Consider the following 56,249-nt stretch of genomic DNA (forward strand, 5'->3'; position numbering starts at 1 on the left):
GTCGCGTACCGCATCGGTCTCTTCCTGCGTGAAGGAGGGCCACGGACTAAAGGGTGTGTTCAGCATCTATCAATCCTTGTTCATGATCCGCGCCGGGTTGCCCACCACCGTGGCGCCAGCCGGTACGTCTCTAGTCACCACTGCACCCATGCCGACCACGGCACCCTGGCCAATGACCAGCGGCTGCCCCGGCTTTCCCTGCTTTAGCATGGCGCCGGTGCCGATATAGGCGTGATCCTCGATGACCACATTGCCGTTGCATTTAACCCCTGGGGCAAAGGTTACGAAGTCGCCGATCACGCAATCGTGCTCGACATAGCTGTAGAGATTGGCGTGAAAATGTTTTCCGATCCGGACATTCGAAGTGATGGTAACGAAGGGGCTTAACACCCCCCCCTCCCCAATTACGACGTCATCCATCACAACCACATTAGCCGCAGTTAGCGACCAAGTACGCAGGCCATCGGCCGCACACCGGGCGGCTAACCGCCGACGTACGGTGTTATTGGCAATAGCCAGTACGATGTAACGCTCGCGTGCTTGCTCCGCCAGAAAATCACCATAGGCCAGCACCCGCTGTCCATTGATGCTCGGTACGACAGGCGCATCATCCACAAATACCAGACAATCGGGCGCCACCCCCTGGCGACACAATTGCTCTCGTGCCAGTGGCATGACCCCTCGGCCGCACCCACTCGCACCGTAAACCGCATACAGTGCCTCCTTCATTTGGCTTCTCCTTCAGGCATCCCGGTAAACTTAGGCATCGTCGCCTCACCTTCAGCGCTGATCCCCTCGCGCACGAATACCTTCTTCACCGTTAACGCCAAGATCTTCAGATCCAGCCAAAACGACCGGTTGTCCACATACCAAACGTCGAGGCGGAACTTCTCCTCCCAACTCAATGCATTGCGCCCGTTGACCTGCGCCCAGCCGGTCACCCCAGGGCGCACCTCGTGCCGACGGGCCTGCTCGGGCGAATACAGCGGCAGGTATTCCATCAGCAGTGGCCGCGGCCCCACCAGGCTCATGTCGCCCTTGAGTACGTTCCAAAGTTCGGGCAGCTCGTCCAGGCTTGCCGCACGCAGGAAACTACCGAAGGGCGTCATGCGCTCGGAGTCGGGCAGCGGCTGCCCATCCGGGGCGAGCGCGTCGCGCATGGTGCGGAATTTGACCATCTGGAAGGGCTTACCGTGCAGCCCCGGGCGGATCTGACGAAAGAAAACAGGCGAACCCAATTTCTTATGAATTTGCCAGGCGATGATCGCCATCACTGGGGCAAGTATTAGTAAAGCGAGCCCCGAGCCTATGATGTCTAAAAACCGTTTGATCATAAATCGCAAGAACTTTCCAACCTGCATGACAGAGTCAAAGACCACGATCTAGCCTCACACGTCGTAAAACCAACTGCCACGCCAGCACCCCGAAACTTATCCACAGCAGCATTGCCGGCATACGTACTCTGTACAAAGAGCCGATATTTACCGTCGCCAGGACATATATCGCCACCCATGACAGGGTGAACAACAGCAACATCACCACAGCCAATTGTCGCGGTTGCTCCATTGGCGCAATCCTTCTGCGATCAATAAATGCAGCAGCACCTAAGCCGACAAAAGAAAAATAGAGAACTGACATCTCCAGTGCAGCGACTGCTCTCATGACTTTGCTGCCCGGAGCCTTCCCCTGATCGAACCAATGCGATGGGAAAGGGGCTAACAAAGCCACCTGCAGCATTCGAGGAAAATAACCAATGACGTCGGCAGCCTGCCTGAAAACCCTCTCAGTATCGATACTAGACCCTGCCTCAGGGTAACCACTTATGAGATGCTTTCGTGCACGTGCAATATTTTCCAGCTTCTGGTCAAACATTCGCAACGGCAAGGTGTAATTCCATTGAACACACACAACAGGATCTGGTCCCGTAGCAGCACCAGCACCAGTACCAGTACCAAGGCCAAAATTTACGCTCATGCTAATGGTAATTGCCAGTCCCGCCGCCAGCAGCAAGTTCGGTTTGCGCAACCGGATCCATATCGTCACAGCACATAGCAGCATTACAGACTGGCCCAGCAGCAACAATTCGAGTGCATACGGTCGCACATACCCTATGGCCAGATTGCCCAATAGCAAAATCACGCAGCCAATAGCTGTAAACGGCACTTCACGAGTCAGCATCCGCACCCAAACAGCTAATATTGAGAACAGACCGGCTAATACCCATATATCCTTGTGAATCTGACCGAAGACCATAACTAACGAAGGCATCAGAAACATCGGCAATAACGCCAGCAAACTTTCTCGTATCCGGCCCGAAATGTCGTGCAAGATCGAGTACAAAGCGGCCAGAGCAACACCATAAAGAATCGCATTAACTGGAAGCACTACCCATGGCTGACGAATGCCAGTTAACGCATACAAGAAACTGGCGACCCCTGCTGGCGCCTGCCCCTTAGGCCGCGCACTCCAAGCCTGCCATCCCTCTAAGTGTATTTGGTCAGCCATTTGAACGGCCAACTCGTGGAAGTAAACCCAATCCCCCCCAGCAAGCAGGCCATTTCCCCCGTGCCATGGAGTCAATGGGATCACAATAAGCTGTAGTAACGCTGCCACTAAGAGCGCAAATACTCCACCGCCCAGCGCGATGGTGAGGTGTATTTTATGTTTCTCCATTAACCACCGCGCGAATCATTTTCCCTCGCCTTGGCTCAGCTCAGCAAAACCGAGTATCCGCAGAAGTACCGGGTTGATTTTATCCACATCAAACCGCTCCTCTGCTAGCCTACGGCTCTCGCTCCCCATGCTTGCCACACAATCTGGGGTTTGAACAAATTGCATCATGGCTGAAGCAAGGGCTTCAACATCACGTGGGGGGACCATAAACCCATTCACCCCATTTACCACCGTTTCACGGCACCCGGGCACATCCGTCGTGATTACAGGTCGCCCCATTGCCATCGCCTCTTGCGTACTACGCGGAACGCCTTCCCGGTAATACGATGGCAGAACAAAGACGCTGGTCTGCGCCAACCAGGGTTTAACATCCACCTGACCGGGCCACTCCACTGTGCCGTCGTCAAGCCACGGCTGAATATCCGCACGACCAAGCGCACCAGGATTATCGTCCAGCCCACCCAGCAAACAAAAACGCACATGAGGGTACCGAGCCTTCACCAAACGCGCAGCTTGCAGATATTCCATGATCCCTTTCTCTCTAAGCAAACGAGCGATGAGCGTAAATGTAATGGGGTGAGTATGCGGCGGCTGCACAGGCCATTCTTGCAAAGGGACACCTATCCCCCCCAAGACAACAATTTTTTCAGGATCAAGGCCGCACAAGCGTTCAAGATCGGCAGCATCGTCTGGATTCAGCACCACAACCTTGTGTGCGAAATGAAACGCCGCACGATATAAACGAGTTATGACCCAAGCCAAGAGGCGTTGGCTGAGCAAACGTCCTCCTACCCCCTCGGTGAACGCATAGCCCATGCCTTCCACCATAGCCACACGGCGTGGCACGCCAGCCAAGGTGGCTGCCAAAATCCCCCAGACATTGGTTTTGGCAGCGTAGGTAAACACCGCCTCAGGTTTTTGATCTTTGAAACAGCGCCACAGCTGCCAAAGGGTTCTTAGATCGGTCAATGGGTTCAGTCCCGATCGCGACAAACGGTAACCCTCTGTCCGCACACCCATACCCTGTACAGCCTTGACAGCATCTGGCTGCCAGTCAGGAGCTAGCGCAAACACATTGACCCTCCGTTTTCGCAGGTCCACGATCATCGGGCCACGGAAATTTATCAACGAATGTGAATAATGCGAAACTATGCTAATAGATTTCAAAATAACTCCGCGCTTATACCGGGTGTACACCAAGACGATCTTTTCCAACAAGATCTGCCACCAATGCATGTAGTAAGTTTTTTTTGTCGATTAATTTTTTTGCGCTAACAGAAACATCTTCCTTCGCCATGCTCCTAGACTCTCTTGCGAACATGATTATTTCGTCAAAATCCGTATTTTCCACCTTTTTAAACAGCCTTCCCGATGGAATCGTATCGGTGTAATCCCCGCAAACAGGCAATCCAAGCATTAAATATTCGCGCACCTTGAGCGGACAGGCTTGTTTCATTTTGTTTCTATCCAGTGCAAAAGAGGCCAACCCAATCCAGCAGCGTTGACTAAGCTCAAAAATCTCTTGGCTCGATAACTCACCATGCACCTTGATGCGCGCGTCATTGTCGATCTGCTTGTACTCTTCCGGGATTCGCCCAACCAAGTGCAAGACAAAATCATGACGGCTGTCTTTCAAGGCCAGCAATAGCCTATCAAGGCCGTGCCATGGGGCAAAGTTAGCAACAAACAGCATCTCTGGAACATCTTTTCCCCGACAATCCATCAACTGCAAATCCCGGTACAAGACACCATTCGGGTATACGGTCGCTCGTTCTTCATGCACGCCTGACCTGCTCAATTCGTAGTCAACAATTTCTTGAGTAACGCCAACGATCCCCGTTGCCTTTCTGAGTGTGCTCGGTCCAATCCAAGATTCCAATCTCGCACGAATCAAGCTTGACAACTTCCCGGGCAATGCTAATTCAGGAACTTCCAGCGTGTGATGAACGAAAAAAACCGGCTTTTTGCACTTACGCACAAAATAAGCCTGGAAAGGATCATGGACGTAGTAGCGCAACAGAAAAACGTCCACCTCCGATTGCTGGTTTAGCAACCACCTGTGGTAATTCCTTCTAAGTTTGAGCCAGGATTTCAATGCATCGGCTTTGTTCTCAAGTTCATGGCAGTTTGTCTTTTCGTCAAACAACATGGTCTTGAATCCACCTCGTGTTCCCTGCGGGCAAAACATTTTCACCCGCCAATTCAGCCCCAACTCCATGGCAGCTTCCTGTTCCCAGTCCATTTGTGTGCATATGCCTGATGGAGGGCGCAGCAGGGCTGCGCTATGCAAGAAACGAATATTTTTCATAGCGATCTTATGCTTTCTTACGCAACAAAACGGCTGTACCAGCGGCAAAAATTAATCCATCGCCACACCTGCCAGGAAAAGGCTTTTTTGCCGGCGATGATCAGTGCAAACTCGCGCAACACTTCTGCCTGATTGAGAAACGGAATTTGCAGATCCTCGCTCAACCATAAACGTACTGTATCTGCCATCGGCAACAACCAATCTTGTTCTGGTGTGACAAAACCAATTTTGTCGCGCCGATCGAGAATGTCGTCAGGGACAATTCCTCGCATCGCCGCGCGGAACACCGATTTTGTTTCGCCGGCTCGCGAGATCAGGTACGTTTCTGGAAGGGACAATAGCAATTCGACCAAATCAAGTGTCAGGAATGGAACCCGACTCTCCACCGAAAAACGCATGGAATTCCGGTCACCGTGGCGGAGCAAGGCCGGCAAACCCCGTCTCGTCAAGGAAAGCAGCAATTCAGCGCTCACGCGCCTCCCGACCTCATTAATGTCTGGGCGCTGGTATGGATAACGACAAATAACCCCTCTTGCCTCTAGAGGTTCGGCATTAATCCAAGCGGGGAGGTCATGCATACCGCCCAGACGACGCAGCATGTCATGTAGTTTCCCCTGCGCCGTTGCTGCCACTAAGTGCTTGGCGCCAGCAACGTAACCACGACCCGGCCACTTGGCCCATTGGTTTAGAAAATGCAATGCCTCAGATAACCTCCCTTTTTCCAATAGGCTGCGTATTCGTTGTCCCGGATAGCCGTTGTAACCGGCGAGCATTTCATCTGCCCCTTGGCCATCCAGGGTCACAGTGACTCCCTGTTCCTGGGCCATTCTGAAAACCCGGTACTGGGCATATATGCTGGTACTGCCAAACGGTTCCCCCTGGACTGCAATCATGTCATCCAGGTCACTCGCCAACTCTTCACCGCTGACCACAACCTTGTGCGACTGTGCGCCCACAAACTGATTGACCCTATCTACCCATACCTCTTCGGATATTGCATTACCGCGAGCAATATAGCTGAAAGTCTTGATCGGAAGTCCGGGCTGGACATGTCTCATCGCACAAACCACAGCCGATGAATCGATGCCACCTGACAGTGCTGCACCCAGCGGTACATCACTACGCAGATGCAGACGGATATTTTGCAAGAATTGCTCACGAACCATTTCCGCCGCATCGGAGAACGACAGATCATGTCGCTCCACAATACTTGGTACCCACCAACGTTCTGACTCGGCCACCTGCCCCCTATTCAGGTCGACAACCAGGAGATGCCCTGGCAGCAAATGGCTCACCCCCTCGAAAAAGGTTCGCGGCCCACTGTCGTAATCCCCATGCACCAAATAATCGTAGGCACGTTGCCAGTCGAGCATGGGCTTTCCAGGGAGCAGTTCCATCAGCGCAGATATTTCCGAGGCGAAAAAAAATCCGCTCTCTGTTGCCGTATAAAAGAACGGCTTGATACCAAACGCATCCCTGGCGCAGGTCAGTTGGCCGCGCACCTTATCGAGCAAGGCAAACGCGAACATGCCTGTCAGGCGGGGGAGCACCGCTGCGCCCCATTGCGCCCAGGCAGCGAGCAGCACCTCGGTATCGGAATCGGAAACGAATTGGTGTCCCAGGATCCGTAATTCGTCGCGTAATTCGCGGTAGTTGTAGATCTCGCCATTAAAGACAATCGCCCAGCGCCCATCGGCGGAATGCATCGGCTGATGTCCTGCGGCTGAAAGATCGATGATCGACAGCCGCGTATGCCCAAGCCCGACGGCGGCTGCCCCCATGGGATACAGCACGTGGCCGTTGTCGTCTGGCCCACGCCGGCGCATGGCGTGCAGGGCTTTGGGTAAGCTGCTGTCTGCTTGCGTAGATTGGCTCCACCAACCTCCGGCGATTCCGCACATATCTCTATTTTTCTTTCAATATTTGTTGGTAGAGCGCACACAGTTGCTGCACCACGGCGTAACGCGAAAAACGCGCTTCAAAGTTTTGACGAATGGCTTGCGGGCTGTAGCTGTGCCAATTTGCCGCCATGTCTCGCATGACCTGCGCCAACGCGGGCACATCGCCCACATCCACCAACCGGCCATTGATGGCATTGACAATGGATTCGGGTCCGCCACAGCGCGTGGCAATGATGGGCTTGCCACAGGCAATGGCCTCGGCATAGACCACGCCAAAAGTTTCGTGGCGTGAGGGCATGACGAAGATGTGGCAGTCCTGGAACAGCGCTGGCGCCCGTGCGCGGCTGACTGGCCCCAACCAGCGCACCCGGTCAGCCAGCCCCAGCGCCTGCGCCTTGGCCTGGTAAGCAGTACGCTGCGGGCCGTCACCACCAATGCGAAATTCAAACTGATCTGCGGGCGGATTCCACAGGGCGATGGCGTCGAGCAAGTGATCGATGCCTTTTTGCTCTGAAATGCCACACAGGGTGAAAAACACCGTTTTGCTGGAGTTGGGCTGCCCCAGGGCAAAAACGCGTTCATCCACCACATTGGGGATGACCACGGGTCGGGGGTAGCCAAACGAGGCAATGCGGTCGGCCAGCGATGGACTGACGGCAATCGAGGCTGCAGCCCGTTCAAATGCCTGGGCAATCGTAGGCAGTGGTTGACCATTGCACAGCAGGTTGGGAAAGGGAAAAGGACTCATGTGCTCGGTCAGCACATAGGGAATACCATGCTCTTGTGCCAGCAGCGATGCAATATAGCCGCCAGGGTAGCTGACATGGGCGTGGATCAGGTCAATCTTGCCGAAGCGCTGCTGGGCGAGGCGAAAGTTACGGCGGTTGACGGCCACCAGCTGCCGCACACCGCCGAAGGGCAGGCGATCGCTCCAGTGGATTTTGGCGTTGAATGTTTCATGCACGCCGTTTCGCTCGCGCACCTGATCCCGGGTCTGCTTAAGGCACCAAGCCAAACGCTGGGGCCAACGCCATGGGCTGCGGGCAGACAGCACGGCATCTGCGTGCCCCCATAGACTGACCAGCACGCGGATATCAGGTGCCAATTCGGCAATGGCCTGTGCTTGCTCTTGGGTAAAGGTGCCAGCGAGCGGACTGTCAGGGCTGGGGTACCAAGAGGGGAGGAGGAAGAGATTCACTTTTCAGCAACAACATATAAATTTGTTAAAAACAAGTGCCGAAGGAAAGTGTTTTTTATTATTTTAAATGCTAATTTTTTAAAGAATCCATTTGTTTTGCTAAAATCAACATCGTATCCAACTTCAATATATTTAAAACCGAATGCATTTATCATTTTTTTTAAACTAAAATAATTTTGCTCATTCAAATGATAAAGTCGGTAATGCTCATCAAGCGTATCGGATTGTTTTTTGGGCAAAATAACGCCCTGCAGTCGATTAAAAAGCCTAACCAAAGGATAGCCAAACCTTCTCTGGATTGTATTTGGGTGGGTAAATATCAAAACTCGCCCACCCGGCCGTAAGGATTTATACGCAATTTCTACAAATTTATATCCCTCAGCAGCAGAAATATGCTCTATGAACTCTGAAGCCAGTATTCTATCGTAATGATTCTCCAACGCCTTGAAATCAGCAAAAGAAGATACTACAAAACCAACTTGAGCGCCTAATGATTTTGCCTTTTCAATGGCCAAATTAATTGCATCCGCAGAATAATCAACACCAGTCGCAGTACCACCCTGTAAGGCATGATAAATACATATTTCCCCACGACCGCAGCCAAACTCAAGATATTTATGCCCCGGCATTAATTTCATTAAATTAACATTCCTCTGATACCTATCAAAGAGACTCAGAAATTCGCCATTGAACTCAGAATACTCTCGAAATCCATCAACAGCCTCAAGAAAATATTTTTCGTTATACAGGTTTATAGATCCAGAAGAATTTATTTCACTCATGATAAAATCCAAACTTGTAATTTAATATTTTAGTTTTCGCCAAATTAAATATTGATAGCCAACTATTGTAACAATCTCAATCACCACCCAAGCCCACAAACCCAAAGATATGCTATTAAAATATTTTCCCAAAAAAATACAAAACGGCCTGTAGATAAAAGTAATAATACCAAATAAAAAACTATATTTTTGAAGCCCAAGAAGCACATAAGCTCCCGAGGTAGGTGAAGAAATAAACATCGCAAGCGCCATAGGCGCAAGCGTCATTGCAATAGTTCCAGAACCCAGCCATTTATCGCCTAGAACTATCGCAAAAATAGAGTCGCCGCCGATCAAAATTGAAGCAAATGGAATCAAGCCTATAGCAAACAAAAAGAGCCAGCTTTGTCTGATTGTTTTTTTTGCAAGCACTGGATTTTCAAGTATATTGGAAAATCGCCGCATAAAAACTTGTCCCACAGCTCCACCAATAAGCGCCATGGGAATCATCAATAAGCGCCATGCCATGCTGAACTGCCCTGCATCATCAGAACCAAACCACGCAGCAATCAGCAACACGGGCATTTGCAGCGTTATCACATCCAGCAAGGCGGTTGGTAGCAGATATTTAGGGGCATTTTTATGTGCTAATGCTGTTGCTTGTAACTCCTGCTTTTGCCACAGGTGCGCGGCAGAACGTCCAATCCACAGTGCAGCCAAACAAAGACACGCGCTTGCGCAAATTTGAGCAATCAATAACCCATTGTCGCTGTGAAAAAATCCAAAAAAAACTGCCAAGCCGGCCAGAGCGGCACTTTGCCCCACGCGCAGCCACGCCATGTGTTGGTATTTTTTTTGTCGGTTCATCCACCCTTGCATGATCGCCAAGACTGATGTGGCTGCAGCCGTTAAAAAAGCAATGGGCATCCAATTTCCCAAAATGCCTAGGCCCAATTTTTCTTGCAAGCCCATAGGAAGCAACGCACCCAACACGGCCAGAACTACAGATAGCCCAGCGCTAAGAAGCAAACTTAAAAGCACCAAGTTGGCGGATTCAGTGTTTTCTTTGGGGACAAGTATCGAGGTTTCATACCGCAGTGTTATCAGCGTTGCAGCCACACTGACTACCGCCAAAAATACTGCCAACAAGCCAAAATCGCTAGGCGTATAGAGCCGCGTCAGCAGTGGGGTGGAGGCTATGGTAATGGCCTGGGCGATGGCGGTCCCCACCATCAAGGTGGCAACATCCCGCGCGGCACTGCCTCGCTGGAAGCGGGAGGTTATTTTTATCCACATCATTCATCGCCGCTTCAGGTGCTTGCCGCCTGCAGCAAGGCAAGCATCCGACCTGCGGCCTGGCCATCGCCGTAGGGTTGGCAGTGAGTGTGTGCCGCGCCCGCGCCCAGTGCTGTATAAGCGGCAAGAATCGTTACCCGGTCAGCCCCGGCCAGATGATTCCAGCCCAGCTCCACCGTCTCCACCCACTCGGTTTCATCGCGCATGGTGATGCAGGGCACCCGATAAAAGAAGGCTTCTTTCTGCACGCCACCGGAATCAGTGAGGATGACCCGAGCCGCCTGTTCCAGCGCCACCATGTCGAGAAACGCTAACGGTTCAACTACGGTCAGCGCTGCCAGATGCTGTTCCAGCTCGAACTGCTGCAGCAGCTTGCGGGTACGCGGGTGCAGCGGCAGTACTACCGGCATGTCAGCGGCGATCTGCGCCAGCGCGCTGACGATACCTTCCAGACGTACGGGGTCGTCGGTATTTTCAGCCCGGTGACAGGTGGCCAGGGCAAAATTCTTTTCACGCAGCGCCAGCGTCTGCAGGATGCGACTGCCGGCTCTAGCACGTTCGCTGTAATGCAGCGCCACGTCGTACATGACGTCGCCGACGTTGTGCACACCCTGGGTGACGCCTTCACGGGCCAGGTTGTCGATAGCGACGGCCGTCGGGCAGAGCAACAGGGTCGACACCCGATCGGCGAGGATGCGGTTGATTTCCTCGGGCATGCGCATATTGAAGGAGCGCAAACCAGCCTCGACGTGCGCCACCGGAATGTGCAGCTTGGCGGCCGCCAGGGCGCCAGCCAGGGTTGAATTGGTGTCACCGTAAATCAGTACCCAGTCCGGTTTCTCATCGAGCAGGATGCGCTCGATGCCTTCGAGCATGCGCCCGGTCATGGCGCCATGACCGCCCCCGGAGACTTCCAGGTTGTAGCGCGGGGCCGGGATTTCCAGCTCGTCGAAAAACACCTGGGACATGTTTGGATCGTAGTGCTGGCCAGTATGCACCATGACTTCTTCAAGCTGGCCCGGATGCCTGAGAATTTCGCGCGTGACCGCAGCTGCCTTGATGAATTGTGGGCGGGCGCCAACGATGGTGACGATTTTGCAGGTCATGGCTGCAGGCTTTCGCGCAAGGAATGGATGACCGACGCCTGTGCAACGGCGTCGAGATAGGGATGCATGGGCAGGCTCATGACCCGTGCGGCGACTGCATCGCCGACCGGCAGGCGGGCAGCCGCATCCTGTACGGCCGGCTGGCGGTTGAGGGGAATCGGGTAATGCACGGCGGTGGGCACGCCCGCTGCCTTGAGCCGCTCCTGGACCTGATCGCGCAGCTCAACCTGCACAGTGTATTGCGCCCAGACACTGCGGTTGTGCGCCTCGATGAAGGGTGCAGCGATGCCAACTTCGCTGAGCAGGCGGGCATAGCCCTGAGCGACCTGCTCGCGCTGCTCCAGTTCGCGCGGAAAAACTTCCAGCTTAGGCAGCAGGATGGCTGCCTGCAGGGTGTCCAGGCGGCTGTTTACCCCGACACGAATGTGGTGGTAGCGGCGGTCCTGCCCATGCCGGGCAATCTGGCGAAGAACCTTGGCCAGTTCCTCGTCATTGGTGAAGATCGCTCCGCCGTCACCGTAGCAGCCGAGCGGTTTGCTGGGAAAGAAGCTGGTGCAGGCAATGGTCGTCAGGTTGCACGAACGCTTGCCCTTGTAGGTGGCCCCGAAGCTCTGCGCGGCATCTTCGATGACCGGGATACCATGTTTCGCGGCGATGGCATTGATGGCATCGAAATCGGCGCACTGACCGTACAGCGACACCGGAATGATCGCCTTGGTGCGCGGCGTGATGGCGGCTTCGAGCAGTGCCGGATCAAGATTGTAGGTGCGCGGGTTAATATCCACATACACAGGTCTGGCACCCAGCAGGGCCACAGTTTCGGCGGTGGCGATGTAGGTGAAGCCAGGGGTGATGACCTCGTCGCCCGGGCCGATGCCCAGCGCCATCTGGGCGATCTGCAGGGCGTCGGTGCCATTGGCCACGCTGATGCAGTATCTGGCACCGACGAAGGCAGCGAGCTTTTCTTCCAGTTCGGCCACCTCCGGGCCGAGGATGTACTGGCCATGCTCCAGTACTTTCTGAATATTGGCGTCGATCTGCGCTTTCAGACCTTGGTACTGGGCTTTGAGGTCGATGAAGTCCATGTTCACTCGGGCAATTTGTGGAGCGTGTCACCGCTCAGTTGGTAACAGGCGCCGGTATGAATGCAAGTGGCCTGCGCCTGCCCTTGCAGCGGCAGGTCCAGTTGTTCGCCGTATTCGCTCATCCAGCCGATCTGCCGGGCGGGAACGCCGACCATCAGGGCGTAAGCGGGAACATCCCGGTTGACCACGGCACCGGCACCGATAAAGGCGTATTCGCCGATGGTGGCGCCACAAACGACGGTGCAATTGGCGCCAAGGGTGGCGCCTTTTTTCACCAGCGTGTCGCGATATTCGCTTTTGCGCTCGATCAGCGAGCGGGGGTTGTAGACATTGGTGAACACCATGCTGGGGCCGCAGAACACGCCTTCTTCCAGGGTGACGTTGTCGTACACGCTGACGTTGTTCTGGATTTTGCAGTGATCGCCGATGACCACTTTATTGCCGACAAAGACATTCTGACCCAGTGACACCCCCCGGCCGATTTTCGCGCCCGCGCAGACGTGTACGAAATGCCAGACGCGGCTACCATCGCCAATCTGCGCCCCGGCGTCCACGATGGCACTGGGATGGATGGTCACGGCCATGGTCAGTAATCCAGCGGCAAGGCAATCCGTTTGCCGTCACGTGCCGCCAGGTAGGCCGCGATGAGCACTTCAAGCGACTTCAGCCCTTCGCGTCCGTCCGTTTCCGGCTCAGCTTCGCCGCGCATCACCTTGATCACGTTGTCGTAGTAGAGCGGATGCCCGAAACCGTAAACCGAGGTCGTGGCATAGTTCGCGGCGGCGATCTGCTCGTCCTCCGGCTGCTTCTCGGCAAACTCCCAGTGCTGAATTTCGTTGACCGCAACACCGCCCACACGCACCGTTCCATTTTCACCCAGGATGGTGATGCTGCCCTCGAGGTTTTTGGGATAGGTCAGCATGGTCACATTCATCGAGCCCAGCGCGCCAGAGCGCCAGCGGACGCTGAGCACGCCCGTGTCCTCAACCTCGATGTCGCGCGCCAGCGTCGAGGTGTAGGCCTGGATGCTCTCGATGGGCCCGATCAGCCAGTCGAGCAGATCGACATAGTGACTGGCCTGATTCATGAATGCACCCCCATCGAACTCCCAGGTGCCGCGCCATTTCGCGCTGTCGTAATACTCTTGCGGCCGGGTCCAGAAGACGTTGATGTTCACCATGTAAATGCGCCCAAAGCGCTTCTGCTCCACCGCCTTCTTCAGCAGTTGCAAAGTGGCATTGCGCCGGTTCTGCTTGACCACGAAGAGACGTACACCGGCATCGTCGCAGGCCTTGACCATGCGCAGGCCATCGTGCCAGCGGGTGGCCATCGGTTTTTCAGTCATGACATGGCGCCCTGAGCTGGCAATCTCGATCGTCTGCTCTGGATGCAAACCGCTTGGCGTGGTGAGCACGACAATGTCGGCCGTCGTCGTCTGCAGCATTTGCGTCAAGCTGGCATGCCCGCGGGCGCCGGTGCGTGCTACGGCTTGACCAAGGGCCACCGGATCGATATCGCACACGTCGACGAGCTCGATATTCCCGGCGTGCTGCGCCATAGCCGCAAAGTGGTTGGCGGAAATCCGGCCACAGCCGACCAGGGCCACCCGGATTTTGCGGTTCTCGATTTTTTCGTAGAGGCGCATGCTTCGATTCCTTACAGACGGAAAACCGTAAAGCCGGCAGCAGCGGCCAGGTGACGGTCGTACAGGGATTTCAGATCGCCCAGCACGGGCATGTCGCCACGGCACAGGGTTTTCAGCTCCCGCACATCGGCTTTCCGGTATTGGTTATGCCCTACGGCGACAACCAGAGCGTCCACCTGCTGCGTACGGTCGATCCGGCTGAGGGTGATGGCGTATTCGTGCCGCACTTCGTCCGGGTTGGCCCAGGGATCATCGACCACCACCCGCACCCCCCAACTCTCGAATTCCCGCACCAGATCAGCGACCTTGCTGTTGCGGATGTCCGGGCAGTTTTCCTTGAAGGTCACTCCCAGTACGCCCACCGTGCTCCGGGCGACATCGATGCCATTACGCAGCATCAGCTTGATGACGTTGCGAGCCGCATAGCGAGCCATGTTGTCGTTGATCCGGCGGCCGGCAAGAATCACCTGCGGGTGATAACCGAGCTGTTCCGCCTTATGCGTCAGGTAATACGGATCAACACCGATGCAGTGCCCCCCCACCATGCCGGGACGGAACGGCAGAAAATTCCATTTACTGCCGGCGGCCTCAAGCACTTCCAGCGTATCGATGCCAAGTCGCTGAAAAATGACCGACAGCTCGTTGACCAGGGCGATATTGAGGTCACGTTGCGTATTCTCGATCACCTTGGCCGCCTCGGCGACTTTGATGCTACTCGCCTTGTGCGTACCCGCTGTGATTATATTGGCGTACATGGCATCAATCGCAGTAGCAACTTCAGGCGTACTGCCGCTCGTGATTTTCTTGATGGTCGTCAGCGTATTTACTTTATCCCCAGGGTTGATGCGCTCAGGACTATACCCACAGAAAAAATCCACATTGAATTTCAGACCACTTGTCCGCTCCAGCACGGGAACACAGACTTCTTCCGTCGCCCCTGGATACACCGTAGACTCATAAATCACCACAGCACCTGGGCGGAGTACCGTTCCTACCGTTTCACTCGCCTTGATCAACGGAGTCATGTCGGGGCGATTGGCTTGGTCCACAGGAGTCGGCACCGTCACGACAAACACATCGCACCGACGCAAGCTATCGAGTTGTGACGAAAAAGAAAGCCGTCTCGCCGCCTTCAATTGATCGGCAGTAACTTCCAGAGTGCTGTCATGACCACTTTGCAACTCCAGAATTCGGTCAGCATTGATATCAAAACCAACGACCTCACGTTGCTTGCCGAACTCAACCGCCAAGGGAAGCCCAACATAGCCCAAACCAATGACGGCCATGGGTCCGCTAGAAATATTCATGATGTAGTGGTTTCAGTACGCTACCGCCCTGCCGTTTCACGGTCGACAAACGCGGACTGCAATTATGGAAGAAGCACACTGTACTCACCACAGCAGATTTCTGCACTGGCGCTCAGCGAAGGATGGATTCTGCCATAGCGACTGACTTTGGAAAACCTTCAACCAACCTTGCTTCACCCCGAAAGAGATAGTGGGGTAGCAGTGACATTTTCGCCTGTTGGCACAAACAATAAAAAACCCCAACCGGGAATGGTTGGGGTTCGAATTCTGGTGGTGGGACACTCGCCCGCCACCGACAGCAGCATGAACGTACGCAAAACAGGCTGCACGTACTCTTGCGAGCTGATTCGAAAGGTTTAACCGAGTCCGCATCCTACCGCAAAACCAGCTTGGTTCAATGATCTTTTGACGCCCCAGACTGGTCACCGAATTTACCTTCCCAACAGGTGGCCGTGGTGTCGACGTACTCCGCCAAGCCTCCCTGACCACCCTCAGGACTTGCTACCTTCCCGAAACAGAGCGTTCATGGACTCCCGATCACCACAAGGAGTTCAGCATGACCACCACCCACTTTGACCAACAGCAACTTGCCGACCGCTGGGGCCTGTCACCCAAAACGCTGGAGCGGTGGCGCGTCCTCGGCACCGGACCAAAGTACATCCGGCTGCCTGGCAAAGTCATCTCTCGTCTCTGCGACATCGAAGCCTATGAAAACGAGTGTCTCGTGTCGTCGACCGCCGAGTTCCGCAAAAACACGAAGCGGTCAGACCATTCTGTGACCACCACGCTGCCCTGATAGCCCGTAATCGTAAACGTCTTGGCTCATGTGGATGGGTCAGGCTCATCCTCCGTGTCTGCCGCAGGTTCACTGAGCCTTCGAACAGTCAGGGCGCAGCGTTGCTCGATCAAGGTCACAATTTGCTCAATCACGCCCTGACCGGTGAAGCCACGCTTCGGGTGTGACTGCAGTTCACGCGCGGTAGTCGGCATCGATTTTGCCAAGGCCAGAATCCGCTTTCTGGCCTGAGCCCTGCTGAGGCCAGCGGCTTCCACGAACAGGTCCCAGTGCCTTGCCTGCACTTCGCTGAACTTGTACTTGCTGCCAATCTTCATCGCCATCTTGGGCGTCAGATTTGGATAGACCGCCGTCGAAAGCGCGTCATAGAGCGGCGCCAGGACAGCGGACTTGTCCGCGTAGAGCAGCGAGAAATTCTTGGCGTGCGCGTCGTGATTGCCGATCAACGCGTTGAAGATCACGTAGTCGAGCATGCGCAGGATGTGCGGTGCGCTGGGGCGCGTAACGCGCCGAACCAGATCGAAACATTGCGCCAGATCCGGGCCACCTTCGTTCTGATATTTCATTTCAGGCACCACCCCCAGCGCCTGGCAAAAGTCCTCTTGATGCAGGCGCCGCCGCTGACCTTGCACATTGGTCATCCGGTCATAGCGCTCGACCAGCAAGAACTGTCGCCCCAGCACGGATCGTACCTGCGACTTGGCCGGCTTGAGTTGCATGGCCTCAGCCAGCGCCAGGCAAAAGCCTTCGTTGATCACGGTGTCCGCTAAGGTTCGGATGGCTGGTTTCAGGATATGCGAACTGGGCGTACCGTTTCTCGGCAGACCGATCCGGTCGCCATCGAAGACCACGGGCAGCTTGTCTTGAGCACCCGCCAGTGAGAGCCGCAGGCCATCCTTGCCGGCCAACATCGGCCGATGCGGCAGTTCATCGAGAATGGCGACGATCTCTTCGTCGCTCAGCCACTGAACGTCGTCGCCTTGCTCAGAACTGGACAACGACTGCCCTGGCTCGAGTAAGGTGACTGCCCCGGCACACTCCCCACCGATGTGATCGAGCAGCGCAAAATCGTTCTGGCTCGACACCTGAAATTGCTGGGCAATGAGGCGCCTGAGTTGTCCCTCCGGCAACAGCCCTGCAAAGAAGGGGCGCGCGTGGTGATCGTCGAACGGTTCTGCTTGTAAAGGCAGCGAGCGAGACAGGGTCACTGCCTGAGGGCGTGAGAGCCAATCCGGTGCATAACGAAAATTCAGACGTCCATGGATAAGGGCCAGGGTGCCAACCCTCTCGGCGAAGAGCCAGACTTCAAGCTCACGCGCCATGCGGGTTGCCCTCAGGGTGATTTTCAGGGGCGGATGATGGCAGGCCGATGAGATGGAGCGTCCCCCCCAGCGCGTCAATCACGCGCAGCACGTTTTCCAGACGCAGAGTGGCCTTGCCCGCTTCAAGGTCAACGATGAAGCGCACACCAACGCCTGCCGCCAGAGCCAGCTGAGGCTGTGTCAAGCCCAGTTGCTTGCGTGCAGCACGCAGCGCGTCACCGAGTTGTTCTGTAGTCTGTATGGAGCTCATTGCTGGTCTTGTTTCCCGTTCGGGAAATTATCAGCCAGTTCAAGGAAAGAGGCAAGCCATATTTCCCGTTCGGGAATTTTTCGTGAAAGAGTAAGCCCAATAAGCAGACGTTTCCCGAACGGGTAATTTTTAAACCCCGGGACATCGAAACTTTCGAAAATGAGTGCCTCTTGTCATCAACTGCCGAGTTCCGCAAGAACACGAAGTTGTCTGCAGTCTTGCCGACGAGGACATTGAACACGAGCCAGCTAAAGAGCCGAGCGCGTGCGACCGCCGGGCTGCGACAGGCGTTGGCCAGTGCCGCGAGATTTTCCATGCTGCCCTGGCTGTATTTGAAGCTACGGTCCAGGCCCAGCAACTGGCAGCATGGGACCGACTACGGTATCGCCGGATTAGCCCAGCACCCCGGGCTCACGCAGCAACTTCTTCAAGCGGGGCTTGGCTTGCGCTGGACGATTCAGCGCTTTTTCGAATACTTGCCACTGCACGTCATCAAGCACGACCTGATGACAGCTGGCAGGTGTCTGTGCTGCAGCCGTCTCCACCGCATTGGTTAGGGATTCACCGGCCTCCGTCACCGCGCGCGCCATCCAGCCAGGTAAAACGGCTCGTGCCGCACGCATAGCAGCCCATTCCACCGGCGGCAGTTTGGTCTTCAATATTTCCAGTGCCGTCTCTGCCTGCTCAGGGCCCAGCGAGTACAAGGCACGGATCGCCATTCCGGCCGGACGTTTCCCAAGGACAAGCTGCCACCGATGGCCATGCTTGAGTTCGACAGATCGGTTGCCGAGCTGTAATTCGCGGGAGCGCCCCGACGTCAGAAACACTTCACGAATGGGCACCTGGGAGGTCAAACCGAGCGCGTTGGCCTCGGCGGCACCGTCGGCAACGATTACCTCACTGCTGGTTGACTCAATAGCCTTGATCACAGCATCGGTTGACGGTGTACGTGCGCCAAACCGGCTAAATACAGGTGCGACGTAGATACCGCGCGCAACGCGCATCAGGTTGCCTTTTCGCGTCAAACGGGTGAGTGCCTGATTCACCGCAGCTCTGGACGCTAGATGCAAGAACGCTCTGGCCGATAGCAAGCTGCCCTCGGGCTGGGCTTGTGCAGCAGACAGAATGGATTCTGGAAGATGGTTCACGACAGAGGCCTCGTCAGGCTATCTACTTCCAGTCCGTGTGGCTCGCCGACAAGAGATCTGCCCAATCATCCGGTGGGTGCCCACGCTCCAGCATCCGTTGGAAAACGATGTAAGGGTCGCTTTTGCTGCCGGATGCTCGCAAAGTGTGTTCATCATTGACCCAGGCGAAAATGATGATTCGGGTTTTTGAATCGAAACGAAAAAACAAGCGGAATCGCCGACCGATTTTTGCGCGCCGCCAGTGCCGATATGCGGCCCCCATCGTATTGCCTTGGCGATACTCCTCGCGGTTCGGGTCGCTGGGCACGGCCTCGAAGATCAACTTTGACAGCGCGGCAAACAGTCGAACGTTGGCGTTGGACTCGGAGCCCTTTGGGTCTTGCTTTTGAGCGCGTTCTGCAGCGGCATGTAGTTTTCGTAACTGCTCAACCAAACATTCGTGAAAGAGCAGGTTCCACCCGTCACGCTGGATCACAGTGCAACATCGCCTTCAATATCTGCGGTGATGTCGACCGACTTCGGCAGCGTTGCCAACATGGCTTGCACGAGGTCGTCTGGCAAGCTTGTCAAGTGTCGACCGTTTCGAATGTCTGTCTCCAACAATTCCAGAAAGCTACCGATGGCCGGGTCTTCATGGCTAGGATCTTCAGCACGGGTCACGATGACCTGTGAGCCTCGCAGGTCAAAAGCCACCTTGCCACCGTAGTCCACGCCAAGGGCCTGGCGGATAGGCTTCGGAAGCGTGATCTGACCTTTTGCGGTGATGGTGGCTACTTCATGAATGGTTGGCATAGCAGTTCTCCTGAAAACAAGACTATAGTAAGGATTATTCCTTACCTCGTCAAGCAACTTGGCGTCGTCAAAAGTCGCTCCTGAGATCGCCTGTCAGGGGTAGGGTGAGTAGCCGACCGGCTATGGAAACAGAGGGAACAGCACCCGCTAGATCTGAGGCTGCTCTTGAGCGCCGAGGCGCAGGAAGAATTCAGGCATGAGCCGCCATTCGCTCGCTGCGGTAGATGGCATCGCTCATCCATGCCGGCATTGAGGAAGTCGCCGACTTCAGAACCTCGAATTCGCTCGCGCCCAGCTTGCGCCGAATCTTTTCGACAAGGGCAGGTGTCACTTCCGTTTTGCCGAGATACCACATAGCTGAAAGGGCAAGGCCTGCCGGTCGGCCAGCCAGGGCCAGCTTACGTTGGCAGACGTGCTGTAGACGAATCTCCATCTTGCCCACACGGATTCGCTTCGACGGACCAGAGGTCACGAAGACCGATTGCGTTGGAACCTGTGTGGACAGCTCAAGTCGACGGGCAGCTTCAGCGCCGTGAACCTGAACAATGGCGCCCGTGGTCTTGGCAACAGTCTCGGCCACCTTCAGTGGCTCAGGCATCACCTTACCGACAAAACGACTGATCTCGGGGCGCACGAAGACACCGCGCGTCACACGTTCGATCACCCCCGCCTTGACCAGGCGCGACAGGTTCTGATCAACGGACGCGCGGGTGCCGCACTCCAGAAGTACCGTCGGGGTAAAAGGCTCCCCGACCGGCATCTCCTCGATGCGCTGGCGAATCAGATCGGCAGTTTTGCGGGTTGTTTTCATGTATGAAGATGTAGTCGAGTTTCTGACAAATCGCAAGCACTTCTACCTGCCAAGGACGATTCATATCGCATTCGCTCACCAATGCCGGAAAACAACCGCTTGATCGATCAACGGGTAACCCGTTGATTTAAATAGGCCACCGGCGTGATGCCTGCGGACTTCGGGCAGTTTTGAGCCGGACAGAAAGGAGAGAGGAATGGCCCGGAGAGAGCGCCATGTGGCCAGAGGGAGGCTGGCAGCCGGACTGTCGAAGTCCGCAAACCTACTCAGCGTTCCGCGCATGTTCGCGGGGTCTGGCGGGAGCACCTAAGAAAAAACCCCAACCGAGAGTGGTTGGGGTTCGAATTCTGGTGGCCAATCGCGGAATCGAACCACGGACACGCGGATTTTCAATCCGCTGCTCTACCAACTGAGCTAATTGGCCAAACGAAGCGCGCATTATAGGGAGTGCCGGGCGAACAGGCAAGCGGCGGGGTGCATTTTTAGCGATAAAAACAAAACTGCATCTCCCAGACCTATATGGCACGCTTGCCCGGCCACAATAAGTCACTCCTGCGGGGAACCTAGGCTGCGCCACGCTGACCAATCGCCTCACCTTCACCTCCTCCTCGCGCCCTCATGGAACTCGAACCGATCAAAACTTTCTTCACCACCTTGCAGGAGGATATTGTCTGCCGCCTCGCTGCCTTCGACGGGCAGGATTTCCAGCGCGATACCTGGCAGCGTGCGGAAGGTGGGGGCGGGGTTTCGCGCCTGATCGAGGAAGGGGATTTTTTTGAGCGGGGCGGCGTGAATTTCTCTCACGTCACCGGACAATCGCTACCGGCATCGGCCACGGCAGCACGGCCGCAACTGGCCGGGCGCGCCTGGGAAGCGCTGGGGGTGTCGCTGGTGCTGCATCCGCGCAATCCTTATTGCCCCACGGCGCACATGAATGTGCGCTTTTTCGTGGCACGCAAACCGGGCGAAGCGGACATCTGGTGGTTTGGTGGCGGCATGGACATGACGCCTTATTACGGCCAGATCGAAGATGTGCAGCATTTTCACCGCACCTGCCACTCGGCGCTGCAGCCTTTTGGCACCGATGTGTACGCGCAGTACAAGGCCAACTGCGATGACTATTTCTTTCTCAAGCACCGCAACGAGCCGCGCGGTGTGGGTGGGATATTTTTCGATGACCTGAGCACGGGCGGTTTTGAACGCTGTTTCGCCCTGACGCAAGCCGTTGGCCACGCCTTCATCCCGGCCTATCTGCCGGTACTGGAGAAACGACGCGACACGCCCTATGGTGAGCGTGAGCGCGATTTTCAGGCCTACCGCCGGGGACGTTACGTCGAGTTCAATCTGGTGTGGGACCGCGGCACACTATTTGGCCTGCAGTCGGGCGGGCGTACCGAATCGATCCTGATGTCGCTGCCGCCGGTCGTCAAATGGCGTTACGACTGGCAGCCGCCAGCCGGCTCACCGGAAGCCGAACTCTACGAGCTCTTCCTGCAGCCGCGCGACTGGCTGTAAGCCGCGCGCGGAGCGCTTATTTCAGCTTGCCTTTGACTGCCCGCACGCGTTCTTCGAGCTTGATCTCGACCTTGCCGCTATTGCCCTGCAAATTACCGCAAACGCAGGCAGACGGAATGTGCGGCATCGAATTGATGATGGCGGTGCAGTCCAGGCATTCGTAGTACACATCGCCGCCGGTCGGCAGCGCGCCGGCGGCAGGCGCCGGTTCGATCGGATAAAACTTGTAGATCTTGCGCAAATCGATGTTCAGCATGTTGATGTCCCCTGGTCAGTGTGTGTTGTGCGCTGCCACGGCAGCACGGTAATGTTGGTTGGCCGCATCGGTCTGCCCCAGCTGTTCAAGCAGGCGGGCCAGTTCCAGGTGCGCCGCTTGGCTTTGCGCCAGCCCGAGTGAAGCTTCCAGATAACTCTGGGCCTTGCCCCACAGGCGCTGGCGGGCGCACATGCGCCCCAGGGCCAGCAGCAGCCCGGCGTGATGGCGGTGGCTGCGCAGCCAGGTTTCCGCCTGGCCGATGCGGGCAGTCTGGTCGCCACCGCTGAGTTGTCCGTACAAGGTAATCAGCGGGCTTTCCCAGAATCCTTCCAGGCCGCGCTGCGCAGTCTCTTCGATCAGCGCCTGGGCGGCGCTGGTTTCCTGCGCCGCGGCCAGACTCTCGGCCAGCGCTAGCACCACCGGCAGTTGCCGCTCATCGCGTGGAATGCTCTCCAAGGCACGCAGGGCGGAGCCGTCCTGACCGCACTGGGCGATTTTGCCCAGCAGGGCCTGCCGGGTCAGCACCGGCACCAGTGTGGGCGACAGCGCATTACGTTTGGCGAGCTGGCGCAGCAGTTTGAGTACGCCATCCCAGTCTTCAAGCCCCTGATACGCGCGCAATTCCAGACGCAGCGCGGCAATGTGACGGCCTTCCCGACCTTGCAGACGTCCCAGCACGGCCAGCGCGGCAGAAAAGTCGCGGGCTTCGATGAGCATTTCAGCTTCCAGCATCAGCGTCGCCGATTCCGTGCGCGCGTCCTCCGCTTTCGCCTTGTCCAGCCACGCCTGCTGACGCACGGGATCGCCCAGACGCTGCGCCGAACGGGCCGCGATCAAGGCCGCCAGCGCCGGCGCCCGACCCGCCGCATGCGCCTGATCCGCGCGTTTCAGCGCCTGACCATAGCGTCCTTCAAACAAAAAACGCACGGCGTCCTGGAACACCTCTCCCGATTTTTCCCGTCGCCGCCGCCGTTGATACGCACTGGCCCGCCGGGGAATGCTCCCAACCCAGGACACAAGGCGCAAACCGGCATAGGCCAGAAGAAACAGCACCCCCAGCAGCAGAATCGTGAAATTCAGCGACAGTTCGACCCGCCACTGCGGCAGCACCAGCAGAACATACCCGCCGTTGCTGCTGGCACCCCACACCACCCCCACTGCAGCGGCAAACAGCAGAAGAAGCCAGGCGAGCGCTTTCAAGGTGCCACCTCCGCTGCCGCCGCCGAATTGCCGCTACGGTTTTCGTTACGCAAGCGCGCCAGCGCTTCCAGACTGCTACGCAACTCCGGACGTTCGTTGCTGATTTCCAGCGCCTGCAACTGGCGGCAATAATCGATGGCGGCACGCACGGCGGCATCTTCCTGAGCAAAGAAACGCGGCAAGGCATCGCTGATGGCCGCAATATCGCCCTTGAACACTTCGCCCTCATGTGCCAGCAGGGCCAGACGGGCATTGAGCAGACGCAGCTTGAGCTGCTCCCGCAGATACACCGCCTGCTCCGGCGCCAGCAGCACGGGCGTGTTCGCTTCGATGCGCTGAATGCGTACCAACCCTTGCAGGGGCTGCCACAAACGCTCGAACAGCTGCCGCCAGCCCGTGCTTTCCGGACCATCCGCCACCGGCACGGGGGCCGCGGCCGGAGTTTCCTGCGGCGGGCGGGCATGCGCCGCCAGAGGCCAGGCATCCACCTGGGTCAGCAACTGCTCCAGACGCAGGCTGATGCCGGTCACATCCAGGCGCGGCAGGGCGTCGAGACGCGCAATGTCGGCGGCCAACGCCTTGCGCAACGGGACGAAGCGCGGATTATCGAGATCGGCCAGTTGCCGGTCGGCCGTATTCAAGGCGACCAGCGCCAGCGGCGTATTACCCGCCAGTTGCAGTTGCTGCGTAGCCAGAGCCAGGCTCTGCTCGATGTCGAACAGGGCAATTTCCTCACGCCCCTGGCGCAGTTTCTGCAGCAATTCGGACAGATCGGCGCTGGCTGCCTGCCGCTCTTCCTGCGTGGCACCCTGCTGTTGCTCGAGAATCTGCAGCCGCTGATTCAGTTCCGTCAGCGCCTGCGCCACGCTGCTGGCGGCAGCAGGCGGCACGACAGCCGATCGGGCAGTGCGCAGGTCAGCCAGTTCCGCCTGCTGCTGCCGAGCAGACCAGGCCAGCCAGCTGAACGCGGCCAGCAGTACCAGAATGGCCAGCCATACTCCTGCTTGACGGGGCCGCGCGGCTGGCGGCATAACGGTTTCTTCGGTCGTCATTGAGTCCACCTCGTATAGGTCACGAGACCATGCAACAGGCCGGCATCCGCCGGCCCGGTCTGTTCGATGCGGGTCAGGCCGCGCTGACGGGCGATTTCAGCGATACGCTGATGCGGCACGAACAGCGGCGTGTCCTGCAAGCGGGCACGCGCCGCTGGCGACACCCCGCTGAGCAGGTAGTCCAGAGCTTCGCTGCTGGACACCACGATGCCATCGAGCGCGCCCCGCGCCCAGGCCGCTTCGAGCGGCGCAAAGCCGTCGCGCGGCCCGCTGCGGTGATAACAGGTCACCCGCTCAACACTGGCGCCACGCTCACGCAGCACATCCGTCAGCAGTTCGCGCCCGCCGTCACCCCGGAAAATCACCACGCGCTGCCCGCTCACCTTCTCCGCCGCCAGTTCCGGCAGGGCCAGCAAACCCTCCGAATCGAAACGTTCCGCGGGCAGCAGGCAACGAGTCACACCGGCCGCAGCCAGAGCCTGTGCCGTACCCGGGCCAACCGCTGCCGCCTGCAGAGCGGCAGGCCAGTTGCGCTTGGCCAGCAAGGCCGGCAGGGCATACGCCACGGCATTGGGACTGACAAATACGGCCAGCGCGTAGTCATCCAGACAATGCGCCACCGCATGTACGGCGCTGAGGTCGGCCACCGGCGTGATTTCGAGCAGGGGAAACAGCAGCGCATGCCCACCCGCCGCCTCGATTCCGGCAGCCAGTCCCGCCGCCTGCTCGCGCGGGCGGGTGACAACGATGGTGCGACCGGTCAGCGTACCCTGTGTCATGTGCGTGGCAGGAAGTCAGCCGCAGGCCAGTCCGGCCAGAATGGCATCGGCACCCTGCGCCCGCAGATCGGCCGCCAGCTGCAGGCCAAGTGCTTCGTCATCGGCCGGATTGCCGCGAACTTCCGCCGCCACCATGCGCTGCCCATCGACACTGGCAACAAAGCCGCGCAGCCACAACTGCCCGTTGTCGATCACCGCATAGCCGCCCAGCGGCACTTGGCACGAACCGCCCAGGGCACGCGACAGGGCTCGCTCGGCCTTGACGCAGTGCGCAGTCATTGCATCGTTGAGCGGCGCAACAACCGCCGCCATGGTGGCATCGCCGGCCAGCACTTCGATACCCAGCGCGCCCTGCCCCGGCGCCGGCAGCGACTGCTCCGGCGTCAGCATGGCCTTGATGCGATCTTTCAGTCCGAGACGAATCAAGCCGGCAGCAGCAAGAATGATGGCATCGTACTCGCCGGCATCCAGCTTCTTCAGGCGGGTATCGAGATTGCCGCGCAGGGCCTTGATGACCAGTTGCGGATAGCGGGCACGCAACACCGCTTCCCGGCGCAGGCTGGAAGTCCCGACCACCGCCCCCGGCGGCAGCTCGTCCAGCCCGGAATACGTGTTGGAAATGAAGGCATCGCACGGATTCTCGCGCGCCGAAATGGCCGCCAGCACGAACCCGTCCGGCATCACCATGGGCACATCCTTCATCGAATGCACGGCCAGATGCGCCCGCCCCTCCTGCATGGCCACTTCGAGTTCCTTGATGAACAGCCCCTTGCCGCCAATTTCCGCCAGCGGCCGGTCGAGGATCTGGTCACCGCGCGTCGTCATGCCGAGAATGTCGACCTGGCTGTCAGGATTCAGTGCGGCCAGGCGCCCCTGCACATGGACGGCCTGCCACATGGCGAGACGTGATTCACGGGAGGCAATGATGATTTTCGCGAGAGCAGCCATGGTTTCCTGAGAATGTTCGTTGAAGACACAGCTGGCGATTCTAGCAGCCCATGCCGGGAGCGTCGCGCTAGAATCAGCCCTCCCGCCCGACTCCCCGCACATGCCCATGGACAGCAACGAAAAACCCAGCCATCAGCGGCCGGAACACCCGGATTTCTGGTGCAAACGCTTTCAGGCAGGCCAGACGCCCTGGGACGCCGGCTGCGTTCCAGAGGATTTTGCCCGTTTCGTCGCCGCGCACCCCCAGCCCCGCACCACCCTCATTCCCGGTTGCGGCAATGGCTGGGAAGCCGCCACGCTGGCCGCACACGGCTGGCCGGTGACGGCCCTCGACTTTTCCCCGGCCGCAGTCGAACAGGCGCGCCAGGTGCTTGCCGGACAGGCCGTGGATGTCGTCTGCGCCGATTTCTTCACCTGGCAACCCACACAACCGCTCGCCCTCATCTATGAACGCGCCTTTCTCTGCGCCCTGCCGCGCAAACTATGGCCCGACTGGGGCCACCGCGTCGCCGAACTCCTGCCTGCCGGCGGCTTGCTGGCCGGTTATTTTTTCGTCAGCCCACAACTCAAGGGCCCCCCTTTCGGCATTACCGACGAACAACTCGACACCCTGCTGCTGCCGCATTTCCAGCGCCTGGAAGACCGCCCCGTAACGGATTCCATCCCGGTTTTTGCCGGCCATGAGCGGTGGCAGGTGTGGCAGCGGCGCTAACAGCCGCAGCGCACCAATCGGCGCCAACCGAGCAGCACACCCGTCATGCTGACAATGAAACCGCCCAGGCTGCCGAGAATCATCAGAACGTCCCAAAGTGGCCGGTTAGCCAGCAGGGGGCCCCAATCCCAGCTGTGCAGCAAGGCAAAGAGAATCCGTTTGACGCGGCCCGGCCGGTCACTGCGATGCACCACATTGCCGCTATGCGGATCGAGGTACAACCAGGTGCCTGCTGCGTCATCGAACTGCAGCCTGAGCACCGGCAGAGGCCGCTCCAGATGTCCGCTCATCGTATGTTCGTCGCGCGTGTAGTAATGCCAGTCGTACATCTCCTGAATCGTCGCACTTTTCACACTGGCCGCCGGCAACAGAGCCGCTCCTGCAGTTTCCAGCGCTGAAAAATCATGCCGGATCATCGGGTCACAGCGTGATTCCGGCTGCAACCTGCTCTCTCCGCGCGCATTTCGCGCCAGGACAAAACCGGCATCTCCCAGCCGGGTCCAGACCAACTCCACCGCAGTAAAACCGTTGCGCTGCAAACAGGCAAGCTGAGCCGCACTATCCAGGCTCGCTGGGGCCATTTGCAGCGCCTGCCGCACCGGCCTTGCCGTCGAGCTGTCAAAAATCCGCCACGGATTCATTGACATCAGGCCACTGAGTATCCAGGTCACTACCAGCACCCCGAATATCAGGCCGGACCAGTGGTGCCAGCGGCCCACCTGCGTCCGGTAAGGGCTGTGGCTCCCATTGTTGTAGCACCGGCGACGCCAACGCAGAACGCCGATCCACAAACCGAGCGCGCTGAGCAAGGTCGCTGCCAGCGATGAATAAACAACGATCGCGGTCCACCAGCCATTCAGGCTTCCGCCACGCAAGGGATAAAGCCAGTGCAGCCAGGCCCCCACCCAGTTCCAGCGCCGCTCCGTCAAGCTGGCATCACGGACCACCTCACCGGTTTTGCCAGAAACGTAGACCAAGGTCTCCCCCTGCCCTCCCGCCTCGATCCGATGCAAGGGCCGATACCCGTCCAACGCTCGCGAATGCGTCCAGGCATCCTCAACCATCAGATCGCGATACTGCAGCGGCTGGTTCGGTGCAAACAAGGCGGCAGATTTCAGGGCAACCGCTTTGTCTACCGCCGGCAAAACCGCGCCTGTCCGCGCATCTAGCGCCACAAAGCGGTTCTTCTCCAGCGTCACGATGTAAACAGGGCCGTTGCCAGTACTAGTCAAACGCAGTCCCTGCGCGCTTTCACCCGGCAGCAAGGCGGCCAGCACTGCCTGCGCCGGCAGGCAGCAATCGCCACTCAACTTCGGCAAATGCTGCAAATGTTCCTGCTGCGTTAGCTTGGGGTAGCCAACGTACATCATCACCACTCCGGAAAAAAACCAGAGCATCATGAACAGACACAGCACGATTCCCAACCAACGGTGGGCGAGAAAAAGCAGCCGCTTCACTTCAGACCCGGGTTCAGAAACTACTTTGGATCGACAAGTCGATCGTTCTCGGCTGACCCAGATAGACCATGGTTGAACCCGAGAAACTATCCGCGTAAATCTTGTCCGTCAGATTCTTGCCGCGCAGGACAAGTCGGGTCGTCCGGTTGAGCTTGTAACTCGCGGAAGCGCCAACCAGGGTGTACGCATCATCACGCAGCGTATTGGCGGTATCAGCATAGCGCGCCGAGACATAGCGCAGGTCGGCGCCCAGCTCAAGCGCCGGCAACGGGCTATACGTCAGCCAAAGATTGGCAACTCGCTTGGGAACTTTGGTTGGTCGATTACCGGCACGTGAGACCACGACGCCGCTAACACTCTCGTTAAATTTATCGTACTGCGCGTCCACGAACGCGATATTGCCGGCCACCTGCAAGCTGCGATTCACCTGGTAGCCAAGCGCAAGCTCAATACCACGCGACGACTGCTGGCCGACCGGAATCGTCGTACCCGGGTTAGCCGGATCGCTGACAGCGATATTGCGACGCGTGATTTCGTAATAGGCCAGCGTACCGTTACCACGCTTGTCGGCAAAACTGAACTTACTCCCAATTTCCCACTGCTTGCCGGTCGTCAGATCGAAATCCCTGACTTGGGAGAAGGAAGCCGTGGTCAGGATGCCCGCGGGTGGATCAGCCGCTGTACTGTACTGCGCATACACATTGGCGTTGTCGGTCAGCTCGTAAGCCAGGGCAAGCCTGCCCGTCAGTGGATGGTAGCGGCGCTTGAAATAAGCAGGATCGGTCGCCGTCACGGTCCGGTGATTGGTTATCTCGAGATCTATCCTGTCATGCCGCAAACCGGTAAGCAGCGAAAGCTTGTTTGTCAGGAAAGTCTGATTTTCCAGAAAAATGGCAAGCGTTTTGACGCGATTAGTCCGTTGTGGATTAAAACCCCCTGTCACCCCTGGGAGATTGAAAAACTTTTCTGTCGAAAAGTTGTAGGGATCTACGCTGCCGAAGGGGCCGCTGACCGAAAGCGGGAAACGCGTCTGCTTGTTCACGCTGTAATCGATACCGCCTGCCCAGTTGCTGCGGTGTCCGCCGAGCTGGCCGTTAAGCGTGAACTCCAGACGATTGCCATTCAGGGTCTGGTCATGGCGCTGCAGCAATGCGTTGGAACGCACGACTGCCGTATTGCTGGCGTTAAATGCGTAAGTTTCGACATTCTGAAAATCACGCAAGGCGCTGTAGTGGTACAGGGTGTTGCGTAATCTGAGGCTATCTGTCGCCTTGAACTCGGTAATCGAGCGCGCCCAGCGCACCCGTTGTTCATAAAGCCCATCGACCGAGTTGTAGTTCTTGAATCGCGTATCTTCATCTATGCGGACGCGATCCCCCACTGGTTTGAGGACGGGCGTCCCCCAGTAGGGACGATCAACACGCTCATTCTGATATTCCAGCGCCAGCGTGTGCCGCAGCGCGGGAGTCAGATCAACCTGCCAGGAGCCCGCAGCCTGCCAGGCCTCACGCTTGACACCCTCACTCCAGCCATTGATCGTATTGCGACTCACATCAAGGCGGACCGCATTACGCTCATCAAGTACCCGATTGGTCCCCGCCGCCAGCTGCACAGCATCAAAACGGCCATAAGAAGCCTTCAAGTCGGTATGGTTGCCATCCCGGTGGGCCAGTTTGGTGATGTTGTTGATGGTCCCCCCAACGGCGCCGGCACCATACAGAAAACTCGACGCCCCGCCGATCGCCTCGACCCGATCATAAATCCAGCTATCGACCGGCCGCGCCGCAACGGCGTCGTACTGCACTGTGATGCCATTAAAAAGCTGGGTCACACTCGCACCGGAGAACCCGCGATAAAACACGGCACCGGGAGAACCTGGTGCCGCCGAGCTGGTGATACCGGGCACGCTTTTCAGCGCCTCCTGTGTGTTATCGACGCCACGACGCTCCATCGTTTCACGATCAACGACAAAGACTGAAGCCGGTGTTTCCCTGAGACTCAGCCCGAGACGGCTTGCCGTCTGGTTTTTCTGTTCCAGATCGAGCGGTTGGCCAAACGAACTGGCGGTGACGCTGACAGCGTCCAGAACAACGGGATTTGCCTCGCTACCATGCCCCCCGGAGGCAAACGTGAGCAAAATCGTCACGTGAAGGATTTTCAGATCACCCCGTCTGATCGAACCTGCATGCATCACAACCATCCCCGCTGAATATAGCCCTGAATAACCCATTCAGCGCCCTGTTAAAAATAGAGCCTGGATAGTAGAGACTTCCCGAAAATTGAGAATGTGACAAATCGTCACACCTGGCGAGAAAACACGGTCAGGACAAGTGCAGTACCATCAACGGTTTCCAGATGCAGGCCGAATACGCAATGAAAACCGACACCCCGCAGACCATCCATCTCAAGGATTACACCCCACCCGCCTGGTGGATTGATACCGTCGATCTTGCCGTCGATATCACCCCCGAAGCGACGCACGTCACCGCCCGCCTCAGTCTGCGCCGCAATGAGGCACAGCCTGCGCAACCCCTGGTGCTCGATGGGAAAAACCTGGAAACCCTGGCGGTATTGGTCGACGGCCAGCCCGCCCGCTACAGCCTCGACAGCACACAGCTGACCGTGCATGACCTGCCGCCGACATGCACCCTGCAGACGGAAGTGCGCATCCATCCCGACAGCAACACCTCGCTGTCCGGTTTTTACCGCTCGCAGGATGGTTATTTCACGCAGTGCGAAGCGCAGGGTTTCCGCGCCATCACCTGGTTTCTTGACCGCCCGGACGTGATGTCCACCTACACGGTGACGCTGACGGCCGGTCAGGCACGTTTTCCCGTGCTGCTTGCCAACGGCAACCCGGTCGCACAGGGTGATGCCGGTGCCGGCCGGCACTGGGCGCGCTGGGCCGACCCTTTCCGCAAACCCGCCTACCTGTTTGCCATGGTGGCGGCCCGCCTGGATGTGCTGCGCGACACTTTCACCACCGCCAGCGGCCGCTGCGTGCAGTTGGCGGTGTACGTCGAGCCGGGCAAGCTCGACCAGGCACCGCATGCCATGGCGGCGCTGAAGAAGTCGATGCGCTGGGACGAGGAACGCTTTGGCCTGGAATGCGACCTCGACCATTACATGATCGTCGCCGTCGGCGACTTCAACATGGGCGCGATGGAGAACAAGGGGCTCAACATCTTCAACACGAAGTATGTGCTCGCTCGCCCCGATACCGCCACCGACGTAGATTTCGAGAACATCGACCGGGTGGTGGCGCACGAGTATTTCCACAACTGGACCGGCAACCGCGTCACCTGCCGCGACTGGTTCCAGCTTTCCCTGAAAGAAGGACTGACCGTCTTCCGCGATCAGGAATTCGGCGCCGACATGCACGACCGGCAAACCGCCCGCATCCGCGAGGTCCGCAACCTGCGCGCCGCGCAGTTCCCGGAAGATGCCGGCCCGATGGCGCATCCGGTGCGCCCGGCCTCCTACGTCGAAATCAACAATTTCTATACCGCGACGGTGTATGAAAAAGGGGCCGAGGTCATCCGCATGATCCAGACCCTGATCGGCCGCGACGCCTTCCGTGCCGGCATGGACGAGTATTTCCGTCGCCACGACGGCCAGGCCGTCACCTGCGAGGATTTCATCGCCGCCATGCACGCTGCGTCAGGCTTCGATTTCAGCCAGTTCATGCGCTGGTACAACGAACCGGGCACCCCGCGCATCGACGTGAGCGCCCACTACGACGCAGCCAACCGTAGTTACACCCTCGACTGCGCGCAGAGCAATCCGCGCGCCAGCGATGACGCGCCGTACCTGATTCCACTGCGCGTCGCGCTCTTTGACGAAAACGGCGTGCTACTACCGGAAACCGAGCGCACGCTGCTGCTGAACGAAAGCCGGCAGTGCTTCGTCTTCAACAACGTCGCCGCGCCTCCCATCCCGTCTTTTTTGCGCGACTTCTCCGCGCCGGTCTACCTCGATTTCAGCTACACCCCGGCACAGCTGAGCCTCCTGCTGGCCCACGAAAACGACCCGTTCAGCGCCTGGGAAGCCGGACAGCGACTGGCAAGCGATCTGATCATCTCGGCCCTGCGGGCGCTGCAACAACAGCAGCCCCTGCCCGCCGCGGACGCCTTCATCACCGCCTGCCGCCACTTGCTGCGCACCCAAGCTGACACCGCCCCCGCCTTCGTTGCCGAAGTGCTGACCCTGCCGGGCGAAGCAACTCTAGCTGAACAATTACCCGCCCCCATCGACCCCGATGCCTTGCACGCGGCACGCAAATGGTTGCGGCACAGTCTGGCCCAGGCACTGGAAAAGGATTTCGAGCGGCTCTACCAACAACTGGAAAACCGCGAACCCTATGCGCCGGAAGGCCCGCAAGTCGGCCGCCGTGCCTTGCGCCAGGTCTGCCTGGGCTACCTGCTCGAATGCGCGGCGCCGCACTACCGGACGCTGGCCCTGCAGCAATTGCGCAGCGCCGACAACATGACCGACCAGTTCGCTGCCCTTGCTGCGCTGACCAATGTCACGGCAGCGGACAGCAGCGAACGCGACGCGGCGCTGACGGAATTCCATGCCCGCTGGCAACACGAGCCGCTGGTGGTCGATAAATGGCTGCAGGTACAGGCCGCCAGCCGGCACCCGGCGACCCTGGCGCGGGTGCGCGAACTATCTAGCCATGCCGCGTTCGACATGAGCAACCCGAACAAGGTCTATGCCCTGTGGCGTACTTTCGGCGCCAATTTCCTGCATTTTCATGCCGCTGACGGCAGCGGCTACGTTTTCCTGGCCGAAAAAATCGCCCTGCTGCAGCAGAAAAATCCGCAGGTGGCTTCCCGTCTGGCGCGCTGCTTCGATCGCTGGCGGCAATTCGACGCCCATCGCCAGCAGCACGCCCGCCGCGCCCTGCAGGGACTGCTCGATCTGCCCGATCTGGTCAGCGACGTGCGTGAAGTGGTCAGCCGGGCCTTGGCGACGAGCTGACCGAGCATCCTGTCACTCCGTGGCAGCCCGCCGTGCCTGCATCCAGCCCATCAGCGCCTGGCTGGACAGGTTGAGCGCTGCCTGATAGCGCTCGGTGGGCAGTGCATGCTGCAAGGCCGCAAACAGCTGCTGCGTGCCTTCCTGGGCACGGGCGGCGTTGCCTTGCTCCAGCAGCGCCATCTGCAGGGTGGCCATGCTGTCGGCCAGCAGCCGCCAGCCGTTTTCCGGCATCTGTGCATCCAGCGCCAGCATCAGGCCACCCAGTGCCTGCACGATGGGCGTGCTTTCTTCCGCCGCAGAGCAGGCGGCCATGGCATGCCACAAGGCCAGGTGAATACTGCGGCGCAAGGCAATCTTGCCATCGATGGCGGCGGTTTCCTGTGTCGACAACGCCGCAAAATGCTGCGCAAACTGTGCCTCGGCCTGCGGATCCAGCCGCGTGCGCAAACTGCCGAGCAACGCAGTCAAAGGCGGAATGGCCTGCAAGCGGAAGGCCTGGGTATAGGCCAGCCCCCAGGCATCGAGGGCATACACCAGAAACGCCAGGCGGGCAGTGCGCGCGCCCTGACTATCACCTTCATCCAGCCAGCGCTGGATGCCCTGCTGCCACGCGGCCTGCGCCGCCAGCTCGTCGGTGTCTTCCGCGTTCACCGCATGGCGGAAGACCTGGCTGAACACATCCTGCGCCAACGCCGCCCCCACCCGCTGCACATCGGCAGCAACGAGAGATGCCAGCGGATCGGTAATGGTCTGCGTGGTGGACATGGATGCCCCCTTGAAAAAGGGCGCATTGTAACGGCAGAGGGTGCCCTCAGGCCGGCAGCAGTTTTTCCAGGGCGGCGAACAGCTGCCGCTCTTCAAAGCGCACGTGCGCATTCATCAAGACGGCAAATTCCTCCAGACCGCCCGCACCGCGTTGCGGCAACGCAGCAACCAGTTGCCGGATGGCCGCATGTTCCGCCAGCGTGCGCTCCACCAGCGCCGTTTCACCTGCTGCCGCCAGACGCGGCAACAGGTCGCGTTCTTCGATCTGGAAATGCGGCTCCAGCTCACTCGCGAAGCGGGCGCTGCAGGCAGCGATCATCGCATTCTGTTGGGCTGCATCTTGCGCAGCGGCGGCCCGGCGGCAGTCCAGGGCAAGTTTGAGGGCGTGATGATGCTCACGCGAGAGATCTTGCAACGTGACGTGACGTTTCATCGGCAGTCTCCAGAACAAAAGGTGGAATACGTATCGAACTGCTGTGCAGTCTAGCCCGCAGGGCGGCGCACGCCTTGATTTACCGCGGCTTTTGCCGGGCTGCCGGCACGGCCGCATCGGCGGCGGGTTTCACGGTAAAATCGGCGCATGGATTCATTCAATCTCACCAACAATTTCCTCATCGCCATGCCCACCCTGGAAGATCCGTACTTTTCCAAGGCGCTGATCTATGTCTGCGAACATACCCGCAACGGGGCCCTGGGGATCATTGTTAACCGCCCCCTGGAACTCAATCTGGCGAGCCTGCTGGAGAAGGTCAACATCACCTTCGAGCGTCAGGATCTGGCTGACCTGCCTGTCTATTTCGGCGGGCCGGTGCAGATGGATCGCGGCTTCGTCCTGCACCGAGCGGGCGGCACGTGGCAATCCACCCTGGCCATCAGCCCGGAAATCGCCCTGACCAGCTCCCGCGATGTGCTCGACGCCGTCGCCAAGGAAGGTGCTCCCTCGGAAATCATTGTGTCCCTAGGTTACGCCGGCTGGGATGCCGGACAGATCGAAGAGGAAATGGCGCAGAACTCCTGGCTGACGGTGCCGGCACGCGCCGACATCCTGTTCGATCTGCCGCCGGAAGGTCGCCTGCCGGCCGCCCTGCAAACCCTGGGCATCAGCTTTGCCCAGCTCTCCGACGTCGCTGGGCACGCCTGACGTGGGCACGGTGCTGGCGTTCGACTTCGGCGAGAAACGCATCGGCGTCGCCACCGGTGAAACCCTGCTTGGCACCGCCCATCCCCTGACCGTCATTCATGCCGAGAGCAACGCCCAGCGCCTGGCTGAAATCGGCAAGCTGGTCGCCGAATGGCAACCGCAGCAGCTGGTGGTTGGCCTGCCCACGCACGCCGATGGCACACCACATGCCATGACCCAGCTGGCGAGAAAATTTGCCGAGCGATTGCACAAGCATTTTGCCCTGCCCGTCGCCCTGGCCGACGAACGCCTGACTTCGCGCGATGCCGAAAGCCGGCTGCGGGAAACCGGGCGTAACGCCAAAACTGCCAAGCCGCTGCTCGATGCCGTGGCGGCGCAACTCATTTTGCAAACCTGGTTGGAAAGCACACCGCATGTCGCCTCCTGAGACCCTCGTTTTATCTGCTGCCCTGCCCGATCCTGAAGCGCAGTGCCGGCAGCTGGCCGAACAGCTGCGCCCCTTGTTGCCCAAGAACCCCGCCCTGGTCGGCATCTACAGTGGCGGCGCCTGGATCGCCGAGCGCCTGCGCCAGTTGCTCGGTCTGCACGACGAAATCGGCCTGATCGATGTCTCCTTCTATCGCGACGATTTCGCGCTCAAGGGGCTGCAGAGCAAGGTCAAGCCGACCATCATTCCCTTCGACGTCGAAGGCCGCCACATCGTGCTGGTGGATGACGTGCTCTATACCGGCCGCACCACGCGCGCGGCCGTCAACGAACTTTTCGATTACGGCCGCCCGGCCGCCATCGACCTGGCGGTGCTGGCCGACCGCGGCGAACACGAACTGCCGATTGCAGCGACCTGGAAAGTCTGGGATGTGCGCCTTGCCCCGGGGCAGAGCTTGCAACTGGAACAGCAGCAGGCGCCTGACACGGCCGGACAACTCACCTGGAGGTTGCAGCATGCATAACCCGCAGTTGAACAAGCATGGCGAACTGGTGCACCTGCTCTCTACCGAAGGGCTGCCGCGCGCCATCATGACGCAGATTCTCGACACGGCGGAATCCTTCATGGAAATCTCCACGCGGGCCGTGAAAAAAGTCCCCCTGCTGCGCGGCAAGAGCGTGTTCAACCTCTTTTTCGAAAACTCGACCCGCACCCGCACCACCTTCGAGATTGCCGCCAAGCGGCTCTCGGCTGACGTACTCAACCTCGATATCGGGCGTTCCTCCACCTCCAAGGGCGAAACGCTGCTCGACACCATCGACAACCTGTGCGCCATGGACGCCAACCTGTTCGTCGTCCGCCATGCCACCTCCGGCGCCCCCTACCTGATCGCCGAGCACCTGAACCGCATCGGCCGCGACGACATCCATGTGGTCAACGCCGGTGACGGACGCCACGCACACCCGACCCAGGGTCTGCTCGACATGTACACCATCCGCCACTTCAAGAAAGATTTCAGCCAGTTGCGGGTGGCCGTGGTTGGTGACATTCTGCATTCGCGCGTCGCCCGCTCCGACATTCATGCCCTCACCACCCTGGGCGTCCCGGAAGTGCGCGCCATCGGCCCGGAAACCTTGCTGCCCAAGCATCTCGACAAACTTGGCGTGCAGGTCTTTCACGACATGAACGAAGGTCTGCGCGATTGCGACGTGGTCATCATGCTGCGCTTGCAGAACGAACGCATGAACGGCGCCCTGCTCCCTTCCGCCGGCGAGTATTTCCGCCATTACGGCCTGACGCCGCAAAAACTGGCACTGGCCAAACCGGACGCCATCGTCATGCATCCGGGCCCGATGAACCGTGGCGTGGAAATTCATTCTGCGGTTGCCGACGGACCACAGGCCGTCATCCTCAATCAGGTCACCTTCGGCATCGCCGTGCGCATGGCGGTGATGAGCATCGTTGCAGGGAATTGAGCACATGAACATCGAAATCAGGAATGGCCGCGTTATCGACCCGAAAAACGGCATCGACCAGAACAACCTTTCACTGTTCATCAGCGGCCGCCGCATCGTCGGTGTCGGTGCCCCCCCGGCCGGGTTTGAAGCCACCGAAACGATTGATGCACAGGGCCATGTCGTCTGCCCCGGCTTTGTCGATCTCGGCGCCCGCCTCAATTCCATCGAGGCCGAACTCGCTGCCGCCGTTGCTGGCGGCGTCACCAGCGTGGTGGTCCCCCCGGATGCCGATCCACCGCTCGACGAACCGGAACTGGCAGACCGCCTGGTGCACCGCGCCAAGGAAATCGGCAAAGCGCGTGTCTATCCGCTGGGCGCCCTCACCCTCGGCCTCAAGGGCGAACGCCTGACGGAAATGGCTGGCCTGAGGAAGGCCGGCTGCGTCGCCTTCTCGCAGGCCAAGGTGCCGGTGGTCGACACGCAGTCGCTGATGCACGCACTCGAATACGCGGCCTCCTTTGGCTTCACTGTCTTCCTGCACCCGCAGGAATACTATCTGGCGCGAAACGGCAATGCGCACGACGGCGAAGTGGCGGCCCGTCTGGGCCTGTCCGGCATTCCAGTGGCCGCCGAAACCATTGCCATCGCCACTCTGACCCAGCTGGTCCGCCACACCGGCTGCCGTGTGCATCTGACCCGCCTTTCTTCGGCCGCCGGCATCGCCATGGTCGAAGCAGCCATGGCAGAAGGATTGCCGCTCAGTTGCGACGTCGGCATCCACCACCTCCTGCTCACCGAATACGACATCGGCTATTTCAACCCGCAGGCGCGTTTTCTGCCGCCGTTACGCACCGAAGCCGACCGTAACAGCCTCAGCCATGCCGTGCGCAATGGTCGGGCGGCCATCTGCTCCGACCACACGCCACTGGCCGCCGACGACAAGATGATGCCATTCGGCGAAGCCCGATCCGGGGCAACCGGTCTTGAAGTCCTGCTGCCGCTGACCCTGAAATGGGCGGCCCAGGAAAGCGTCGACCTGCCCACCGCCCTCGCCAGCATCACCTGCGCCCCCGCCGCCCTGCTCGGCCTCGCTGCGGGCAGCCTGAGCGTGGGCGCCAGTGCCGACATCTGCATTTTCGACCCGGACGCAGAATGGGTATTGACCCCTGAAGTGCTCAGGAGCCGAGGCAAAAACTCGCCCTGGCTCGGCCATCCCATGCCGGGCAAAGTGCAGAAAACCCTGGTCGGCGGACGTATTGTCCATGGCTGAATCGCAGCAAATTAAATGCGAGTGACATAGTCTGGTTATTCCAATAGAATGTTTTCCGGCAGTCATCACTGCCGGCCGTATCCAATCGTTCACACATTCTGGAGGAAGTTCGCAATGAAACGTCTGTCGCTACGTCTGCTCATGTCATTACTCAGTTTGTTTGCCGCCGCCAGCATGGCCGTGGCAGCGGTCAACCTCAACACCGCCACCGTGGCCGAACTCGACGCGATCAATGGCATCGGCCCCAGCAAGGCCAGCGCCATCGTTGAATACCGGAACAAGAACGGCCCCTTCAAATCGGTGGATGACCTGCAAAACGTCAAAGGTTTCGGCAAGAAGAGCATCGACAAACTGCGGCCGGAACTCACCGTCGGGCCCACGCCGGCAAAAACTGCGGCCAAGACGCCGGTCAGGAAATGAGGCAGTAAATTGAATCGAAAGCTGCATGTACGGCGGGAATATCCCGCCGTTTTCACGTCAACAGCGCAACAAGCCGCTCTGCCGTGACGGATTCGATTTCAACCACCTTCTGCCGCGATGCCTGCCCGCTTTTCAGGCTGATCTGCTGCCGGGGGATTGCCAGCCGCTGTGCCAGAAAGCGCAGCAGGGCTTCGTTTGCCTTACCGTCCACAGGCGGCGCGGCGAGGCGAATTTTCAGTGCCTCGCCATGCAGCCCGGCACATTCACTTCTTTTTGCGCCAGGCTGGATATGCAGACTGAGCGTGGCGCCACCCGCTGCGGTCAGGCGAAACCAGGTCATCGCTCAGACGTAGATCAGCAGCATCTGCAACAGCAAAATGGCCACCAGCAATGACAGATCGACACCCGAAATCACCGGAATGACCCGCCGCAAGGGATCCAGCAACGGCCGGGTCAGCTGCTGCACGGGCGCAGCCAGCGGCGAAAAGGGATTCACCCAGGACAGCACGGCCTGCATGATGAGCGCACCGATGAAGATATAGATCGTCAGGCGCAGGACACCACGCACAGCCGCCAGCAAGAGAAACGGCAGCGCATCAGGCAGAGACTCGCCGGCACCACTGAGGATCACCACCAGCAAGGTCAGTGCCAGCTGTACGACAAAGGCAGCCAGCAGGCTTGCCCAGTCGAATCCGCGCCAGCCGGGAATCACCCGGCGTAGCGGCTTCACCGCCCAGTTCGTGGTGGTAACGACGAAATGCCCCAGCTGCCCGGAAAACGACACCCGCAGCCACTGCATGAGAAAACGCAGCAGGAAGAGAAAAGCGAAAAAACCTGCGATCGCATTAAGCAAGAAGAATAGCGCCTGCATCACTCCGCCCCCAGCAAACGACCCAACTCGGCCCCGCGTGCCGCCGCCGCGTGACAGCCGGCCACAATGCCCGCCGGCACCGCCTGCGCCTGCATCACCTCCAGTGCCGCCGCCGTCGTGCCGCCTTTCGAAGTCACCCGCTCGCGCAGCACCGACACGTCCTCCGTGCTCGTCGCCGCCAGCGCTCCGGCGCCCTGTACCGTCGCCACCGCCAGCTGGCGTCCCTGCTCGGCCGACAAACCGAGCTCCAGCGCAGCCTGCTGCAGGGCTTCGATGAACAGAAATACGTAGGCCGGGCCGCTGCCGGAGATGGCCGTTACGGCATCCATCTGCGCCTCACGCTCAACCCACACCGTCGCGCCAACACATTGCAACAGCTTGTCAGCCAGTTCGCGCCCGGCCTCATCCACAGCCGCCGTGGCGCAGCAGCCGGTCATCCCTGCACCGACCAGCGCCGGCGTATTCGGCATGGCCCGCACCAGCCGCTGATGCCCCCCCAGCCAGCGCGCCAGTGTCGCCAAATCCAGGCCGGCAGCGATGCTGATGACCAGCGCGTTACCCAGACGCCCCTGCCAGGGCGCCACCGCTTCCCGCATCTGCTGCGGCTTGACGGCCAGGAGCAGCACATCCGGCGCGGCCGGTGCGTCTGCAGCCTGGGCATAACTCACCACCCCGTAGGCCTGATGCAGGCGGGCGCGCGCTTCGCTGCCCGGGTCGATCACCTGAATTTCGCTGGCGGCAATGCCTTTGTCGAGCATGCCGCCGATCAGGGCATAGGCCATATTGCCGCCACCAAGGAAGAGAATGTTCATGCGTAGTTTCTTTCACCAAAAATTGCGCTGCCGACGCGGACCATGGTCGCGCCTTCGGCAATCGCTGCTTCGAGATCATCGCTCATGCCCATCGACAGGGTATCAAGCGGCAGGGATGCATGTTGCGAAATACTTTGCGCCAACTGGCGCAGGCTGCGAAATGCCGCCCGCTGTGCCGCCACATCGGCAGTCGGCGCCGGAATGGCCATCAGGCCGCGCAAGCGTAATCCGGGCAAGGCCGCGATAGCCTGACACAGGGCACAGGCTTCCGCCGGGGCACAGCCACTTTTACTCTTTTCGTCAGAAATATTGACCTGCACACAGACATTGAGCGGCGCACACTGCTCCGGGCGTTGTTCGGACAGACGCTGCGCCAGGCGCAGGCGATCGACGCTATGGACCCAGGAAAAATGTTCGGCGACCAAGCGGGTTTTATTACTTTGCAGCGGGCCAATGAAATGCCACGTTAAAATGCCATTGGATTTGAGTGCGAGGCATTTCTCCACTCCTTCCTGGACGTAGTTTTCAGCAAAATCGGTTTGCCCGGCACGGATGGCGGCTTCAATCGCCGCCAGCGGCTTGGTTTTACTGACCGCAAGAAGGCGCACGCTTTCAGGCGCACGGCCGGCAGCACGCGCCGCCGCTATGATGCGCTGGCGTACAGCTTGCAGCTTGTCGGCAATTGCACTCATAATTCATTAGGAATTCTTTTCAAGCGAAAAGTATACACAAGCGCGCTGGACGCACGCATTTTGCACGCACTTCGGGGAATCTTTGCATGGACATTACTGAACTCCTGGCCTTTAGCGTCAAGAACAAGGCATCCGATCTTCACCTGTCTTCCGGCCTGCCGCCGATGATCCGGGTGCACGGGGATGTTCGCCGCATCAATCTGCCGCCAATGGAACACAAAGACGTGCACGGCATGGTGTACGACATCATGAATGACGCCCAGCGCAAGGTGTTCGAAGAAACCCTGGAATGCGACTTTTCCTTTGAAATTCCCAATCTGGCACGCTTCCGGGTCAATGCTTTCAACCAGCAACGCGGCGCCGCCGCTGTCTTCCGGACCATTCCGACCAAGGTGCTGACGCTGGATGAGCTCAATTGCCCGAAAATCTTCCGCGAAATTGCCGAATATCCGCGTGGCATCGTGCTCGTCACCGGCCCGACCGGTTCTGGCAAATCGACCACGCTGGCTGCCATGGTCAATCACGTCAACGAAAATAGTTACGCCCACATCCTCACCATCGAGGACCCGATTGAATTCGTGCATGAATCGAAGAAATGCCTGATCAACCAGCGCGAAGTCGGCCCACAGACGCTGTCCTTCTCCAACGCGCTGCGCTCGGCACTGCGCGAAGACCCGGACGTCATCCTGGTCGGCGAGCTGCGTGACCTGGAAACCATCCGCCTCGCCCTGACCGCGGCTGAAACAGGCCACCTGGTGTTCGGCACCCTGCACACTTCGTCGGCAGCGAAGACCATCGACCGCGTGGTTGACGTGTTCCCGGCCGAGGAAAAAGACATGGTGCGCGCCATGCTTTCCGAATCGTTGCGTGCCGTCATTTCGCAAACCCTGCTGAAGACAAAGGACGGCCAGGGCCGCGCTGCGGCGCACGAAATCATGATCGGCACCCCGGCCATCCGCAACCTGATCCGCGAAAACAAGGTGGCGCAGATGTATTCGTCAATCCAGACCGGCCAGGCCATGGGCATGCAGACCCTCGATCAGTGCCTGGTGGACATGGTGCGGCGCAATATCGTATCGAGCAGCGAAGCCCGCCTGCGCGCCGCCAACAAGGATGCTTTCCCGGCCTGAGCCAGGTCGCACACATACTACGGAGAACACGATGGAACGCGATCAGGCGATGAAATTCATGCACGACCTTCTGCGATTGATGACGCAGAAGCGCGGTTCGGACCTTTTCATCACCGCCGGCTTTCCGCCGGCAATCAAGGTGGACGGCAAGATCACCCCGGTATCCAATCAGATTCTGAACTCACAGCACACCGCCGAGCTGGCGCGCGCAATCATGAACGACCGCCAAGCCGCCGAATTCGAGGCCACGCGTGAATGCAATTTCGCCATTTCGCCCTCCGGCATCGGTCGCTTCCGTGCCAATGCGTTGATTCAGCAAGGCCGCGTCGCCCTGGTCTGCCGCACCATCAACATGACCATTCCCACGCTGGACGAGCTGGGCCTGCCCCCGGTCATCAAGGATCTGGCCATGACCAAGCGCGGCCTGATGATTTTCGTCGGCGGCACCGGCACCGGCAAAACCACCTCGCTGGCCGCACTGGTCGACTACCGCAACGAGAACAGCTTCGGTCACATCATCACCATCGAGGACCCGATTGAATACGTGCACGAGCACAAGAACTGCATCGTCACCCAGCGCGAAGTCGGCGTCGACACCGACGACTGGGGGCCGGCGCTGAAAAACACCCTGCGCCAGGCGCCGGATGTCATCCTGATGGGAGAAATCCGCGACCGCGAAACGATGGATTACGCCATCGCTTTTGCCGAAACAGGCCACCTGGCACTGGCGACGCTGCACGCCAACAGTACCAACCAGGCCATCGACCGCATCATCAACTTCTTCCCGGAAGAGCGCCGCCACCAGCTCCTGATGGATCTGTCGCTGAACCTGCGCGCCATCGTCTCACAGCGCCTGCTGCCAAAAAAGGACGGCAAGGGACGCCTACCGGCGATCGAAGTCATGCTCAACTCGCCCCTCATTTCCGACCTGATCTTCAAGGGCGAAGTGCATGAAATCAAGGAAATCATGAAGAAATCGCGCGAACTGGGCATGCAGACCTTCGACCAGGCGCTGTTCGATCTCTACGATGCCGGCCGCATCACCTACGAAGACGCCCTGCGCAATGCCGATTCGCTCAACGATCTGCGCCTGCAGATCAAGCTCAACGCCAAGGAATCACGCGACCGCGACCTCGGCGCCGGCATCAGCCACCTCGATATCGTTTAACCCCGCAAGGATCACATCATGCTCTCTCGCATTTCCCGCCTCCTGCTCCCGCTTCTTGCCAGCCTTCTGATCGGGCAAGCGCATGCAGGACTGGACGCCATCAGCAATGCCGACGCCGGCTCCGGCGTGCGCGAAGCACTGGCCAAAGGCGCCGAATTCGCCGTGGCGTCACTCGGCAAGGACAACGGCTTTCTCGCCAACGACAAGGTAAAAATCCCCCTTCCGGGCTATCTGCAGAAAGTGGAAGGCGGCTTGCGCATGTTCGGCATGGGCAAGCAGGCTGACCAGTTGGTCAACACGATGAACCACGCTGCAGAAAATGCCGTGGCCGAAGCCATGCCCATCCTTTCGGACTCGATCCGCAAGATGACCCTGCAGGATGCCAAAGCCATCCTGACTGGAGGTGACGATAGCGTGACGCAATACTTCCAGCGCTCGTCGAGCGACCAGCTGACGAAGAAATTCCTGCCCATCGTCAAAGCGGCCACCGCCAAACTGCAACTCGCCGAGCAGTACAACACCTTTGCCGGCAAAGCGGCCAGCATGGGCTTGATCGACAAGAAAGACGCCGATATTGACAGCTACGTCACGCAAAAAGCCATGGACGGCCTCTTCCTGATGATCGCCGAGGAAGAGAAAAAGCTGCGCAGCAACCCGATGCAGGCCGGTAGCGCGCTGCTGAAGAAGGTCTTCGGCGCGCTGTAAGCGCGGGGTGATTCAAGTTCCCGCAAAGAACTGACGTAGACCGGGCCAGGAGGTCCGGTCATGAACACATCCCGACTCGCTTCAACCACCCGCCAGCCCAGCCCGGAAACTGTCGGGCGCACCCAGCAGGCACAGGCGCCGGCCGTTCGCCGGGTCGAAGCCATGGAAGCAGCAAGCAATGAGCGGGAGCGTTCGCTGCAGCAGGAAGTGGCCCTGATCGATCAGAAGGCCATTGGCCCCTACCAGGGCGCCGAACGACGCCGTGCCGAGGCCCGCGCCCTGGCTGACGAACTGCTGGAACAGCGCAACGTGCGCCAGTTGGTGCGGGCCATGGACACCCGCGGCCGACGGCCCGGACAGATCGACGAGAATATCTGACGGTCGAATGCGCTAAAATCGCCCCACCCGGCCAGATGGCCGGGTTTTATTTTTGTCGCCCTTCGTTCCTCACATGCACGGACTCAACCCACAACAACGCGCCGCCATCCAGTACCTGGACGGACCCTTGCTGGTACTGGCCGGTGCCGGTTCGGGGAAAACCCGCGTCATTACGCAAAAAATCGCCCACCTCGTAGACAACTGCGGTCTGCAGGCCCGCAACATTGCCGCCATCACGTTCACCAACAAGGCGGCCCGGGAAATGCAGGAACGCGTCGGCAAACTGCTGCCGGCAGCGCAAGCCGGCGAGTTGCAGATTTCCACCTTCCACTCCCTCGGCGTGCGCATCCTGCGCGAAGAAGCGCGCGCCCTGGGGTACAAACCCCGCTTTTCCATTTTCGATGCAGCTGATTGCGCCGGCATCATTGGCGATTGCGCCAAGACGGTGGACAAATCAACACTGCGCCACCTGCAATCCATCATCTCCAACTGGAAAAACGCGCTGGTCAGCCCGGAAGCCGCCCGCCAGATCGCCAGCAACGAACACGAAACGCTCGCCGCCAATGCTTACCTGAGCTACGAAGCCACCCTGAAAGCCTACCAGGCGGTTGATTTCGACGACTTGATCGGCCTGCCGGTACGACTGTTCGCAGCGCATCCGGACATTACCGAGAAGTGGCAGAACCGCCTGCGCTACCTGCTGATCGATGAATACCAGGACACCAACGCCTGCCAGTACCAGCTGCTCAAGCAACTCACCGGCGTACGCCAGCAATTCACTGCGGTGGGCGATGACGATCAGGCCATTTACGGCTGGCGCGGTGCCGACATCGCCAATCTGAAAAAACTGCCGGATGAATTCCCTCGCCTGAAAGTCATCAAACTGGAACAGAACTACCGGTCGACGGTGCGTATCCTGAAGGCTGCCAACAACGTCATCGCACATAACGAGAAGCTGTTCGAGAAAACCCTGTGGTCGGAGCTGGGCCACGGCGACCCGATCCAGGTCAGCGTCTGCCGCGACAATGAAAGCGAAGCCGCAAGCGTGGTCATGAAGCTGCAGGCGCACCGCTTCGAGCAGCGCGGCAAATTCCGCGATTACGCCATCCTTTACCGCTCCAACCACCAGGCTCGCCTGCTGGAAGCCCAGTTGCGCGAACAGAAAATCCCCTATCTGCTTTCCGGTGGCCAATCCTTCTTTGACAAAGCCGAAATCAAGGATCTCACCTGCTACCTGCGCCTGCTGGCCAATACCGACGATGATCCGGCCTTCATCCGCGCCGCCACCACGCCCAAGCGCGGCATTGGTGCGGCCACCCTGCAAACGCTGGGGCAGTATGCCGGCGAACGTCATGTCTCGCTCTTCCAGGGCGCCGGGGAAGAAGGCTTCGCCCAGCGCTGCGCAGCACGGCAACTGGAACCGCTGCGCGAGTTCTGCCAGTTCATTGCCCGCCTGCAGGAGCGTGCTGCCCGCGAACCAGCGCAGCAGGTCTTGCCCGACCTGCTCGCTGCCATCGATTACGAAACCTATCTTTACGACAGCGAAGAAGAGCGCACGGCACGCAACCGCTGGGCCAATGTCTGTGAATTCACGGAATGGATCAATAAAAAGGGGGAAGAGGACGGCAAAACCCTGATCGACCTGGTCCAGAGCATCGCCCTCATCAACCTGCTCGACAAACAGAACAGCGAAGACATCGACGCCGTACAGCTGTCCACCTTGCATGCCGCCAAGGGGCTGGAGTACAAGCATGTCTTCCTGGTCGGTGTCGAAGAAGGCATCCTGCCGCACCGCGAATCGCTCGACCCGGCCAAACTGCAGGAAGAGCGCCGGCTGATGTACGTCGGCATCACCCGCGCCCAGCGCTCCTTGCACCTCAGTTACTGCGAGAAACGCAAACAGGCACGCGAGCTGATCCCGGTCGAACCCTCGCGCTTCATCGCCGAAATGGGCGAAGACATCCGCTTCAGCGGCGGCAAGCAGGCCGCCCTGCCGGACAAAGCCACCAGCAACGCCCGCCTCGACGCCATGAAGGCCCTTCTGTCGGGCAAGCGTTGAGCGACAGCACACAAAAAAGGGGAGGCCACAGCCTCCCCCGATGGGCGCAGGAAAAAGCTTATTTGACCTTTTCCAGAATGTAGGTGAGCGCCCCCTTGATTTCGTCATCAGACATGGCGGCGGCCCCACCCTTCGGCGGCATGGCACCCTTGCCGTTGATCACGCTGGCGAGCAGGCCGTCTTCACCCAGCGCCAGACGCGGAGCCCAGTCAGCCTTGGCGTCGATCTTCGGTGCCCCGGCAACTCCCGTATTGTGGCAGGCGCCGCAAACGCTGTTGTAAACGGTCGGACCATCCTTGGGACCGCTGGCTTCGGCAGCAACGTCGACCTTGGCCAGCTCGAACTTCGCCACCGGCTGAATCCGCAGCTCGGCTTCGTCCGCACCCGCGCCGCTGTTGGCCGCCGAATCGAAAGATTTGTTGGTCAGCGCATAGATGCTAGCGGTGAGAACAGCGGCAACGAGAATGGTTGTCCACATGATCTTTCCGGATGCGTTTTGCTCGGCCATGCTGGTACTCCGTAAATGGATTGAGTAAAGACGGCAATTATAGCGGCTCACGCAGGATTGACAAAAACCATCCCGGAGCCACAATCGCGATCACGCATAAAAAAACCCCGCCGGGGGGTGGCGGGGCTGAAAGTTCTCGAATGGGGGAATTCGAGAGGAGGGGTTCAATGCCCTTGCAGTGTAGGGTCCAGGCCGGACGCTGTCTGTCGCCCTTTCGTCTTGTTATGTAACAGAGTGTCGCGCACACGCATCGGGATGTTGCCCATGGAAAACCTGCTCGATCTGGCCGCAACCACCGGCCAGTTACTCCTCGCCCGCAATGAATCTCTGACCCTTGCCGAATCGTGCACCGGCGGCGGGCTCGCCTGTGCAGTCACGGAAATCGCCGGCAGCTCGGCCTGGTTCGAGCGCGGCTTCGTCACCTATTCCAACGCCGCCAAAAGCGAACTGCTGGGCGTGCCGGAAATCACCATCGAACGCCATGGCGCAGTTTCGGAAGCCACGGCCCGCGCCATGGCCGAGGGAGCACTCGCCCACAGCCCGGCACACTGGGCGGTCGCAATTACCGGTATCGCCGGTCCGGCCGGCGGTTCGGCCGACAAACCAGTGGGCACGGTCTGCTTTGCCTGGGCCGGGCGCGATCTCGGTTGTCAGGCGCAAACCCGCTGCTTCAGCGGCGATCGCAGTGCAATACGGGCGCAATCCGTCGCCTACGCCCTGCGCGGCCTGATTCACCTGCTGCAAGGCGCCAGCGATTACGCCTGACTGCTGGACTTACTCCGGCAACGGCGCAAAAAGCGCGGCGATATCGTCGCTACCGAACTTGACTTCGACCGAGTGGTCTTCCGACAGGATGCCTGCCGCCAACTCCGCCTTGCGTTCCTGTAGGGCAAGAATTTTTTCTTCGATGCTGCCAGAGACGATCAGTTTATACACGAACACCGGCTTGTCCTGGCCGAGACGATGCGCGCGGTCCGTGGCCTGATTTTCCACGGCCGGATTCCACCACGGATCGTAGTGGATCACCGTATCGGCCGCCGTCAGGTTGAGGCCGACACCACCGGCCTTGAGACTGATCAGGAACACCGGCACCTCACCCTCCTGGAAGCGGCGCACCGGTGTTTCCCGATCAACGGTGTCCCCCGTCAGACGACTGTAGGGCAAGCCGATCCGTTCCAGCTCCGCTTCGATCAGCGCAAGCATGCTGGTGAATTGGGAGAACACCAGAATGCGCCGGCCTTCATCCACCAGTTCGGGCAGCATCTCCATCAGCAGATCGAGTTTGGCCCGCTCCTTTGCCTTGCGCGCCGCCGCGCTTTTCACCAGGCGCGGGTCACAACATACCTGCCGTAATTTCAGCAAGGCATCGAGGATCACGATCTGACTCCGGGCAAAACCGCGCTGGGCGATCTCGTCGCGCACCTTGGCATCCATCGCCGCCCGTACCGTTTCGTACAGATCGCGCTGCCCGCCCTCCAGTTCAACGGTGCGTACGATCACGGTTTTCGGCGGCAACTCGGTGGCCACGTCTTCCTTCTTGCGGCGCAGGATGAAGGGCCGGATACGGCGAGCAAGCAGGGAGCGACGATCGTTGTCGCCGTGCTTTTCGATCGGCGTTCGCCAGTGTTTGGTGAATTGCTTGCTGGCGCCAAGAAAACCCGGCAGCAGAAAATCAAACTGACTCCACAATTCGCCCAGGTGGTTTTCCAGTGGCGTCCCGGTCAGACACAGTCGATGCCGGGTCGTGATCTGCCGCACCGCCTCGGCACTGCGGCTGGCAACATTCTTTACCGTCTGTGCCTCATCAAGGATGAGCAGATGGTAATCGTGCTGCACCAGACCATCGATGTCCCGCCAGAGCAGGGGATAGGTCGTCAGCACCACATCATGGGCACCGATATCGCCGAATCTTTCCTTGCGCCCCGGCCCATGCAGTGACAGCACACGCAAGGCCGGCGCAAAGCGTTCTGCTTCACGCTTCCAGTTGAAAATCAGCGAGGTCGGCAGCACGATCAGCGCCGGCCGGTCGAGCCGCCCCTCCTCCTTTTCCAGCAGCAGATGGGCCAGCGTCTGCGCCGTCTTGCCTAGGCCCATGTCGTCGGCGAGGATGCCGGACAAATTCTGCGCGCGCAGGAACTGCAACCAGGCCAGCCCTTCTTTCTGGTAAGCACGCAACTCCAATTGCAAGCCTTGTGGCGGCGCGATGTCGCTGATCCCCTGCGCCGCCTGCAAACGCTCCGCCAGCGCCAGCACATCCTGCTGCCCACGGAAATCCCAGCGGCTGGTATCGGTCAACTCAGCCAGACGCGGCGCATCGAAACGCGACAAGCGCAGGGTTTCGCCACCGGAGAAGCCATCGAACAGATCGATCAGCGTCGCCGCCAGCGGCTTGATCCGCCCGGCCGGAACTTTCAACTGCTGCCCCTGCGGCGTCAGCAGGATGACCGCCTCGTCGTCGGGAATATTGCTCAAGTCGATACTGTCCAGCCAGCGCGCATCGCGCCGGAACAGCAGGGCCAGCAGGGGCGCCAGCGGCAGGCGCTGTCCTTCGACCACCACACCCATGTCGAGATCGAACCAGCCGTCACCGCTTTCCGTCAGTTCGGCATCCCAACTTTCGATTTCAACGACGTGATGGCGGAAATCATCAGCAAAATCGATGTGCCAGCCCGCAACCCGCAGATTTTTCATGCCGTTCTGCATGAACTCCGGCCACGCGGCCTCGTTGGCCAGCCCGAAAATCTCCTGCGGCGGCGCACCAAAAGTATTCAGAATGTAGGGCGGCAGCGGCAGGAAACCCGCCTCCTGGACCGCCTGCAAGGCCTGCGCCTCTTCCGTCGGGCGCCGCACCAGGGCCACGGTTTCACCTTCCGGCAGCGTCACGAAGCCGGCTTTTGCCCCGGGGGTGATGTCGACTTCACCGTAGCGAAAATAGACCTGTGCATAATCAAAGGCACTGCCGCCATAGCTGTACGGATAATCGCGCCACGGACGGTTGCCGTGGGTCTGCAAGGTGCCCAGATAAAGACAGGGCTGCAGTGGTACATCGATCTTGCGCAAGCGCTCGCTGGCATTCTCCACCGGCAAGGGCATGCTCGGCGCCAGCTCGGACAATGCCTCGGCCACCAGCGCGACTTCCTTTTCCGACAGCGGCGGCAGATCGAACAGACGCTTGATCAGGCTGGGCTCTGCCTCGATCTGCAACGGCCCGATCTCCCCCTCCTCCACATCGACATACCAGGGCGGCGTGGTCGGCAGCACCAGCTGACAGGGCGGTTCCGCACGCAGGTGCGGCCGCTGGAATCCTTGCCCATCGACCATCCAGCCAAAACTTCCCGGTCGCCCCGCCCCCTCCCGTAGCGGAATTTCCAGATCGCTCTGACTGTAAAAGCGCCCAGTCGCCAGCAGGCGAGAGAGAATTTCCAGTGGCTGCTTGTCACCCAGCCCATAGGCACGAATGCCACTGGCGTGGTGGCGGGCATTCCACAGCTGATGCAGGATCGGCAGATCGTCTTCCTGCACGAATTGCGGTGTCGTGAGCAGCGCCCGCTCGATATTCCACCACTCTTCAGCCTTGTCTGCCCGCTTGCCTTTACGCAAGGTCACGCCGAAATGACGACCATCTTCCGCCCAGTGCAGGATGTAAAACAAGCTGGTCCGCACACTCGGACTACGCGCTTTCTTCTTGGCCACGGCAACCGAAGCACGGCGCAGATCCTCGACCCAGGACAGCACGCTGCTGCTCAGCCGCACCGCCGGATTGCGCTCGGCAATCGCCCGCAGCAGGGCCGCCGCCACATGCTTGCAGTTACGCCGCACCGGACAGGAGCAAGTCGTGAGCAAGCTGACCTGCTGCTTGAAATCGATGAAAACAATATCCGTCCGATACGCCTGCCGGGCCGAACCCGGCACCTGCGCGCTGATACGTTCAGTGCCGACTTCAAGCTGTTGCACCAGATCCACGTAGGGGCGCGCCTTCTTGACGGTATCGGCGCCAAGCCAGCTGACGACATCATCTTCCTGGTATGCGTTGAGCAATTCTGCAGCAGTGGTCATGAAACGGAAAAATCAGAAATAGGGATAGATCAGGGCGCCGGCAATCAGGGCGAGCAGCAGGGCAATGAGGGCCAGCCAACGGTTCTGGCGGATCTGCGCCCGGCTCAGGGCAGCCAGTTGCGGACGCAGGTCAGCTGCCTGCGGCTGGCTGAGCTGCTGGTGAACGAGACGTGGCAATTGCGGCAGGGTGCGCGCCAGATTCGGAGCTTCGTGCCGCAGGTTGCGCCAGATGCCACGCCAGCCAACCTGCTCGCTCATCCACCGCTCCAGGAAGGGTTTGGCGGTCTGCCACAGATCCAGATCAGGATCGAGCTGGCGGCCAAGTCCTTCGATATTGAGCAGGGTTTTCTGCAGCATCACCAACTGCGGCTGGATTTCCACATTGAAGCGGCGCGAGGTCTGAAACAGGCGCAACAGCACCTTGCCAAAGGAAATATCCTTCAGCGGCCGATCAAAAATCGGCTCACAAACCGCACGGATGGCGGCCTCGAATTCATCGACCCGGGTATCCTTCGGCGCCCAACCCGATTCGATGTGCGCCTCGGCCACCCGCTTGTAATCGCGGCGGAAGAAAGCCAGGAAATTCTGCGCCAGGTAGTTCTTGTCGCGGTCGGTCAGCGTGCCGACAATGCCGAAATCCAGGGCGATGTAGCGACCATCGGCGGCCACAAAGATATTGCCTGGGTGCATGTCGGCATGGAAAAAGCCGTCGCGGAACACCTGCGTGAAGAAAATTTCCACGCCGGCAGCAGACAATTTCTGCAAGCTGATCTCGGCTGCCAGCAGACGCTCTGTATGGGAAATGGGGATGCCATGCATGCGCTCCATCACCATCACCGTCGAGGTACAGAAATCCCAATGCACCTCGGGAACGATCAAGAGCGATGAATCGGTGAAATTGCGCCGCAGTTGCGACGCGTTTGCCGCCTCGCGCATGAGATCAAGCTCATCACGCAGGTACTTGGCGAACTCCGCCACCACTTCGCGCGGCCGCAGGCGCTTGCCATCGGCCCAGAGTTTCTCCAATAGCAGGGCGCCGTTGTCCATCAAGGCCAGATCGTGCTCGATGACTGCCCGCATGTTGGGGCGCAAAATTTTGACAGCAACCTCGTGGCCTCCGTCTTCCGGGCGTAGACGGGCAAAATGCACCTGCGCGATGGACGCCGAGGCGACCGGCTGCGGATCGAATTCAGCGAATACTTCGTGTGCCGGACGGCCATAGGCTTTCTCGATTTCCGCCAGCGCCAGCGCCGAATCGAAGGGCGGGACGCGGTCCTGCAGCTTGGCCAGCTCATCGGCGATATCTGCCGGCATCAGGTCACGCCGCGTCGACAGCACCTGACCGAATTTGACGAAAATCGGCCCCAGGGTTTCCAGTGCCAGACGCAGGCGCTCGGCCCGCGGCGCCTGCAGCCGGCGCCAGAACTGCAGCGCATTGGCCAATCGCATCAGGCGGCCGCTCGGCTCATGTTCGAGCACCATCTGATCGAGTCCGAAACGACTGGCGACAGTGGCAATCTTGAGCAGGCGGAAGAGGCGCATCGAGAAATGCCCGGGATGAAAAAAGGGCTGCAGGAAAAACGGCGATGCTAGCACGCAAGGCGGGCGGCTGTCCCCGCTCTACTTACCATTGCGCACATTCCGGCTGGCAGGGGCAGCGTATAATGCCGCCTTTGTTATTTTCCCCACGCCAAACCATGGCCCATGATGTCAAAACCGAGCTGATTGCCCTGCTCACCCAGGCCCGCGACAGTGTTGCCCCTACGGCAAGCGCCACCCCCATCCAGATCGAGCGACCACGCGACCCGTCGCATGGTGATTTCGCCACCAACCTGGCCATGCTGCTGGCCAAGGCGCTGAAGAAGAATCCGCGCGAAATCGCCCAGCAACTGCTGGCCGAGCTACCGGCTTCGCCGCGCATCAGCGGCGCTGAAATTGCCGGCGCCGGTTTCATCAACTTCCGCCTGGCCGCCGGTGAGAAAACCGAAGTCGTACGCACGGCCCTCAACCAGGGCGCTGACTTTGGCCGCTCCACCCAGGGGGGCGCGCAGAAGATCCAGGTCGAGTTTGTTTCTGCCAACCCCACCGGCCCCCTGCACGTCGGCCATGGCCGGGGTGCCGCGTATGGCGCATCGCTGTCCAGCCTGCTCGCCTTTGCCGGCTGGGACGTGACGCGTGAGTATTACGTCAATGACGCCGGCCGGCAGATGGACATTCTCGGCCTCTCCACCTGGCTGCGCTATCTTGGCCTGCTCGGCGAACAGATCCCGTTCCCGCCCAACGGCTACCAGGGCGACTATGTCCGACGCATGGCAGAACAGCTGCAGCATGCCCACGGCGACAAGTACCGGCGCAGCGCAACCGATGTGCTGCAAGACACCCCGGGATTACCCGCTGCTGACCGCGCGGACGACGAAGCGAAAGCCCAGCGCGAGGCCCACCTCGACGCCCTGATCGCCCGGGCCAAGACGCTCCTCGGCGAAGACTGGCACTATGTGCACCAGCATGCACTCAACGAGCAGCTGGAAGATTGCCGCAGCGATCTGCAGGAATTCGGCGTCGAATTCGAAGTCTGGTTCTCCGAGAAAGCCCTTTACGACACCGGCCTGGTCGCACGTTGCGTCGCGCTGCTGGAAGAAAAAGGGCACATCTACGTACAAAATGGTGCCAAATGGTTCCGTTCCACCGCTTTCGGCGATGAAAAAGACCGCGTCGTACAGCGGGAAAACGGCCTGTACACCTATTTCGCCTCCGACATCGCCTACCATCTCAACAAATTCGAGCGCGGTTTCGACAAGATCATCAATATCTGGGGCGCCGACCACCACGGCTACATTCCCCGCGTCACCGGCGCCGTCAAGGCGCTCGACCTGCCCTCCGACAAGCTGCAGGTGGCCTTGGTGCAATTCGCGGTGCTCTACCGCAACGGCCAGAAGGCATCGATGTCCACCCGCTCGGGCGAATTTGTCACCCTGCGCGAACTGCGCGGCGAAGTGGGCAATGATGCCTGCCGTTTCTTCTACGCCCTGCGCAAATCCGATCAGCACCTGGATTTCGACCTCGATCTGGCCAAAAGCCAGAGCAATGAAAACCCGGTGTACTACATCCAGTACGCTCATGCCCGTATCTGCTCGGTACTCAAGCAATGGCCGGGCAGCCCGGCAGAGTTGAGCGCAGCCGATCTCGGCCGCCTCGACAATCCGCGTGAGCAGGCGCTGGCCAATCTCATCGGCCAGTTCCCGGAAGTGATCGAAGCCGCTGCCCGCGATCTGGCCCCGCACTCCGTCGCCTTCTACCTGAAGGATCTGGCAGGGGAATTCCATGCCTGGTACAACGCCGAGCGGATGCTGGTCGAAGATGCTGCCCTGTGCCAGGCGCGCGTTGCCCTGGCCGCTGCGGTACGTCAGGTCATTCGCAATGGTTTGACGATTCTGGGTGTTTCCTGCCCGGAAAGCATGTGAAGGACTGAAATGAGCCGCGACATGAAATCCCGCAAAACCACGCACAAGAAATCCGCTGGCGGCACGCTGATCGGCATGTTCATCGGCTTGGTCCTCGGCGTGTGTATCGCTGCCGGCGTGGTCTGGTACATCAACAAGGCCCCGCTGCCCTTCAACCAGAATGTGCAGAATGGCGACACCCGTCCGGCGTCGGCCACCACCAGTCAGGAGCCAAAGGCTCTCCCGGGCAAACCGGGTGATCCGGCCATGGAAAAACGCTTCCAGTTTTATGACATTCTGCCCGGCAAAGCCGATGCCGTTCCCGAAAAGGCCGCCACCACGACACCCGCCGACAAGCCGGAGAGCAAACCCGAAGCGAAGGCAGGCAAGGAAAGTCGTTCGCCGCTCTTCCTGCAGGCAGGCTCCTTCAGCAATGCGGAAGACGCGGACAACCAGAAGGTGAAACTGGCCTTCATGGGCATCGAATCAACCGTACAGCAGGTAATGATCGAAGACCGCACTTGGTACCGGGTGCGCATCGGCCCCTATTTCCAGCTCGAAGAATTGAACAAAACCCGCGCCAGCCTGGCCAAATCCGGCATCGAAGCCCAACTGTCGAAATAACCCCAGCAGGAGTCATGCATGAACCACCCGCATCTTGAACGCCGCCATTTTCTCACCGCTGCCCTGGCGCTTGGCGCCAGCAGCCTGGCCCGCCCCTTGTGGGCGCAAACGACAGGACAGGAGTTCATTCTGCTCAACCCGGCCCAGCCAACTGAAAGCGCCGGCAAGATCGAGGTTCTCGAGTTTTTCAGCTATGGCTGCCCGCACTGCGCAGATTTCAACCCCCTGCTCAACCTGTGGGCTGACAAACTGCCCGCCGATGTCGTCCTGAAAAAAGTGCCCGTCAGCTTTGGCCGTGCGGCCTGGGGCAATGCCGCCAAACTGTATTACGCACTGCAGACCACTGGCGATCTGCAACGGCTGGAAAACAAGGTGTTCCAAGCGATTCACAAGGATCGCACCAACCTGTTCGAGGAAAAGAGCATCAAATCCTGGGTGGCAGCAAACGGCGTAGACGCACGCAAATTTGCCGATGCTTTCTCCTCTTTCGGCGTGCAGAGCAAGGTCCGCCGTGGCGATCAGCTCGCACACGCCTACAAGATCGAAGGCGTTCCCGCCCTTGCCGTCAATGGCAAATACCTGATCGGCACCCTGCAGTTCGAACAGCAACTGGCAGTGGCCGACAAATTGATTGCGCAGGAACGCCGCACCACGGGTAACAAGTAAGCACCGCGTTGCCACAGCAACCCACAGCCCCCGCCCAGCCACGCACCATCTTCATCACGGGAGCCTCTTCCGGCATCGGTGAGGCGCTGGCTGTTTTCTATAGCAGCCAAGGTGCGCGGCTCGGCTTATCTGGCCGCAAAGCACAGGCATTGCAGGCACTGAATGAACGCCTGGGAGGCAGGCACGTCTGCTACCCGCTGGATGTCACCGATGCCGCTGCCGTGCAGGCGGCGGCAAACGATTTCATGGCCCGCTGCGGTGTGCCGGATATCGTCATCGCCAGCGCCGGCGTCTCTGTCGGCACACTGAGCGAATACCCGGAAGACCTGCCTGCTTTCCGCCAGGTCATGGACACTAAT

58 protein-coding genes and 1 tRNA gene (2 of these 59 cut by a window edge) are annotated in these 56,249 nt (G+C 59.4%); 20 read left to right on the forward strand and 39 right to left on the reverse strand.

Translation table 11 applies throughout. The features are described 5' to 3' along the window. The 15 genes in view from JYJ39_RS10025 to JYJ39_RS10095 are tightly spaced (at most 34 nt apart) and all read right to left on the reverse strand, a layout consistent with a single transcriptional unit that may run on beyond the window. Positions 1-66 carry the beginning of a DegT/DnrJ/EryC1/StrS family aminotransferase gene (locus tag JYJ39_RS10025; RefSeq protein ID WP_205204058.1) on the reverse strand. Its footprint begins 1,113 nt before the window's first position, so the window shows 66 of its 1,179 coding nt (coding positions 1-66); the start codon lies at positions 64-66; its stop codon lies off the left edge, out of view. A gap of 3 nt (positions 67-69) precedes the next feature. Further along, a complete protein-coding gene (locus JYJ39_RS10030) occupies positions 70-729 on the reverse strand; it encodes a NeuD/PglB/VioB family sugar acetyltransferase (protein WP_205204062.1) in 660 nt (219 codons plus the stop codon). Then, complete coding sequence (locus tag JYJ39_RS10035) at positions 726-1,334, reverse strand: sugar transferase (RefSeq protein ID WP_205204063.1); 609 nt, start codon at positions 1,332-1,334, stop codon at positions 726-728. The genes JYJ39_RS10030 and JYJ39_RS10035 overlap by 4 nt, the downstream gene beginning before the upstream one ends. A 34-nt stretch (positions 1,335-1,368) precedes the next feature. Beyond that, complete coding sequence (locus tag JYJ39_RS10040) at positions 1,369-2,673, reverse strand: hypothetical protein (RefSeq protein ID WP_205204064.1); 1,305 nt, start codon at positions 2,671-2,673, stop codon at positions 1,369-1,371. A 15-nt stretch (positions 2,674-2,688) separates the two neighbouring features. Further along, entirely contained in the window at positions 2,689-3,888 is a 1,200-nt protein-coding gene (locus tag JYJ39_RS10045) for a glycosyltransferase family 4 protein (protein WP_205204065.1), read from the reverse strand. After that, positions 3,854-4,981, reverse strand: coding sequence for a glycosyltransferase (locus JYJ39_RS10050; protein WP_205204066.1), 1,128 nt, complete (start codon positions 4,979-4,981; stop codon positions 3,854-3,856). Before JYJ39_RS10050 ends, JYJ39_RS10045 begins: the two co-directional genes overlap by 35 nt. A 17-nt stretch (positions 4,982-4,998) precedes the next feature. After that, positions 4,999-6,882: an asparagine synthase (glutamine-hydrolyzing) gene (gene asnB, locus JYJ39_RS10055; RefSeq protein ID WP_205204067.1), complete on the reverse strand. Its 1,884-nt coding sequence runs from the start codon at positions 6,880-6,882 to the stop codon at positions 4,999-5,001. Positions 6,883-6,886: 4 nt separating this feature from the next. Further along, positions 6,887-8,080 carry a glycosyltransferase gene (locus JYJ39_RS10060; RefSeq protein ID WP_205204068.1) on the reverse strand — a complete coding sequence of 398 codons (1,194 nt, stop codon included), beginning with the start codon at positions 8,078-8,080 and terminating at the stop codon, positions 6,887-6,889. After that, positions 8,077-8,862 carry a class I SAM-dependent methyltransferase gene (locus tag JYJ39_RS10065; protein ID WP_205204069.1) on the reverse strand — a complete coding sequence of 262 codons (786 nt, stop codon included), beginning with the start codon at positions 8,860-8,862 and terminating at the stop codon, positions 8,077-8,079. The genes JYJ39_RS10060 and JYJ39_RS10065 overlap by 4 nt, the downstream gene beginning before the upstream one ends. A gap of 21 nt (positions 8,863-8,883) precedes the next feature. Then, positions 8,884-10,140 carry a lipopolysaccharide biosynthesis protein gene (locus tag JYJ39_RS10070; RefSeq protein ID WP_205204071.1) on the reverse strand — a complete coding sequence of 419 codons (1,257 nt, stop codon included), beginning with the start codon at positions 10,138-10,140 and terminating at the stop codon, positions 8,884-8,886. Positions 10,141-10,151: 11 nt separating this feature from the next. Further along, positions 10,152-11,243, reverse strand: a complete 1,092-nt coding sequence (gene wecB, locus JYJ39_RS10075; protein ID WP_205204072.1) for a non-hydrolyzing UDP-N-acetylglucosamine 2-epimerase — start codon at positions 11,241-11,243, stop codon at positions 10,152-10,154. Beyond that, positions 11,240-12,328, reverse strand: coding sequence for a DegT/DnrJ/EryC1/StrS family aminotransferase (locus JYJ39_RS10080; protein ID WP_205204073.1), 1,089 nt, complete (start codon positions 12,326-12,328; stop codon positions 11,240-11,242). Before JYJ39_RS10080 ends, wecB begins: the two co-directional genes overlap by 4 nt. A gap of 2 nt (positions 12,329-12,330) precedes the next feature. Beyond that, on the reverse strand, positions 12,331-12,912 hold the full coding sequence (gene wbpD, locus JYJ39_RS10085) for a UDP-2-acetamido-3-amino-2,3-dideoxy-D-glucuronate N-acetyltransferase (RefSeq protein WP_205204074.1): 582 nt from the start codon (positions 12,910-12,912) through the stop codon (positions 12,331-12,333). A 2-nt stretch (positions 12,913-12,914) separates the two neighbouring features. Further along, a complete protein-coding gene (locus JYJ39_RS10090; RefSeq protein ID WP_205204075.1) occupies positions 12,915-13,973 on the reverse strand; it encodes a Gfo/Idh/MocA family protein in 1,059 nt (352 codons plus the stop codon). 11 nt (positions 13,974-13,984) lie between these two features. Further along, positions 13,985-15,280: a nucleotide sugar dehydrogenase gene (locus tag JYJ39_RS10095; protein ID WP_205204076.1), complete on the reverse strand. Its 1,296-nt coding sequence runs from the start codon at positions 15,278-15,280 to the stop codon at positions 13,985-13,987. Positions 15,281-15,836: 556 nt separating this feature from the next. Between JYJ39_RS10095 and JYJ39_RS10100 the strand changes: the two genes are divergently transcribed. Further along, positions 15,837-16,076, forward strand: a complete 240-nt coding sequence (locus JYJ39_RS10100) for a helix-turn-helix transcriptional regulator (RefSeq protein WP_205204077.1) — start codon at positions 15,837-15,839, stop codon at positions 16,074-16,076. Between the two features lie 26 nt (positions 16,077-16,102). On the opposite strand, the gene JYJ39_RS10105 is transcribed toward JYJ39_RS10100, so the two are convergent. From JYJ39_RS10105 to JYJ39_RS10140, 8 genes are all read right to left on the reverse strand, one after another. Further along, positions 16,103-17,398 (reverse strand): type II toxin-antitoxin system HipA family toxin, encoded by a 1,296-nt coding sequence (locus JYJ39_RS10105; protein WP_205204079.1) that lies wholly within the window; start codon positions 17,396-17,398, stop codon positions 16,103-16,105. After that, on the reverse strand, positions 17,388-17,648 hold the full coding sequence (locus tag JYJ39_RS10110; RefSeq protein WP_205204082.1) for a helix-turn-helix transcriptional regulator: 261 nt from the start codon (positions 17,646-17,648) through the stop codon (positions 17,388-17,390). The genes JYJ39_RS10105 and JYJ39_RS10110 overlap by 11 nt, the downstream gene beginning before the upstream one ends. Then, entirely contained in the window at positions 17,614-18,006 is a 393-nt protein-coding gene (locus JYJ39_RS14215; protein ID WP_205204084.1) for a hypothetical protein, read from the reverse strand. The genes JYJ39_RS10110 and JYJ39_RS14215 overlap by 35 nt, the downstream gene beginning before the upstream one ends. Positions 18,007-18,040: 34 nt before the next feature. Then, entirely contained in the window at positions 18,041-18,796 is a 756-nt protein-coding gene (locus JYJ39_RS14045; RefSeq protein WP_240189623.1) for a DUF6088 family protein, read from the reverse strand. A gap of 22 nt (positions 18,797-18,818) precedes the next feature. After that, the gene (locus JYJ39_RS10125; RefSeq protein ID WP_240189624.1) at positions 18,819-19,271 is read right to left on the reverse strand and encodes a type II toxin-antitoxin system YhaV family toxin; all 453 of its coding nucleotides are present in this window, start codon (positions 19,269-19,271) and stop codon (positions 18,819-18,821) included. Continuing rightward, the gene (locus JYJ39_RS10130) at positions 19,268-19,588 is read right to left on the reverse strand and encodes a type II toxin-antitoxin system PrlF family antitoxin (protein WP_205204085.1); all 321 of its coding nucleotides are present in this window, start codon (positions 19,586-19,588) and stop codon (positions 19,268-19,270) included. Before JYJ39_RS10130 ends, JYJ39_RS10125 begins: the two co-directional genes overlap by 4 nt. A 190-nt stretch (positions 19,589-19,778) precedes the next feature. Continuing rightward, positions 19,779-20,399: a DUF6088 family protein gene (locus tag JYJ39_RS10135; protein ID WP_205204086.1), complete on the reverse strand. Its 621-nt coding sequence runs from the start codon at positions 20,397-20,399 to the stop codon at positions 19,779-19,781. Positions 20,400-20,747: 348 nt separating this feature from the next. Further along, positions 20,748-20,823: transfer RNA gene (locus JYJ39_RS10140), tRNA-Phe, on the reverse strand. Positions 20,824-21,017: 194 nt separating this feature from the next. Between JYJ39_RS10140 and hemF the strand changes: the two genes are divergently transcribed. After that, positions 21,018-21,914 carry an oxygen-dependent coproporphyrinogen oxidase gene (hemF, locus tag JYJ39_RS10145; protein ID WP_205204087.1) on the forward strand — a complete coding sequence of 299 codons (897 nt, stop codon included), beginning with the start codon at positions 21,018-21,020 and terminating at the stop codon, positions 21,912-21,914. A gap of 16 nt (positions 21,915-21,930) precedes the next feature. Here hemF and JYJ39_RS10150 read toward each other — a convergent pair whose 3' ends face one another. The 5 genes from JYJ39_RS10150 to hemC are packed head-to-tail and all read right to left on the reverse strand — an operon-like array spanning position 21,931 to position 26,149. Next, positions 21,931-22,170 carry a hypothetical protein gene (locus JYJ39_RS10150; protein WP_205204088.1) on the reverse strand — a complete coding sequence of 80 codons (240 nt, stop codon included), beginning with the start codon at positions 22,168-22,170 and terminating at the stop codon, positions 21,931-21,933. A gap of 15 nt (positions 22,171-22,185) precedes the next feature. Beyond that, complete coding sequence (locus JYJ39_RS10155) at positions 22,186-23,370, reverse strand: heme biosynthesis HemY N-terminal domain-containing protein (RefSeq protein ID WP_205204089.1); 1,185 nt, start codon at positions 23,368-23,370, stop codon at positions 22,186-22,188. Beyond that, positions 23,367-24,422, reverse strand: a complete 1,056-nt coding sequence (locus JYJ39_RS10160) for a uroporphyrinogen-III C-methyltransferase (RefSeq protein ID WP_205204090.1) — start codon at positions 24,420-24,422, stop codon at positions 23,367-23,369. Before JYJ39_RS10160 ends, JYJ39_RS10155 begins: the two co-directional genes overlap by 4 nt. Further along, on the reverse strand, positions 24,419-25,201 hold the full coding sequence (locus JYJ39_RS10165) for a uroporphyrinogen-III synthase (RefSeq protein WP_205204091.1): 783 nt from the start codon (positions 25,199-25,201) through the stop codon (positions 24,419-24,421). The genes JYJ39_RS10160 and JYJ39_RS10165 overlap by 4 nt, the downstream gene beginning before the upstream one ends. A 15-nt stretch (positions 25,202-25,216) precedes the next feature. Then, complete coding sequence (gene hemC, locus JYJ39_RS10170) at positions 25,217-26,149, reverse strand: hydroxymethylbilane synthase (protein ID WP_205204093.1); 933 nt, start codon at positions 26,147-26,149, stop codon at positions 25,217-25,219. Between the two features lie 106 nt (positions 26,150-26,255). On the opposite strand from hemC, the gene JYJ39_RS10175 reads away from it, so the two are divergent. After that, entirely contained in the window at positions 26,256-26,861 is a 606-nt protein-coding gene (locus JYJ39_RS10175; RefSeq protein ID WP_205204095.1) for a methyltransferase domain-containing protein, read from the forward strand. On the opposite strand, the gene JYJ39_RS10180 is transcribed toward JYJ39_RS10175, so the two are convergent. Both JYJ39_RS10180 and JYJ39_RS10185 read right to left on the reverse strand, forming a co-directional pair. Beyond that, the gene (locus tag JYJ39_RS10180; protein ID WP_205204097.1) at positions 26,858-28,318 is read right to left on the reverse strand and encodes a PepSY domain-containing protein; all 1,461 of its coding nucleotides are present in this window, start codon (positions 28,316-28,318) and stop codon (positions 26,858-26,860) included. The two genes, JYJ39_RS10175 and JYJ39_RS10180, sit on opposite strands and share 4 nt — an antisense overlap. A 13-nt stretch (positions 28,319-28,331) precedes the next feature. Then, the gene (locus JYJ39_RS10185) at positions 28,332-30,464 is read right to left on the reverse strand and encodes a TonB-dependent receptor (protein ID WP_240189625.1); all 2,133 of its coding nucleotides are present in this window, start codon (positions 30,462-30,464) and stop codon (positions 28,332-28,334) included. A 227-nt stretch (positions 30,465-30,691) separates the two neighbouring features. Between JYJ39_RS10185 and pepN the strand changes: the two genes are divergently transcribed. After that, positions 30,692-33,301: an aminopeptidase N gene (gene pepN / locus JYJ39_RS10190; protein WP_205204099.1), complete on the forward strand. Its 2,610-nt coding sequence runs from the start codon at positions 30,692-30,694 to the stop codon at positions 33,299-33,301. Positions 33,302-33,313: 12 nt separating this feature from the next. Here pepN and JYJ39_RS10195 read toward each other — a convergent pair whose 3' ends face one another. Further along, positions 33,314-34,066 (reverse strand): hypothetical protein, encoded by a 753-nt coding sequence (locus tag JYJ39_RS10195; protein WP_205204100.1) that lies wholly within the window; start codon positions 34,064-34,066, stop codon positions 33,314-33,316. Between the two features lie 46 nt (positions 34,067-34,112). After that, complete coding sequence (locus tag JYJ39_RS10200) at positions 34,113-34,499, reverse strand: hemerythrin domain-containing protein (RefSeq protein WP_205204101.1); 387 nt, start codon at positions 34,497-34,499, stop codon at positions 34,113-34,115. A 147-nt stretch (positions 34,500-34,646) separates the two neighbouring features. Between JYJ39_RS10200 and JYJ39_RS10205 the strand changes: the two genes are divergently transcribed. From JYJ39_RS10205 to JYJ39_RS10230, 6 genes are all read left to right on the forward strand, one after another. Beyond that, a complete protein-coding gene (locus JYJ39_RS10205) occupies positions 34,647-35,207 on the forward strand; it encodes a YqgE/AlgH family protein (protein ID WP_205204102.1) in 561 nt (186 codons plus the stop codon). Then, positions 35,173-35,634, forward strand: coding sequence for a Holliday junction resolvase RuvX (gene ruvX, locus JYJ39_RS10210; RefSeq protein ID WP_240189626.1), 462 nt, complete (start codon positions 35,173-35,175; stop codon positions 35,632-35,634). Before JYJ39_RS10205 ends, ruvX begins: the two co-directional genes overlap by 35 nt. Next, positions 35,621-36,157 carry a bifunctional pyr operon transcriptional regulator/uracil phosphoribosyltransferase PyrR gene (gene pyrR / locus JYJ39_RS10215; RefSeq protein WP_205204103.1) on the forward strand — a complete coding sequence of 179 codons (537 nt, stop codon included), beginning with the start codon at positions 35,621-35,623 and terminating at the stop codon, positions 36,155-36,157. The genes ruvX and pyrR overlap by 14 nt, the downstream gene beginning before the upstream one ends. After that, positions 36,150-37,109 (forward strand): aspartate carbamoyltransferase catalytic subunit, encoded by a 960-nt coding sequence (locus JYJ39_RS10220; RefSeq protein WP_205204104.1) that lies wholly within the window; start codon positions 36,150-36,152, stop codon positions 37,107-37,109. Before pyrR ends, JYJ39_RS10220 begins: the two co-directional genes overlap by 8 nt. A gap of 4 nt (positions 37,110-37,113) precedes the next feature. Next, a complete protein-coding gene (locus tag JYJ39_RS10225) occupies positions 37,114-38,361 on the forward strand; it encodes a dihydroorotase (RefSeq protein ID WP_205204106.1) in 1,248 nt (415 codons plus the stop codon). 114 nt (positions 38,362-38,475) lie between these two features. Continuing rightward, positions 38,476-38,781: a ComEA family DNA-binding protein gene (locus JYJ39_RS10230; protein ID WP_205204107.1), complete on the forward strand. Its 306-nt coding sequence runs from the start codon at positions 38,476-38,478 to the stop codon at positions 38,779-38,781. A 52-nt stretch (positions 38,782-38,833) separates the two neighbouring features. Here the strand turns inward: JYJ39_RS10230 and JYJ39_RS10235 are convergent, their stop codons facing one another. The 4 genes from JYJ39_RS10235 to JYJ39_RS10250 are packed head-to-tail and all read right to left on the reverse strand — an operon-like array spanning position 38,834 to position 41,156. Further along, entirely contained in the window at positions 38,834-39,121 is a 288-nt protein-coding gene (locus JYJ39_RS10235; RefSeq protein WP_205204109.1) for a DUF167 domain-containing protein, read from the reverse strand. A 3-nt stretch (positions 39,122-39,124) separates the two neighbouring features. Then, the gene (locus tag JYJ39_RS10240) at positions 39,125-39,634 is read right to left on the reverse strand and encodes a YggT family protein (RefSeq protein WP_240189627.1); all 510 of its coding nucleotides are present in this window, start codon (positions 39,632-39,634) and stop codon (positions 39,125-39,127) included. A gap of 17 nt (positions 39,635-39,651) precedes the next feature. Next, entirely contained in the window at positions 39,652-40,464 is an 813-nt protein-coding gene (gene proC / locus JYJ39_RS10245; protein ID WP_205204113.1) for a pyrroline-5-carboxylate reductase, read from the reverse strand. Continuing rightward, positions 40,461-41,156: a YggS family pyridoxal phosphate-dependent enzyme gene (locus JYJ39_RS10250; protein ID WP_205204114.1), complete on the reverse strand. Its 696-nt coding sequence runs from the start codon at positions 41,154-41,156 to the stop codon at positions 40,461-40,463. Before JYJ39_RS10250 ends, proC begins: the two co-directional genes overlap by 4 nt. Before the next feature lie 86 nt (positions 41,157-41,242). Here JYJ39_RS10250 and JYJ39_RS10255 point away from each other — a divergent pair, with 86 nt between their 5' ends. The 5 genes from JYJ39_RS10255 to JYJ39_RS10275 all read left to right on the forward strand — a co-directional run bounded on the left by JYJ39_RS10255 (position 41,243) and on the right by JYJ39_RS10275 (position 46,596). Beyond that, complete coding sequence (locus JYJ39_RS10255; RefSeq protein WP_205204115.1) at positions 41,243-42,286, forward strand: type IV pilus twitching motility protein PilT; 1,044 nt, start codon at positions 41,243-41,245, stop codon at positions 42,284-42,286. A 31-nt stretch (positions 42,287-42,317) separates the two neighbouring features. After that, a complete protein-coding gene (locus tag JYJ39_RS10260) occupies positions 42,318-43,454 on the forward strand; it encodes a PilT/PilU family type 4a pilus ATPase (RefSeq protein WP_205204116.1) in 1,137 nt (378 codons plus the stop codon). A gap of 18 nt (positions 43,455-43,472) precedes the next feature. Further along, positions 43,473-44,159, forward strand: a complete 687-nt coding sequence (locus JYJ39_RS10265; RefSeq protein WP_205204117.1) for a DUF4197 domain-containing protein — start codon at positions 43,473-43,475, stop codon at positions 44,157-44,159. A gap of 60 nt (positions 44,160-44,219) precedes the next feature. After that, positions 44,220-44,537, forward strand: a complete 318-nt coding sequence (locus JYJ39_RS10270) for a hypothetical protein (protein ID WP_205204118.1) — start codon at positions 44,220-44,222, stop codon at positions 44,535-44,537. 73 nt (positions 44,538-44,610) lie between these two features. Beyond that, complete coding sequence (locus JYJ39_RS10275) at positions 44,611-46,596, forward strand: UvrD-helicase domain-containing protein (protein WP_205204119.1); 1,986 nt, start codon at positions 44,611-44,613, stop codon at positions 46,594-46,596. Between the two features lie 58 nt (positions 46,597-46,654). Here JYJ39_RS10275 and JYJ39_RS10280 read toward each other — a convergent pair whose 3' ends face one another. Continuing rightward, on the reverse strand, positions 46,655-47,104 hold the full coding sequence (locus JYJ39_RS10280) for a c-type cytochrome (protein WP_205204120.1): 450 nt from the start codon (positions 47,102-47,104) through the stop codon (positions 46,655-46,657). Between the two features lie 264 nt (positions 47,105-47,368). Here JYJ39_RS10280 and JYJ39_RS10285 point away from each other — a divergent pair, with 264 nt between their 5' ends. Beyond that, positions 47,369-47,869: a CinA family protein gene (locus JYJ39_RS10285; protein WP_205204122.1), complete on the forward strand. Its 501-nt coding sequence runs from the start codon at positions 47,369-47,371 to the stop codon at positions 47,867-47,869. 9 nt (positions 47,870-47,878) lie between these two features. Here the strand turns inward: JYJ39_RS10285 and JYJ39_RS10290 are convergent, their stop codons facing one another. Beyond that, complete coding sequence (locus JYJ39_RS10290; RefSeq protein ID WP_205204124.1) at positions 47,879-51,160, reverse strand: DEAD/DEAH box helicase; 3,282 nt, start codon at positions 51,158-51,160, stop codon at positions 47,879-47,881. 12 nt (positions 51,161-51,172) lie between these two features. Further along, positions 51,173-52,702: a ubiquinone biosynthesis regulatory protein kinase UbiB gene (gene ubiB, locus JYJ39_RS10295; RefSeq protein WP_205204126.1), complete on the reverse strand. Its 1,530-nt coding sequence runs from the start codon at positions 52,700-52,702 to the stop codon at positions 51,173-51,175. Positions 52,703-52,857: 155 nt separating this feature from the next. Here ubiB and argS point away from each other — a divergent pair, with 155 nt between their 5' ends. The 4 genes in view from argS to JYJ39_RS10315 are tightly spaced (at most 21 nt apart) and all read left to right on the forward strand, a layout consistent with a single transcriptional unit that may run on beyond the window. Continuing rightward, complete coding sequence (gene argS, locus JYJ39_RS10300; RefSeq protein WP_205204128.1) at positions 52,858-54,621, forward strand: arginine--tRNA ligase; 1,764 nt, start codon at positions 52,858-52,860, stop codon at positions 54,619-54,621. Positions 54,622-54,642: 21 nt separating this feature from the next. Further along, complete coding sequence (locus tag JYJ39_RS10305) at positions 54,643-55,224, forward strand: SPOR domain-containing protein (RefSeq protein WP_240189628.1); 582 nt, start codon at positions 54,643-54,645, stop codon at positions 55,222-55,224. 18 nt (positions 55,225-55,242) lie between these two features. Then, positions 55,243-55,890 carry a thiol:disulfide interchange protein DsbA/DsbL gene (locus tag JYJ39_RS10310; RefSeq protein ID WP_205204130.1) on the forward strand — a complete coding sequence of 216 codons (648 nt, stop codon included), beginning with the start codon at positions 55,243-55,245 and terminating at the stop codon, positions 55,888-55,890. Between the two features lie 8 nt (positions 55,891-55,898). Beyond that, positions 55,899-56,249 carry the 5' end (the start) of an SDR family oxidoreductase gene (locus JYJ39_RS10315; protein ID WP_240189629.1) on the forward strand. 450 nt of this gene lie beyond the right edge of the window, so only the first 351 of its 801 coding nucleotides appear in the window; it begins with the start codon at positions 55,899-55,901; the stop codon falls past the right edge of the window.

The organism is Azonexus hydrophilus (genome assembly GCF_905120355.1).
Lineage (GTDB): Bacteria > Pseudomonadota > Gammaproteobacteria > Burkholderiales > Rhodocyclaceae > Azonexus.

Coding starts and splice junctions, on each gene's coding strand:
- JYJ39_RS10030 (WP_205204062.1), bottom strand. CDS start 729: ATGAAGGAGGCACTGTATGCGGTTTACGGTGCGAGTGGGTGCGGCCGA.
- JYJ39_RS10035 (WP_205204063.1), bottom strand. CDS start 1,334: ATGATCAAACGGTTTTTAGACATCATAGGCTCGGGGCTCGCTTTACTA.
- JYJ39_RS10040 (WP_205204064.1), bottom strand. CDS start 2,673: ATGGAGAAACATAAAATACACCTCACCATCGCGCTGGGCGGTGGAGTA.
- JYJ39_RS10050 (WP_205204066.1), bottom strand. CDS start 4,981: ATGAAAAATATTCGTTTCTTGCATAGCGCAGCCCTGCTGCGCCCTCCA.
- asnB (WP_205204067.1), bottom strand. CDS start 6,882: ATGTGCGGAATCGCCGGAGGTTGGTGGAGCCAATCTACGCAAGCAGAC.
- JYJ39_RS10065 (WP_205204069.1), bottom strand. CDS start 8,862: ATGAGTGAAATAAATTCTTCTGGATCTATAAACCTGTATAACGAAAAA.
- JYJ39_RS10070 (WP_205204071.1), bottom strand. CDS start 10,140: ATGATGTGGATAAAAATAACCTCCCGCTTCCAGCGAGGCAGTGCCGCG.
- wecB (WP_205204072.1), bottom strand. CDS start 11,243: ATGACCTGCAAAATCGTCACCATCGTTGGCGCCCGCCCACAATTCATC.
- JYJ39_RS10080 (WP_205204073.1), bottom strand. CDS start 12,328: ATGGACTTCATCGACCTCAAAGCCCAGTACCAAGGTCTGAAAGCGCAG.
- wbpD (WP_205204074.1), bottom strand. CDS start 12,912: ATGGCCGTGACCATCCATCCCAGTGCCATCGTGGACGCCGGGGCGCAG.
- JYJ39_RS10090 (WP_205204075.1), bottom strand. CDS start 13,973: ATGCGCCTCTACGAAAAAATCGAGAACCGCAAAATCCGGGTGGCCCTG.
- JYJ39_RS10095 (WP_205204076.1), bottom strand. CDS start 15,280: ATGAATATTTCTAGCGGACCCATGGCCGTCATTGGTTTGGGCTATGTT.
- JYJ39_RS10100 (WP_205204077.1), top strand. CDS start 15,837: ATGACCACCACCCACTTTGACCAACAGCAACTTGCCGACCGCTGGGGC.
- JYJ39_RS10105 (WP_205204079.1), bottom strand. CDS start 17,398: ATGGCGCGTGAGCTTGAAGTCTGGCTCTTCGCCGAGAGGGTTGGCACC.
- JYJ39_RS10110 (WP_205204082.1), bottom strand. CDS start 17,648: ATGAGCTCCATACAGACTACAGAACAACTCGGTGACGCGCTGCGTGCT.
- JYJ39_RS10130 (WP_205204085.1), bottom strand. CDS start 19,588: ATGCCAACCATTCATGAAGTAGCCACCATCACCGCAAAAGGTCAGATC.
- JYJ39_RS10135 (WP_205204086.1), bottom strand. CDS start 20,399: ATGAAAACAACCCGCAAAACTGCCGATCTGATTCGCCAGCGCATCGAG.
- hemF (WP_205204087.1), top strand. CDS start 21,018: ATGGAACTCGAACCGATCAAAACTTTCTTCACCACCTTGCAGGAGGAT.
- JYJ39_RS10150 (WP_205204088.1), bottom strand. CDS start 22,170: ATGCTGAACATCGATTTGCGCAAGATCTACAAGTTTTATCCGATCGAA.
- JYJ39_RS10160 (WP_205204090.1), bottom strand. CDS start 24,422: ATGACGACCGAAGAAACCGTTATGCCGCCAGCCGCGCGGCCCCGTCAA.
- JYJ39_RS10165 (WP_205204091.1), bottom strand. CDS start 25,201: ATGACACAGGGTACGCTGACCGGTCGCACCATCGTTGTCACCCGCCCG.
- hemC (WP_205204093.1), bottom strand. CDS start 26,149: ATGGCTGCTCTCGCGAAAATCATCATTGCCTCCCGTGAATCACGTCTC.
- JYJ39_RS10175 (WP_205204095.1), top strand. CDS start 26,256: ATGGACAGCAACGAAAAACCCAGCCATCAGCGGCCGGAACACCCGGAT.
- pepN (WP_205204099.1), top strand. CDS start 30,692: ATGAAAACCGACACCCCGCAGACCATCCATCTCAAGGATTACACCCCA.
- JYJ39_RS10195 (WP_205204100.1), bottom strand. CDS start 34,066: ATGTCCACCACGCAGACCATTACCGATCCGCTGGCATCTCTCGTTGCT.
- JYJ39_RS10200 (WP_205204101.1), bottom strand. CDS start 34,499: ATGAAACGTCACGTCACGTTGCAAGATCTCTCGCGTGAGCATCATCAC.
- JYJ39_RS10205 (WP_205204102.1), top strand. CDS start 34,647: ATGGATTCATTCAATCTCACCAACAATTTCCTCATCGCCATGCCCACC.
- pyrR (WP_205204103.1), top strand. CDS start 35,621: ATGTCGCCTCCTGAGACCCTCGTTTTATCTGCTGCCCTGCCCGATCCT.
- JYJ39_RS10220 (WP_205204104.1), top strand. CDS start 36,150: ATGCATAACCCGCAGTTGAACAAGCATGGCGAACTGGTGCACCTGCTC.
- JYJ39_RS10225 (WP_205204106.1), top strand. CDS start 37,114: ATGAACATCGAAATCAGGAATGGCCGCGTTATCGACCCGAAAAACGGC.
- JYJ39_RS10230 (WP_205204107.1), top strand. CDS start 38,476: ATGAAACGTCTGTCGCTACGTCTGCTCATGTCATTACTCAGTTTGTTT.
- JYJ39_RS10235 (WP_205204109.1), bottom strand. CDS start 39,121: ATGACCTGGTTTCGCCTGACCGCAGCGGGTGGCGCCACGCTCAGTCTG.
- proC (WP_205204113.1), bottom strand. CDS start 40,464: ATGAACATTCTCTTCCTTGGTGGCGGCAATATGGCCTATGCCCTGATC.
- JYJ39_RS10250 (WP_205204114.1), bottom strand. CDS start 41,156: ATGAGTGCAATTGCCGACAAGCTGCAAGCTGTACGCCAGCGCATCATA.
- JYJ39_RS10255 (WP_205204115.1), top strand. CDS start 41,243: ATGGACATTACTGAACTCCTGGCCTTTAGCGTCAAGAACAAGGCATCC.
- JYJ39_RS10260 (WP_205204116.1), top strand. CDS start 42,318: ATGGAACGCGATCAGGCGATGAAATTCATGCACGACCTTCTGCGATTG.
- JYJ39_RS10265 (WP_205204117.1), top strand. CDS start 43,473: ATGCTCTCTCGCATTTCCCGCCTCCTGCTCCCGCTTCTTGCCAGCCTT.
- JYJ39_RS10270 (WP_205204118.1), top strand. CDS start 44,220: ATGAACACATCCCGACTCGCTTCAACCACCCGCCAGCCCAGCCCGGAA.
- JYJ39_RS10275 (WP_205204119.1), top strand. CDS start 44,611: ATGCACGGACTCAACCCACAACAACGCGCCGCCATCCAGTACCTGGAC.
- JYJ39_RS10280 (WP_205204120.1), bottom strand. CDS start 47,104: ATGGCCGAGCAAAACGCATCCGGAAAGATCATGTGGACAACCATTCTC.
- JYJ39_RS10285 (WP_205204122.1), top strand. CDS start 47,369: ATGGAAAACCTGCTCGATCTGGCCGCAACCACCGGCCAGTTACTCCTC.
- JYJ39_RS10290 (WP_205204124.1), bottom strand. CDS start 51,160: ATGACCACTGCTGCAGAATTGCTCAACGCATACCAGGAAGATGATGTC.
- ubiB (WP_205204126.1), bottom strand. CDS start 52,702: ATGCGCCTCTTCCGCCTGCTCAAGATTGCCACTGTCGCCAGTCGTTTC.
- argS (WP_205204128.1), top strand. CDS start 52,858: ATGGCCCATGATGTCAAAACCGAGCTGATTGCCCTGCTCACCCAGGCC.
- JYJ39_RS10305 (WP_240189628.1), top strand. CDS start 54,643: ATGAAATCCCGCAAAACCACGCACAAGAAATCCGCTGGCGGCACGCTG.
- JYJ39_RS10310 (WP_205204130.1), top strand. CDS start 55,243: ATGAACCACCCGCATCTTGAACGCCGCCATTTTCTCACCGCTGCCCTG.